Annotated in this window: 49 protein-coding genes (2 of these 49 running past the window's edge); 32 read left to right on the top strand and 17 right to left on the bottom strand. The window is 63.6% G+C overall.

Translation table 11 applies throughout. The features are described 5' to 3' along the window. The 3 genes in view from ACLRDN_RS17455 to wrbA are tightly spaced (at most 52 nt apart) and all read right to left on the bottom strand, a layout consistent with a single transcriptional unit that may run on beyond the window. Positions 1-1,000, bottom strand: partial view of an FAD-binding oxidoreductase gene (locus tag ACLRDN_RS17455; RefSeq protein ID WP_413457315.1) — the 5' portion only. Its footprint begins 407 nt before the window's first position; only the first 1,000 of its 1,407 coding nucleotides appear in the window; its start codon is at positions 998-1,000; the stop codon falls past the left edge of the window. Positions 1,001-1,052: 52 nt separating this feature from the next. Next, complete coding sequence (locus ACLRDN_RS17450; RefSeq protein WP_413457314.1) at positions 1,053-1,445, bottom strand: DUF2069 domain-containing protein; 393 nt, start codon at positions 1,443-1,445, stop codon at positions 1,053-1,055. Further along, positions 1,442-2,083: an NAD(P)H:quinone oxidoreductase gene (gene wrbA, locus ACLRDN_RS17445; protein ID WP_413457313.1), complete on the bottom strand. Its 642-nt coding sequence runs from the start codon at positions 2,081-2,083 to the stop codon at positions 1,442-1,444. Before wrbA ends, ACLRDN_RS17450 begins: the two co-directional genes overlap by 4 nt. A 260-nt stretch (positions 2,084-2,343) precedes the next feature. Here wrbA and ACLRDN_RS17440 point away from each other — a divergent pair, with 260 nt between their 5' ends. Next, positions 2,344-3,726 carry a YihY family inner membrane protein gene (locus ACLRDN_RS17440; protein WP_413457312.1) on the top strand — a complete coding sequence of 461 codons (1,383 nt, stop codon included), beginning with the start codon at positions 2,344-2,346 and terminating at the stop codon, positions 3,724-3,726. A gap of 53 nt (positions 3,727-3,779) precedes the next feature. Here ACLRDN_RS17440 and ACLRDN_RS17435 read toward each other — a convergent pair whose 3' ends face one another. Then, positions 3,780-4,100, bottom strand: a complete 321-nt coding sequence (locus ACLRDN_RS17435) for an Mpo1-like protein (RefSeq protein ID WP_413457311.1) — start codon at positions 4,098-4,100, stop codon at positions 3,780-3,782. A gap of 315 nt (positions 4,101-4,415) precedes the next feature. Between ACLRDN_RS17435 and ACLRDN_RS17430 the strand changes: the two genes are divergently transcribed. From ACLRDN_RS17430 to ACLRDN_RS17340, 19 genes are all read left to right on the top strand, one after another. Further along, positions 4,416-4,877, top strand: a complete 462-nt coding sequence (locus tag ACLRDN_RS17430; RefSeq protein WP_008330875.1) for a CBS domain-containing protein — start codon at positions 4,416-4,418, stop codon at positions 4,875-4,877. A 183-nt stretch (positions 4,878-5,060) separates the two neighbouring features. Next, the gene (locus ACLRDN_RS17425; RefSeq protein WP_413457310.1) at positions 5,061-6,950 is read left to right on the top strand and encodes an MFS transporter; all 1,890 of its coding nucleotides are present in this window, start codon (positions 5,061-5,063) and stop codon (positions 6,948-6,950) included. A gap of 96 nt (positions 6,951-7,046) precedes the next feature. Beyond that, positions 7,047-8,135, top strand: coding sequence for a chorismate synthase (gene aroC, locus ACLRDN_RS17420; RefSeq protein WP_413457309.1), 1,089 nt, complete (start codon positions 7,047-7,049; stop codon positions 8,133-8,135). Between the two features lie 175 nt (positions 8,136-8,310). Beyond that, complete coding sequence (locus tag ACLRDN_RS17415; RefSeq protein WP_413457308.1) at positions 8,311-9,132, top strand: M48 family metallopeptidase; 822 nt, start codon at positions 8,311-8,313, stop codon at positions 9,130-9,132. Between the two features lie 232 nt (positions 9,133-9,364). Beyond that, a complete protein-coding gene (leuC, locus tag ACLRDN_RS17410; protein ID WP_413457307.1) occupies positions 9,365-10,765 on the top strand; it encodes a 3-isopropylmalate dehydratase large subunit in 1,401 nt (466 codons plus the stop codon). A gap of 87 nt (positions 10,766-10,852) precedes the next feature. Continuing rightward, positions 10,853-11,500: a 3-isopropylmalate dehydratase small subunit gene (gene leuD, locus ACLRDN_RS17405; RefSeq protein ID WP_039784672.1), complete on the top strand. Its 648-nt coding sequence runs from the start codon at positions 10,853-10,855 to the stop codon at positions 11,498-11,500. Positions 11,501-11,593: 93 nt separating this feature from the next. After that, positions 11,594-12,664, top strand: coding sequence for a 3-isopropylmalate dehydrogenase (gene leuB / locus ACLRDN_RS17400; RefSeq protein WP_017452965.1), 1,071 nt, complete (start codon positions 11,594-11,596; stop codon positions 12,662-12,664). A 120-nt stretch (positions 12,665-12,784) separates the two neighbouring features. Then, positions 12,785-13,897, top strand: a complete 1,113-nt coding sequence (gene asd, locus ACLRDN_RS17395) for an aspartate-semialdehyde dehydrogenase (protein WP_413457306.1) — start codon at positions 12,785-12,787, stop codon at positions 13,895-13,897. 457 nt (positions 13,898-14,354) lie between these two features. Further along, positions 14,355-17,066 carry a FimV/HubP family polar landmark protein gene (locus ACLRDN_RS17390; protein ID WP_413457305.1) on the top strand — a complete coding sequence of 904 codons (2,712 nt, stop codon included), beginning with the start codon at positions 14,355-14,357 and terminating at the stop codon, positions 17,064-17,066. 163 nt (positions 17,067-17,229) lie between these two features. Then, positions 17,230-18,138 carry a tRNA pseudouridine synthase A gene (locus tag ACLRDN_RS17385; RefSeq protein ID WP_413457304.1) on the top strand — a complete coding sequence of 303 codons (909 nt, stop codon included), beginning with the start codon at positions 17,230-17,232 and terminating at the stop codon, positions 18,136-18,138. 50 nt (positions 18,139-18,188) lie between these two features. Beyond that, positions 18,189-18,857, top strand: coding sequence for a phosphoribosylanthranilate isomerase (locus ACLRDN_RS17380; RefSeq protein ID WP_252695334.1), 669 nt, complete (start codon positions 18,189-18,191; stop codon positions 18,855-18,857). A gap of 31 nt (positions 18,858-18,888) precedes the next feature. Continuing rightward, a complete protein-coding gene (gene trpB / locus ACLRDN_RS17375) occupies positions 18,889-20,148 on the top strand; it encodes a tryptophan synthase subunit beta (RefSeq protein WP_413457303.1) in 1,260 nt (419 codons plus the stop codon). A 76-nt stretch (positions 20,149-20,224) separates the two neighbouring features. Next, on the top strand, positions 20,225-21,022 hold the full coding sequence (gene trpA, locus ACLRDN_RS17370) for a tryptophan synthase subunit alpha (RefSeq protein WP_413457302.1): 798 nt from the start codon (positions 20,225-20,227) through the stop codon (positions 21,020-21,022). Between the two features lie 198 nt (positions 21,023-21,220). Next, positions 21,221-22,090, top strand: coding sequence for an acetyl-CoA carboxylase, carboxyltransferase subunit beta (accD, locus tag ACLRDN_RS17365; protein WP_034331674.1), 870 nt, complete (start codon positions 21,221-21,223; stop codon positions 22,088-22,090). Between the two features lie 138 nt (positions 22,091-22,228). Beyond that, the gene (gene folC, locus ACLRDN_RS17360) at positions 22,229-23,542 is read left to right on the top strand and encodes a bifunctional tetrahydrofolate synthase/dihydrofolate synthase (RefSeq protein WP_088754952.1); all 1,314 of its coding nucleotides are present in this window, start codon (positions 22,229-22,231) and stop codon (positions 23,540-23,542) included. A 106-nt stretch (positions 23,543-23,648) separates the two neighbouring features. Further along, positions 23,649-24,632 (top strand): SPOR domain-containing protein, encoded by a 984-nt coding sequence (locus ACLRDN_RS17355; RefSeq protein WP_413457301.1) that lies wholly within the window; start codon positions 23,649-23,651, stop codon positions 24,630-24,632. 34 nt (positions 24,633-24,666) lie between these two features. Then, on the top strand, positions 24,667-25,167 hold the full coding sequence (locus ACLRDN_RS17350; RefSeq protein WP_134222962.1) for a CvpA family protein: 501 nt from the start codon (positions 24,667-24,669) through the stop codon (positions 25,165-25,167). Positions 25,168-25,263: 96 nt separating this feature from the next. Continuing rightward, positions 25,264-26,784, top strand: a complete 1,521-nt coding sequence (purF, locus tag ACLRDN_RS17345; protein WP_413457300.1) for an amidophosphoribosyltransferase — start codon at positions 25,264-25,266, stop codon at positions 26,782-26,784. 168 nt (positions 26,785-26,952) lie between these two features. After that, the gene (locus ACLRDN_RS17340) at positions 26,953-28,194 is read left to right on the top strand and encodes a cystathionine gamma-synthase family protein (RefSeq protein WP_121044997.1); all 1,242 of its coding nucleotides are present in this window, start codon (positions 26,953-26,955) and stop codon (positions 28,192-28,194) included. Between the two features lie 126 nt (positions 28,195-28,320). Here the strand turns inward: ACLRDN_RS17340 and ACLRDN_RS17335 are convergent, their stop codons facing one another. Beyond that, a complete protein-coding gene (locus ACLRDN_RS17335) occupies positions 28,321-28,917 on the bottom strand; it encodes a TIGR00730 family Rossman fold protein (RefSeq protein WP_413457299.1) in 597 nt (198 codons plus the stop codon). A gap of 251 nt (positions 28,918-29,168) precedes the next feature. Between ACLRDN_RS17335 and ACLRDN_RS17330 the strand changes: the two genes are divergently transcribed. The 10 genes from ACLRDN_RS17330 to ACLRDN_RS17285 all read left to right on the top strand — a co-directional run bounded on the left by ACLRDN_RS17330 (position 29,169) and on the right by ACLRDN_RS17285 (position 38,937). Further along, complete coding sequence (locus ACLRDN_RS17330; protein WP_413457298.1) at positions 29,169-30,185, top strand: patatin-like phospholipase family protein; 1,017 nt, start codon at positions 29,169-29,171, stop codon at positions 30,183-30,185. 102 nt (positions 30,186-30,287) lie between these two features. Continuing rightward, positions 30,288-31,190, top strand: a complete 903-nt coding sequence (locus ACLRDN_RS17325; RefSeq protein WP_413457297.1) for an alpha/beta fold hydrolase — start codon at positions 30,288-30,290, stop codon at positions 31,188-31,190. 136 nt (positions 31,191-31,326) lie between these two features. Beyond that, entirely contained in the window at positions 31,327-32,169 is an 843-nt protein-coding gene (locus tag ACLRDN_RS17320) for a 3',5'-nucleoside bisphosphate phosphatase (protein ID WP_413457296.1), read from the top strand. A 64-nt stretch (positions 32,170-32,233) separates the two neighbouring features. Further along, complete coding sequence (gene htpX, locus ACLRDN_RS17315; RefSeq protein WP_121044989.1) at positions 32,234-33,109, top strand: protease HtpX; 876 nt, start codon at positions 32,234-32,236, stop codon at positions 33,107-33,109. A gap of 86 nt (positions 33,110-33,195) precedes the next feature. Further along, positions 33,196-33,831: an L-threonylcarbamoyladenylate synthase gene (locus tag ACLRDN_RS17310; protein WP_413457295.1), complete on the top strand. Its 636-nt coding sequence runs from the start codon at positions 33,196-33,198 to the stop codon at positions 33,829-33,831. 89 nt (positions 33,832-33,920) lie between these two features. Continuing rightward, on the top strand, positions 33,921-34,580 hold the full coding sequence (locus ACLRDN_RS17305; RefSeq protein WP_413457294.1) for a site-2 protease family protein: 660 nt from the start codon (positions 33,921-33,923) through the stop codon (positions 34,578-34,580). Positions 34,581-34,641: 61 nt separating this feature from the next. Continuing rightward, a complete protein-coding gene (locus ACLRDN_RS17300) occupies positions 34,642-35,841 on the top strand; it encodes a tryptophan--tRNA ligase (RefSeq protein ID WP_413457293.1) in 1,200 nt (399 codons plus the stop codon). Between the two features lie 170 nt (positions 35,842-36,011). Next, positions 36,012-36,890, top strand: coding sequence for a 4-hydroxy-tetrahydrodipicolinate synthase (dapA, locus tag ACLRDN_RS17295; protein WP_039784688.1), 879 nt, complete (start codon positions 36,012-36,014; stop codon positions 36,888-36,890). 61 nt (positions 36,891-36,951) lie between these two features. Next, a complete protein-coding gene (gene bamC / locus ACLRDN_RS17290) occupies positions 36,952-38,133 on the top strand; it encodes an outer membrane protein assembly factor BamC (protein ID WP_413457292.1) in 1,182 nt (393 codons plus the stop codon). 18 nt (positions 38,134-38,151) lie between these two features. After that, positions 38,152-38,937 (top strand): MBL fold metallo-hydrolase, encoded by a 786-nt coding sequence (locus tag ACLRDN_RS17285; protein WP_413457291.1) that lies wholly within the window; start codon positions 38,152-38,154, stop codon positions 38,935-38,937. Positions 38,938-39,336: 399 nt separating this feature from the next. On the opposite strand, the gene ACLRDN_RS17280 is transcribed toward ACLRDN_RS17285, so the two are convergent. Continuing rightward, positions 39,337-39,609 (bottom strand): hypothetical protein, encoded by a 273-nt coding sequence (locus ACLRDN_RS17280; RefSeq protein ID WP_075259113.1) that lies wholly within the window; start codon positions 39,607-39,609, stop codon positions 39,337-39,339. A 321-nt stretch (positions 39,610-39,930) separates the two neighbouring features. Beyond that, the gene (locus ACLRDN_RS17275) at positions 39,931-41,058 is read right to left on the bottom strand and encodes a JmjC domain-containing protein (RefSeq protein ID WP_413457290.1); all 1,128 of its coding nucleotides are present in this window, start codon (positions 41,056-41,058) and stop codon (positions 39,931-39,933) included. A gap of 225 nt (positions 41,059-41,283) precedes the next feature. On the opposite strand from ACLRDN_RS17275, the gene ACLRDN_RS17270 reads away from it, so the two are divergent. Further along, positions 41,284-41,826 (top strand): FKBP-type peptidyl-prolyl cis-trans isomerase, encoded by a 543-nt coding sequence (locus ACLRDN_RS17270; protein WP_413457289.1) that lies wholly within the window; start codon positions 41,284-41,286, stop codon positions 41,824-41,826. Between the two features lie 170 nt (positions 41,827-41,996). On the opposite strand, the gene ACLRDN_RS17265 is transcribed toward ACLRDN_RS17270, so the two are convergent. The 5 genes from ACLRDN_RS17265 to ACLRDN_RS17245 form a co-directional block, all read right to left on the bottom strand. Continuing rightward, the gene (locus ACLRDN_RS17265) at positions 41,997-42,938 is read right to left on the bottom strand and encodes a hypothetical protein (RefSeq protein WP_413457288.1); all 942 of its coding nucleotides are present in this window, start codon (positions 42,936-42,938) and stop codon (positions 41,997-41,999) included. Positions 42,939-42,990: 52 nt separating this feature from the next. Then, positions 42,991-45,672 (bottom strand): DNA mismatch repair protein MutS, encoded by a 2,682-nt coding sequence (gene mutS, locus ACLRDN_RS17260; protein ID WP_413457287.1) that lies wholly within the window; start codon positions 45,670-45,672, stop codon positions 42,991-42,993. A 378-nt stretch (positions 45,673-46,050) separates the two neighbouring features. Beyond that, on the bottom strand, positions 46,051-47,634 hold the full coding sequence (locus tag ACLRDN_RS17255; RefSeq protein ID WP_413457286.1) for a DHA2 family efflux MFS transporter permease subunit: 1,584 nt from the start codon (positions 47,632-47,634) through the stop codon (positions 46,051-46,053). 27 nt (positions 47,635-47,661) lie between these two features. Beyond that, a complete protein-coding gene (locus tag ACLRDN_RS17250) occupies positions 47,662-48,894 on the bottom strand; it encodes an HlyD family efflux transporter periplasmic adaptor subunit (protein WP_413457285.1) in 1,233 nt (410 codons plus the stop codon). Positions 48,895-48,899: 5 nt separating this feature from the next. Continuing rightward, positions 48,900-50,459: an efflux transporter outer membrane subunit gene (locus ACLRDN_RS17245; RefSeq protein ID WP_413457284.1), complete on the bottom strand. Its 1,560-nt coding sequence runs from the start codon at positions 50,457-50,459 to the stop codon at positions 48,900-48,902. Between the two features lie 242 nt (positions 50,460-50,701). Between ACLRDN_RS17245 and ACLRDN_RS17240 the strand changes: the two genes are divergently transcribed. After that, entirely contained in the window at positions 50,702-51,304 is a 603-nt protein-coding gene (locus ACLRDN_RS17240) for a TetR/AcrR family transcriptional regulator C-terminal domain-containing protein (protein ID WP_413457283.1), read from the top strand. A gap of 7 nt (positions 51,305-51,311) precedes the next feature. Here the strand turns inward: ACLRDN_RS17240 and ACLRDN_RS17235 are convergent, their stop codons facing one another. The 5 genes from ACLRDN_RS17235 to xdhB all read right to left on the bottom strand — a co-directional run. Continuing rightward, positions 51,312-52,295: a type II TA system antitoxin MqsA family protein gene (locus tag ACLRDN_RS17235; RefSeq protein WP_413457282.1), complete on the bottom strand. Its 984-nt coding sequence runs from the start codon at positions 52,293-52,295 to the stop codon at positions 51,312-51,314. Then, on the bottom strand, positions 52,295-52,690 hold the full coding sequence (locus ACLRDN_RS17230; protein ID WP_413457281.1) for a hypothetical protein: 396 nt from the start codon (positions 52,688-52,690) through the stop codon (positions 52,295-52,297). Before ACLRDN_RS17230 ends, ACLRDN_RS17235 begins: the two co-directional genes overlap by 1 nt. Positions 52,691-52,910: 220 nt before the next feature. Beyond that, on the bottom strand, positions 52,911-54,209 hold the full coding sequence (gene guaD, locus ACLRDN_RS17225; RefSeq protein ID WP_413457280.1) for a guanine deaminase: 1,299 nt from the start codon (positions 54,207-54,209) through the stop codon (positions 52,911-52,913). 188 nt (positions 54,210-54,397) lie between these two features. Next, positions 54,398-55,465 (bottom strand): xanthine dehydrogenase accessory protein XdhC, encoded by a 1,068-nt coding sequence (gene xdhC / locus ACLRDN_RS17220; protein WP_413457279.1) that lies wholly within the window; start codon positions 55,463-55,465, stop codon positions 54,398-54,400. A 19-nt stretch (positions 55,466-55,484) separates the two neighbouring features. Further along, a protein-coding gene (xdhB, locus tag ACLRDN_RS17215) for a xanthine dehydrogenase molybdopterin binding subunit (protein ID WP_413457278.1) crosses the window boundary here: on the bottom strand, positions 55,485-57,312 show its 3' portion. Its footprint extends 542 nt past the window's final position; only the last 1,828 of its 2,370 coding nucleotides appear in the window; its start codon lies off the right edge, out of view — the gene reads right to left on this strand; it ends in the stop codon at positions 55,485-55,487.

The raw sequence follows: 57,312 nt of genomic DNA, 5'->3' as shown, positions 1-57,312 counted from the left end.
AGATGCTTTCGCGCAGCCGCCACAAGGCCTTGGACTGGGCCAGCGAGGCGGCGATCACGGCGTCGTCCGCCAGCCCCTGTTCCAGTGCCTCGCCGATCAAGGTTTCAAAGATCGTGCGGGCGTGGTCCTCAGATTCGTTGTCCGACAGTTCCAGCAGCACGTATTGCGGATGCGCCTGGGCGAAGGGCAGGCGCTGCTCGGGGAAATGCTTGCAGACCAGCTGCAGGCAGAACGCCGACATCAGCTCGAAACCGGTCAAGGCCGAACCACAGCGCGCTTGCGCCTGCTGCAGCAGTTGCAGCGCCTGCGCCGGGGTCTGCAGCGCCACCAGCGCTGTCAGTTGCGCGCGCGGTTGCGGGAACAGTTTGACTACCGCAGCGGTGATGATGCCCAGCGTACCTTCTGCCCCGATGAAGAGGTCGCGCAGGTCGTAGCCGGTATTGTCCTTGCGCAAGCCCTTCATGCTGCTCATGATCTCGCCTTCGGCCGTCACCACTTCCAGCCCCAGGCACAGCTCGCGCGTATTGCCATAGCGCAGCACGCCGGTGCCGCCTGCATTGGTGGAGAGATTGCCGCCGATGGTGCAGCTGCCTTCAGCCGCCAGCGACAACGGGAACAGGCGCTCCACTGCTGCGGCTTGCTCTTGCAGGTGCTGCAGCACGCAGCCGGCTTCCACCGTCATCGTATTGTTGACCGGATCCACCGCACGGATACGGTTCAGGCGCCGCAGCGAGAGCACCACGGCATTGCCCTGCTGGTCGGGCACGCTGCCCAGTACCAGGCCGGTGTTGCCGCCTTGCGGCACCAGCGGGATACCATGGCGCGCGCACAGTTGTACCAGCGCCGCCACTTCGGCCGTATCGGCCGGGCGTAATACGGCCAGCGCACGGCCGGTGTAGCGGCCGCGCTGGTCGGTCAGGTAGCCGGCGGTGTCGGCGGCATCGGTGAGGACATGGGCGGCGCCGATGGCGGCGCGGCAGGCAGCGAGGAAGTCGGTCATGAAAGCAGGGCGCGCCACGCGAGGCGGCGCGCCATAGTGGAGGGGGAGAAGCTTACTGGGAGGCCTTCTGGATGGCCTGGCGGGCGATTTCCTTGGCGGCCTTCTTGAACGGATGTAAATACGCCAGCGCGCAGACGAAATACAGCGTGGTCAGCGCCACTTCGGCCCAGGCCAGCAGTACCGAGGCATGGACGCTGTCGCTGGTGGCGCGCACCAGGCCTTCGGCCAGGTAGACCAGGATCAGCATGGAGGACCATTGCAGCGTATAGACATCGCGCTTCAACACGCCGCGCAGGGGCAGCAGCAGCGGCACCACTTTCAACACCATCCACGAACCGCCCGGCCGCAGCGGCGCCAGCACCAGTTCCCACGCCAGGCACAGCAGGATCAGGGCGATCAGGCTGGAACTGGCGCCGAGGTAGAAGTAGCGGGCACTGCTGTTCATGATGGTCTCCGTAATTTGATGGCGTTTTCTGCCAGCCGTTTGCCCAGCGCGATGGCCAGGGTACGCGAGTCGTCCGACAGCGGCTGGTTGCCGTTGACGCCCGCCCAATGGCTGGCACCGTAAGGCGTGCCGCCGCTGGAGGTGTTCATCAGTTCGGGATGCGAATAGGGCAGGCCCACAATGAGCATGCCGTGGTGCAGCAGCGGCAGCATCATGCTCAAGAGCGTCGATTCCTGGCCGCCATGCAGGCTGCCGGTGGAGGTGAAGACGCAGGCCGGCTTGCCGGCCAGAGCGCCGGAGAGCCACTGCGGCGAAGTGCCATCCCAGAAATACTTCATGGCCGCTGCCATGTTGCCAAAGCGCGTGGGCGAACCCAGGGCCAGGCCGTCGCATTCGGCCAGGTCGCTGGCTTCCACGTAGGGGGCGCCCGAGCTTGGCACGTCCGGTTCCACCGCTTCGGTCACGGTGGAGACCGCCGGTACGGTACGCAGGCGGGCGTCGCAGCCGGGCACGCTTTCCACGCCCTGGGCGATCAGTTCGGCCAGCTTGCGGGTGGCACCATGGCGCGAATAGTAGAGCACCAGAATGGTGGCGTTGGAGGAGGTCTGCACGGAAGGGGCGGTCGAAGAGGTCGTCATGTGACTTATTATATTTCCGTTTTTTTGCGCCCAGACAGCAGGAAAAGCCGATGCATCCCCGCTTTTTCTTCATCTGCCCCAAGAGGAAGCAGAAACTTTGGGTCTGCCCGGCGTTTTTGCGGGATTTTGCTGCCCGCTTGGGCGATAATCGCCAAACTTGCCGTCTGGCGCCTTGCAGGCCTGCCTGCTGCGCGGCGGCCTGATTCAACCCCGAGGGGACGGTGCATCCGGGGATGCGCGTCCCTGATGAAGTCGAACGGATGTCTTCTTTGCGTTTTTCCTTCTCCCATATGCGTGGTCTGACCCGTGAGCAGTTCAGCGACCTGTTGCGCTTCGCCGCCCGGCGACTGCGCGAGGACCGCCTGCCGCAAGTGGCCGGCAGCCTGACCTTCACCACCATCCTCTCGCTGGTGCCGATGCTGACCATCGCGCTGGCGCTGTTTACGGCCTTCCCGCTGTTCTCGACCTTCCGCGCCTCGCTGGAAGCCTACTTCGTCGAGAACCTCATGCCCAAGGGCGTGGCCAACACCATCCTCGGCTACCTGAACCAGTTCGCCGCCAAATCGGCGCGCATCTCGGCCGTGGGCGGGGTGCTCTTGATCCTGACCTCGGTGCTGACCATGTCCACCATCGAGAGCGTGTTCAACCAGATCTGGCGCGTCAAGAAGTCCCGCCCGCTGGTGCAGCGCGTGCTGGTGTACTGGGCCATCATCACCCTGGGGCCGCTCTTGATCGGGGTTTCCATCAGCGTGACCTCGTATCTGTCGACCGCCACTGGCGGTGCGGTCAAGAGCCTGCCGTGGCTGGGTGCGAGCTTTTATACGCTGGTCTCGCTGATGCTCTCCACGCTGGCCTACACGCTGCTCTACAGCACCGTGCCCAACCAGACCGTGGACTGGCGCGATGCGGCCGCCGGCGGCTTGCTGGCCGGTATCGGGCTGGAAATCGCCAAGCGGCTCTTCGCGGCCTACATCCTGCAGTTCCCGACCTACACCATGGTCTATGGCACGGTGGCGGTGCTGCCGATCTTCCTGGTGTGGATCTACATGATGTGGATGATCACGCTCTTCGGGGCGTTGCTCACCGCAGCGCTGCCGGTGGTGCGCTATGAACGCTGGTGGCACGTGCCTTCGCCGGGCGCGGAATTCATCGATGCCGTCAAGGTCCTGAAATTCCTGCATGCGGCCCGCGTGGGCGTGGAATCGGCCGTGGTGAGCATGGACGAGGTGCGGCGCGCCACCAAGCTGGGCCTGGGAGAACTGCAGCAATTGCTCTCGCGCATGAGCGAAGAGGGCTGGGTGGCCTCGGTCAAGCCCGATACCGGCAGCCGCAGCCGCCGCGGCTGGAACCGCCGCATCACCGATGACATGGACCGCTGGACCCTGGTGGCCAATCCCAGCACCATCGAGCTGGCGCGGGTCTATCGCCTGTTCGTGTTCGACCCTGCGGTATTGGCCGAAGCCGGGGAGGAAGAAGCGCTGGTGGCACGGGTAGAGCAGGCCATCGACGCCGAGCTGGCGCAGTCGCTGGAGCAGTACTGCCAGGCCGGCCGGGCCGCCGAGGAAGACGTCGCGGCGACGGTGGCAGCCATGCCGCACGTCGCCGTGCCGCTGGAGGCGCGCCGGCGCCTGTGGGAGCGCTGAGCCGCCGCCGGCATGGCGTGGCTCAGGCGTTTTTGGACGCGATATGAAGGTTTCTAAAACGAGACCTGCCCCGTGAGCATTTGCCAGTACATCACCCAATCGCCCATGAAGGAATAGAGCGGATGGCGGAAGGTGGCTGGCTGGTTCTTCTCCACCATGAAGTGCCCGGCCCAGGCAAAACCATAGCCGCAGAACAGGGCTACTGCGAGCCACCACCACTGGTGCGTGATCAGCAGCAGCAAGAGACTCAACAGTGCCAGCGTCGACCCCAGGAAGTGTAGCTGCCGGTTGACCCGGTGCGCGTGCTCGCTCAGGTAGGTCGGATAGAACTCGCTGAAACTGGCGTAATGGCGTTCGGGCAGGATAGCGGCCATGGTCTTCTCCGGAGAGTCCTGACCTCTTCAGGTTAGTCAGCGCAGCCCCCGTTTGCAATCCTTGTGCTGAAGCAAGCTTCAGCTATCAAACGCAAATTCTGCATGGAAATACTGCGCAGCAGCGTCTTTGCGGGTTGCCCAAATGTCGCCCTTGCCCGTACCATGTGATTTCCTTCCTGCAAAGGGAGGCGTGCAGGGGGCATCTACAGCGGCTGCAGCCAGGATCAGTTATCCTGTTGCCCCCATGAATTGGATTTTCCCGGCGTCATCGCCTACAGTCAAAACAGCTTCATATAACCAAACCAGGACGACATCATGAAAGTCTCTGAAATCCTCAAGGTCAAAGGCAACATCCTCTTCACCGTCACGCCGGATACCCCGATTCAGGAGGCCGTGGCCGCCATGGCCGAGAAAGACATCGGCTCGCTGGTCGTCATGGAATACGGCGACCTGGTCGGCATGCTGACCTTCCGTGAAGTGCTGCTGACGCTGCACAAGAACGGCGGCGAGCTGGGTGGTTCGACCGTGCGCAAGCACATGAACGATGCCCCCATCACCGTCACCCCGGATACCGACTTGAACGAAGTGCGCCGCATCATGCTGGAAAAGCACGCGCGCTACGTGCCGGTGATGGAAGCCCGTACCGTGCTGGGCGTGATGTCCTTCTACGACGTGGCCAAGGCGGTGCTGGATGCGCAGGGCTTCGAGAACAAGATGCTCAAGGCCTACATCCGCGACTGGCCGGCCGAGGAAGAAGAGCGCGAAGGCAATAGCTGAACGTCTGGCTTGTTCAAACTGGTAGCCGCCTGCCGGGTGCAGGCGGCGTCGTCATGACCGTTCCTGATGGAGCGGTTTTTTATTGCCCGCTTTTATTGCCCGCTTTTCTTGCCCTTTGGTATTGTTGCCAATCCTGAACCGCACAGCGTAGGCTGCGCCCTTGCTCCCTCAACCTGACTGCCCATGCAAAAGAACAGCCAGTTCAAGCTTTTCTCCCAACGGCGCTTCGCTCCCTTCTTCTGGACCCAGTTCCTGGGCGCCCTCAACGACAACGTATTCAAGACGGCGCTGCTGACCATCCTCACCTATGACGCCCTGTCGTGGACGGACATGGATCCGGGCCTGCTCAACAACCTCATTCCGGGTTTGTTCATCCTGCCCTTCTTCCTGTTCTCGGCCACCTCCGGCCAGCTGGCCGACAAGCTGGAAAAGGGCAGGGTGGCGCGCTTCGTGAAGCTGCTGGAAATCGCCATCATGGCCATCGCCGCCTACGGCTGGATGACCCATCACCTGTGGCTGCTGATCGCCGCCGTGATCGGCATGGGCATCCATTCCACCCTGTTCGGGCCGGTGAAATACGCCTACCTGCCGCAGCAGTTGAAGCGTGAGGAACTGGTCGGCGGCAATGGTTTGATCGAGATGGGCACCTTCGTCGGCATCCTGCTGGGGGAAATCCTGGGGGCGGTGCTGGTGGTGCACAAGCCCTGGGGCCTGCACCTGGTAGCCGGCATCACCATCGGCATCGCCGTGCTGGGCTGGCTGGCCAGCCTGCGCATTCCGCTCTCGCCGGCCCCGGTGCCGGCGTTGAAGGTGAACTGGAATCCCTTCACCGAGACCGTGCGCAACCTCGGCTATTCGCGCCGCAACCGGCCGGTGTTCCTGTCGCTCTTGGGCAATTCCTGGTTCTGGTTCTACGGCGCCATCATGCTGGCGCAGTTCCCCGTCTATGCGAAGAACTACCTGCTTGGCGATCACAGCGTCTTCGTGCTGCTGCTGGCGGTGTTCTCGGTCGGTATCGGTGCCGGCTCGCTGCTATGCGAGCGGCTCTCCGGGCACAAGGTGGAAATCGGGCTGGTGCCCTTCGGCTCGATCGGTTTGTCGGTGTTCGGGCTGGAGCTGTATTTCGCCAGCCAGGCCTATGTCACGCCGACGGCCATGCTGGACCTGGGCGGCTTCCTGGCGCAGGGCGGCAGCTGGCGCATCCTGTTCGATTGCCTGGGCATCGGCCTGTTCGGCGGCTTGTACATCGTGCCGCTGTTTGCGCTCATCCAGACCCGCTGCGACCCGGCCCACGTCTCGCGCACCATCGCCGGGATGAACATCATGAATGCGCTCTTCATGGTGGTCTCGGCCCTGGTGGCCATGGTGTTGCTCAAGGCCGGGCTGACGATCCCGCAGATCTTCCTGGCCACGGCCATCATGAATGGCGTGGTGGCGGTCTACATCTTCTCGCTGGTACCGGAATTCCTGATCCGCTTCCTGGCCTGGATCCTGATCCATACCTTTTATCGGGTGCGCATCATCAACGGCCAGGCCATTCCTGACGAAGGGCCGGCGGTACTGGTGTGCAATCACGTCAGCTACGTGGATGCGATTGCCATCATGGCCGCCAGCCCGCGCCCGGTGCGCTTCGTGATGGATCACCAGATCTTCAGGATTCCGGTGATGTCCTGGCTGTTCCGCAACGTGCGGGCCATCCCGATTGCACCGGTCAAGGAAGACCCCTGGCTGACCGAAAAAGCCTTCGTCGACATCGCCCAGGCCCTGCATGAAGGTGAACTGGTGTGCATCTTCCCGGAAGGCAAGCTGACCCGCGATGGCGAATTGAATCCCTTCAAGGGCGGCGTGCAGAAGATCATCGACCGCAGCCCGGTGCCGGTCTTGCCCATGGCTTTGCGCGGGCTGTGGGGCAGCCTGTTCTCGCGCGACCCCAGCAACCCGGTGGCGCGCACCTTCAAGCGCGGGCTGTTCTCGCGCCTGGAACTGGCGGTGGGCGAGCCGATCGCACCCGAGGCGGTCAGCCCGGAAGGGCTGCAGGAGCAGGTCAGGGCGCTGCGCGGCGACTGGAAATAAGGCGGCCGGGGCGAGCCCGCCGCCCGGCGCGGCTCGTCGGCGGCCCCCGAGGCTGGTAGAATCGCGGCTTCCCCCAATTTTTGCGCGAATTCCATCATGTCCGGCAATACCTTCGGCACGCTCTTCACCGTCACTACCTTCGGCGAATCCCACGGCCCGGCCATCGGCTGCGTGATCGATGGCTGCCCCCCGGGCATGACGCTGTCCGAGGCCGACATCCAGCCGGAACTGGACCGCCGCCGTCCCGGCACTTCGCGCCACGTGACCCAGCGCCAGGAGCCGGATACGGTGGAGATCCTCTCCGGCGTCTACGAAGGCAAGACCACCGGCACCCCGATTGCGCTCTTGATCCGCAACCAGGACCAGCGCAGCAAGGATTACGGCAACATCCTCGATACCTTCCGTCCCGGCCATGCCGACTACACCTACTGGCACAAGTACGGCATCCGCGATCCGCGCGGCGGCGGCCGTTCCTCGGCGCGCCTGACCGCCCCGGTAGTGGGCGCGGCGGCCATCGCCAAGAAGTGGCTGTTCGAGAAATACGGCACCACCTTCAAGGGCTGCATGAGCCAACTGGGCGAGATCGCCATTCCCTTCGAGTCCTGGGAACACGTGCCCACCAACCCCTTCTTCGCCGCCAACGCCAGCATCATCGGGCGCCTGGAAGACTACATGGATGCCCTGCGCAAGGAGGGCGATTCCATTGGCGCGCGCATCGACGTGGTGGCGCAGAACGTGCCGGTGGGTTTGGGCGAGCCGCTGTATGACAAGCTCGATGCCGAGATCGCCTACGCGCTCATGGGCATCAATGCGGTCAAGGGCGTGGAGATCGGCGCCGGTTTCGCTGCGGTGGCGCAGAAGGGCTCCGAGCACGGCGACGCGCTGACCCCGGAAGGCTTCGTCGGCAACAACGCCGGCGGCATCCTGGGCGGCATCTCGACCGGGCAGGACATCACGGCGTCCATCGCCATCAAGCCGACCTCCAGCATCCGCACGCCGCGCCCGTCCATCGACAAGAACGGCGAGCCAATCTCGGTGGAAACCTTCGGCCGCCACGATCCCTGCGTGGGCATTCGCGCTACCCCCATTGCCGAAGCCATGCTGGCCCTTGTGCTGATGGATCACGCCCTGCGTCATCGCGCACAATGCGGCGATGTGAAGGTGGAGACGCCGGCCCTGCGCTGAGCGGCCGGCAAGCCCTGCCAGCAAGCCGGCCATCGCGCATGCGGTCGCCGGTTTTTTCTTGTGTGAAACAATTTGCAAAGAGCCAGGTCGAAGCGGCTCACGGCTGACTGGCGGCAGCAAGCACGCCAGCAGACCGGACCCGGGATCAATATCAATTACTCAAATGGAGGCGGGCATGGTGCTCAAACCTATCATCAAGAACAGTCTGCTGGCTGCAGCCCTGGTGGGGCTGGTGGCTTGCGAAACCGTCCAAACCACCCAAGGCGGTGCCGTCGGCATCGACCGCAAGCAGCAGATGCTGGTGTCCTCGGCGGAAATGGAAGCGTCCTCGGCCAAGGAATACGCCCAGGTACTGGCCGAGGCCAAGAGCAAGGGACTGCTCAATCGCAATGCCGCCCAGGCACAGCGCGTGCGCGCCATCGCCAACCGCCTGATCCCGCAGACCGGCGTATTCCGTCCGGATGCGTTGAAGTGGAACTGGGAAGTCAACGTGCTGAGTTCCGACGAAACCAATGCCTGGTGCATGCCCGGCGGCAAGATCGCGGTCTATACGGGCCTCATCGACAAGCTCAAGATCACCGATGATGAACTGGCCGCCGTGATGGGCCACGAGATCGCCCATGCCCTGCGCGAGCACGCCCGCGAGCGCGCTTCGCAGCAGGTGGTGGCCAATTCGGCCATTTCCATCGGCGCCGCGCTGCTGGGCCTGGGCGATGTCGGCAAGCAGGGCGGCCAATACCTGTACATGGGCCTGATGGGCTTGCCCAACTCGCGCGCCAATGAGACCGAAGCCGATCGCATCGGCGTGGAACTGGCCGCGCGCGGCGGCTATGACCCCAAGGCCGCTGTCACGCTGTGGCAGAAGATGGCCAGCCTGGGCGGCGATGAGCCGATGAAGTTCATGTCCACCCACCCCTCCAGCAGCGAGCGCATCGCCGACCTGACGGTCTACGCCCAGCGCGTGGAGCCGCTGTACCAGCAGACCCGCAAGCGCTGATCCGCGCGCCTTCGGGAAGACCGAACCGGCATTGCTTCCCGCCCGGAAGAAATGCCGGTTTTTTCATGCGCGCCGCAGGTTCTGCGCTTTTTCTGCTGCCTTGCAGCATTATTCTCTGTTGTTGCAACGCGGCGGAAAACACGGCGGGGAGGTCAGACCTGTCGCTTTATGGCATAATCAAATGCTATTTTTCCCGTTCAGCATCCCTTTCTCGTTTCCGCCGGACTGCAACATGCTCAAGACGCTCTACGACAAACTCTGGGAGTCGCACGTCGTTCATACGGAAGATGACGGTACCGCCATCCTGTATATCGACCGCCACCTGCTCCATGAAGTGACCAGCCCGCAAGCCTTCGAAGGCCTCAAGCTAGCCGGTCGCCAACCCTGGCGGAACTCGGCCAACCTGATGGTGGCGGACCACAACGTTCCCACCACCGACCGCGCCCAAGGCATCGCCGACCCGATCTCGCGCCTGCAGGTCGAAACGCTGGACGGCAATGCTAAAGAATTCAGCCTGACGTACTTCGGCATGAACGACAAGCGTCAAGGCATCGTGCACGTGATCGGCCCTGAGCAGGGCGCCACGCTGCCGGGCATGACGGTGGTCTGCGGCGATTCGCACACCTCCACCCACGGCGCGTTTGCCGCGCTGGCCCATGGCATCGGCACCTCCGAAGTCGAGCACGTGCTGGCTACGCAGACCCTGCTGGCGCGCAAGTCCAAGGCCATGCTGGTGCAGGTCGACGGCGCGCTGCCGGCCGGCGTCACCGCCAAGGACATCGTGCTGGCCGTGATCGGCAAGATCGGTACCGCAGGCGGCACCGGCTACGCCATCGAATTCGCGGGCTCGACCATCCGTTCGCTGTCCATGGAAGGCCGCATGACGGTCTGCAACATGGCCATCGAAGCTGGCGCCCGCGCCGGCATGGTGGCCTTCGACGACGTCACCCTGGAATACCTGAAGGGCCGTCCCTTCTCGCCCTCCGGCCCGCACTGGGAGCGCGCCGTGTCGTACTGGCGCACCCTGCATTCGGACCAGGGCGCCAAGTTCGACCTGGTCGTCACGCTCAACGCCGCTGAGATCAAGCCGCAAGTCACCTGGGGCACCTCGCCCGAGATGGTGGTGTCGGTCGACGCCCGCGTTCCCGATCCCGACAAGGAAAAGGACCCGACCAAGCGCGACGGCATGGAAAAGGCCCTGGCCTACATGGCCCTGAAGCCCAACACCCCCATTGAAGACATCCGCATCGACAAGGTCTTCATCGGTTCCTGTACCAATTCCCGCATCGAAGACCTGCGCGAAGCCGCCAAGGTGGTGCGTGGCAAATTCCGCGCCTCCAACGTCAAGCTGGCGATGGTGGTGCCGGGTTCGGGCCTGGTGAAGGAACAGGCAGAACGTGAAGGCCTGGACAAGATCTTCCGCGATGCCGGCTTCGAATGGCGTGAACCGGGCTGCTCCATGTGCCTGGCCATGAATGCGGACCGCCTGGAACCGGGCGAGCGCTGCGCCTCGACCTCGAACCGCAACTTCGAGGGTCGCCAGGGCGCCGGCGGCCGTACCCACCTGGTCAGCCCGGCCATGGCCGCGGCAGCAGGCATCGCCGGTCACTTCGTGGATGTGCGTTCGCTGTAAGGTGCAGGCAGATTCACCTGGCAGCGGCAGTTTTGGAACAGAAATCAGGAAGGCGGGATGCCATCCCGCCGACCCAAGGTCAAGCTCATGAATAAATTTATCGTGCATGAAGGACTGGTGGCGCCGCTGGATCGCGCCAACGTCGATACCGATGCGATCATCCCCAAGCAATTCCTGAAGTCGATCAAGCGCAGCGGCTTCGGCCCCAACCTGTTCGACGAATGGCGTTACCTGGACCATGGCGAGCCGGGCATGGACAACAGCAAGCGTCCGGTGAACCCCGATTTCGTGCTCAACCAGGAGCGCTATCAGGGCGCGTCCATCCTGCTGTCGCGCAAGAACTTCGGCTGTGGCTCCTCGCGCGAACACGCGCCCTGGGCGCTGGACCAGTTCGGTTTCCGCGCCGTGATCGCGCCCAGCTTCGCCGACATCTTCTTCAACAACTGCTACAAGAACGGCCTGCTGCCCATCGTCCTGACCGAACAACAGGTCGATCACCTGTTCAATGAAGTCAAGGCGTTCCCGGGTTACCGCCTGGTCATCGACCTGGAAAAGCAGGTCGTCAGCACCACCAATGGCAGCGAAGTCTATCCGTTCGACATCAGCGAATTCCGCAAGTACTGCCTGCTGAACGGTTTCGATGACATTGGCCTGACCCTACGCAAAGCCGACACCATTCGTGCCTACGAAGAGAAACACCTGCACGAACAGCCCTGGCTGAGCAACACGATCTGACGAGGATCGTCGAGACAACAGCAAAGGGCGGTCAGATGGCCGCCCTTGTCGTTACTATTCCAAGAACGCTGGAAACACTGAGAAAGAGAAGCCATGAAGATTGCTATCCTGCCGGGTGACGGCATCGGTCCCGAAATCGTCGACGAAGCCGTCCGCGTGCTCAATGCCCTGGACGAGAAGTTCGAGATGGAAACCGCCCCGGTCGGCGGCGCCGGCTATGAAGCCCACGGCCATCCGCTGCCGGACGGCACCCTGAAGCTGGCCAAGGAAGCCGACGCCATTCTCTTCGGTGCGGTGGGCGACTGGAAGTACGACAAGCTGGAACGCGCCCTGCGTCCCGAGCAAGCCATCCTGGGCCTGCGCAAGCACCTGCAGCTGTTCGCCAACTTCCGTCCGGCGATCTGCTATCCGGAGCTGACCGGTGCTTCTTCCCTGAAGCCCGAGCTGGTGGCCAACCTGGACATCCTGATCGTGCGCGAACTGAACGGCGACATCTATTTCGGCCAGCCGCGCGGCATGCGCGAAGCGCCCGATGGTCCTTTCAAGGGCGCGCGTGAAGGATTTGATACCATGCGCTATTCGGAACCGGAAATCCGCCGCATCGCCCACGTCGCCTTCCAGGCCGCCGCCAAGCGCGGCAAGCGCCTGTGCAGCGTGGACAAGGCCAATGTGCTGGAAACCTTCCAGTTCTGGAAGGACATCGTCACCGAGGTCGGCAAGGAATATCCGGACGTCGAGCTGTCGCACATGTATGTGGACAACGCCGCCATGCAGCTGGTGAAGGCGCCGAAGAACTTCGACGTCATCGTCACCGGCAACATGTTTGGCGACATCCTCTCGGACGCGGCGGCCATGCTGACCGGTTCGATCGGCATGCTGCCCTCGGCCTCGCTGGATGCCAACAACAAGGGCTTGTATGAACCTTCGCACGGTTCGGCACCCGATATCGCCGGTAAGGGCATCGCCAATCCGCTGGCGACCATCCTGTCGGCAGCGATGATGCTGCGCTTCTCCTTGAACCGTGCCGAGCAGGCCGACCGCATCGAGAACGCCGTGAAGAAAGTGCTTGCGCAAGGTCTGCGCACCGCCGATATTTATGAAGAAGGCTGCACCAAGGTCAACACCCAGCAGATGGGTGAAGCTGTGGTCAAGGCCCTCGCCTGAGATCAACGTCGCCTGGCTGCCCCCTATCGGTGCGGCCAGGCGCTTGAAATGCCGGATGGTCCGGCGCAAATGTGTTCAATCTGATTTGTTCACCATGGAAGTTCTAAATAGGGAAAGATGATGAAACTGGTTGGTTTGGTTGGCTGGCGTGGAATGGTGGGTTCGGTCCTGATGCAACGCATGCAGGATGAAGGTGATTTCGATCACATCGAACCGGTGTTTTTCTCGACTTCGAATGCGGGCGGCAAGGCGCCGTCGTTTGCCAAAACGGCAACGACCCTGAAAGACGCCAACAGCATTGAAGAGCTGAAGAAATGCGACATCATCATCACCGCACAGGGCGGCGACTACACCAATGAGATCTTCCCCAAGCTGCGCGCGGCTGGCTGGGATGGCTACTGGATCGACGCTGCTTCCTCGCTGCGCATGAAGGATGATGCCGTGATCGTGCTGGATCCGGTCAATAACAACGTCATCAAGGATGCGCTGGCCAAGGGCGTGAAGAACTACATCGGCGGCAACTGCACCAACTCCATCCTGTTGATGGGCGTGGGCGGCCTGTTCAAGGAAGGCCTGGTCGAGTGGGTCAGCTCCATGACCTACCAGGCCGCTTCCGGCGGCGGCGCCAACCACATGCGCGAGCTGCTCAAGGGCATGGGCGTGATCAACGCGGCCGTGGCTGAAGAGCTGGCCACCCCGTCCTCGGCCATCCTGGACATCGACCGCAAGGTCGCCAAGACCATCCGTGAAGACGTGCCGACCGAATTCTTCGGTGCGCCCCTGGCTGGCGGCCTGATCCCCTGGATCGACGCCCAGCTGGAAAACGGCCAGTCCAAGGAAGAGTGGAAGGGCCAGGCGGAAGTCAACAAGATCCTGGGCAACGAGCAGATCATCCCGGTGGACGGCCTGTGCGTGCGTATCGGCGCCATGCGCTGCCACAGCCTGGCGCTGACCATCAAGTTGAAGCGCGACCTGCCTTTGGCCGAGATCGAGTCCATCATCCGTGCCGGCAACCCGTGGGTGAAGTGGGTACCCAATGACCGCGCAATCACGGTCAAGGAACTGACCCCGGCATCCATCACCGGCGGCCTGGAAATCGGCGTGGGCCGCGTGCGCAAGCTGAACCAGGGTCCGGAATACCTCTCCGCCTTCGTCATCGGCGACCAACTGCTGTGGGGCGCGGCCGAACCGCTGCGCCGCATGCTGCGCATCATCCTGGGCAATCTGGAGTGATGCCGCCGGCCGGGAGCGATCCCGGCCAGCAGGCCGCAGACGATGCTGCAATGCGAATAAGGCTTGCCTTTCGCGTTGTCAGTCTGCAACAATAGCCCGCCAGCTTCCACCCCTGTGGAGGCTGGCGGGTTTTTCTCATCTTGAGAAAGTAAGTACACTTGCGGGTGTAAGTTCTTGATGATAAGTTGAAAAGCCAATCTATTTCATGAAAGCCAACAAGTGGCAGCGCTCTCGTTGAGCGCCTGCTGGATTTGATGAAATGGATCTGCTCCGGTCCGCTGGCCTGCAAGAAGAGGCGTGACAACAGCAAGCCAGGATCGGAGTGGCGCGGGCCGGCTCCAGAGGCCGCGCGGCACTTGCCCCATTCACGGCGTTGTACGGCATTCCCGGGCCAGCACCGGGTTCCAGGCCAGCGTGACGGGTTTGAAGCGGAACGTTTCTCTAAGCCAAACAAAACATGCCTGTAAATACCAATAAGAAGCTTGCCCGATCCCAGATGAAGACCCTCAGCGCCGCTTTGGCGCTGGCCATGGCCTTGCCGCTGGGGGCGCAAGCCGCCGCCCTGGGCAAGCTGACCGTGCTGTCGGCACTGGGACAGCCGCTGCGGGCCGAGATCGAGGTTACCTCCGTGGCTGCGGCCGAAGCTGGCAAGCTGACGGCACGCCTGGCGCCGGCAGAGGCGTTCCGCCGTGCCAACATGGACTACAACCCGGTCCTCAGTTCCTTGTCCATCGTGCTGGAACAGCGCCAGGGACGTCACTTCATCCGCATCAGTTCTTCCCAGCCGGTCAGCGATCCCTTCGTTGACCTGCTGCTGGAGCTGGGGTCGGGCGAATCGCGCCAGCTGCGTGAATACACCTTCCTGCTGGACCCGCCGGACAGCAAGACCCCACGCAATGCCCAGGTTGCGCCGCTGACGCCGGGCAATGCGCCTGCGAGCGCTGCGCCTGCCAGCGCTGCGCCGGCCGCTCCCGCCGCCACCGCTGCGCCGGAAATGGCTGCAGCATCCACGGCGGCACCGGCCGCAGCGGCGGCGCCAGCCGCCCCTGCTGCACAGCCTGCCCCGGCAGCACCGGCTCCCGCACCTGCCGCTGCGGCGCCCGCCAGCGCCCCGATTCCGGTCAGCGGTGAAGAGCCCGCTACCAGCATCGTGGAGCGTCCCGCTCCGTCCGCACTGGCTGAAGAACTGATTCGCCGCCAACAAGCCGCGCCGGAAAACACCCCGGCCTCAGCCAGCCCGGAGGCCATGGCCGCCGCCCCGGCTGCGCCCGCCGCCTCGGGCAGCGTTTCGGCGCCCGTCGCTGCGGCGGCTGCCCCGGCCACTGGCAAGAGCGGCGATTACCGCGTCAAGCAGGGCGACACCCTGGCTGGCATCGCTGCCCGCAACCAGCAAGCCAATGTGTCGCTGGACCAGATGCTGATTGCGCTTTACCGTGCCAATCCGGATGCCTTCCAGGGCAACAACATCAATCGCCTGCGCGCCGGCAAGATCCTGGCGATCCCGGATCAGCCGTCGGCCGCGGCCGTCGACCGTGACGAAGCGCGCGGCATGGTCGTGGCGCAAGCCCAGGACTTCAATGCCTATCGCAACAAGCTCGCCGGCCAGGTAGCCAACGCGCCTGCCGGCAAGGCCGGCAGCAACCGCCAGAGCGGCGGCGGCAAGATCACGGCGCGGGTGGAGGAGCGCTCCGGCACCCAGGAGGCGCGTGACCGCCTGGAACTCTCGCGCGCCAGCAAGGCCCGTGGCAAGACCGGCAATGCCGGCGCCGCTGCCGAAGACAAGGCTGCCAGCGAACGCGCCCTGGCCGAAGCCAATGACCGCGTCAAGGACCTGGAAAAGAACGTCGACAATCTCCAGAAACTGCTGGAGCTGAAGAACAAGACCATCGCCGAGCTGACCGCCCAGCAACAGAAGGAGGCCGAGGCCGCCAAGCCGGCAGCAGCGCCTGCCATGGCCGCGCCCGGCGCCGACAAGCCGGCCGAAGGGACAGAGACCAAGCCCGAGGACAAGCCCGCGCCTGCTGCCGCACCGGCGCCGGCCCCCGTGGCTGCACCGGCCACCCCGGCACCGACCCCGGCCGCACCGGCGGACAAGTCCGCCAAGTCCGGCGGTTTCGTCGACAAGATCAAGGAAAACCCCTACATCCTGGCCGGAGCAGGGGTCCTGGTGGCACTGCTGGCCGCCGGTGGTGGCGTGCTGGCCATGCGCCGCCGCAAGAAGAAGTCCGAGGACGGACCGGCTGAACCTGCCAGCGAGCCTGAGCCTGCCCCTTCCCCCGAACCTGTCGTAGCGGCCGCCGTCCCGGTGGCCGAGCCTGAACCGGAGCCCGAAGCCGAACCGGTCGTGGAGCCCGTTGCGGCCCCGGTCGAGGCGGCAGTGGTGGAGGAGGCTCCGGTCGATCCGATCGCCGAGGCCGACATGTACATCGCCTACGGCCGCGACGAACAGGCCGAGGACATCCTCAAGCTGGCCCTGCAGACGCAGCCCGAGCGCCAGGCCCTGCACGCCAAGTTGCTGGAGATCTACGCCAAGCGCGGCGACGTGGACAATTTCAATCGCGTGGCGCTGAACCTGCATGCCCTGAGCGGAGGCCTCAACGAGGCCTGGGTCAAGGCCGCGGCGCTGGGCCTGTCCATCGATCCGACCAATCCGCTGTATGGCGGCACACCGGCCGAACCGGAGCCTGAGCCGGAAGAAGCGCCGGGCATGGAATTCGACCTGTCCGACTTCAAGGCCGCCGAGGTACAGCCGGACGCCAATCCGGCACCGGCCGCTGCCATGGACCTGGGCCGCGACATCGATTTCGACCTGGATCTGGAAAACGGCGCCAAGCCGGATGCCGACGAGCCCATCCTGCCGGCCTCCAGCGGCGCGGCCTCGGCCTCGATGCTGCTGGACAGCCTGGAGGATGCGCCGGCTGCCACGGCCCTGGCCGACCTCGACCTGAGCCTGCCGGAAGACACCCCGGCCCCGTCGGCGGCCAACATCCTGGAAGAGGACGAGGAATCGGCCTTCGAGCAGGAAATGACCACCAAGCTGGACCTGGCCGCCGCCTATGAAGAAATTGGCGACAAGGAAGGTGCCCGCGAATTGCTGGAAGAAGTGATGCGCGGCGGCAACGACGCCCAGGTGGCACGCGCCAAGGCCATGATCGCCGCCCTGGGCTGATTACGGGCCTGGGAGCGATTACAATAGCTTCATCTCGCGGGCAGCTCGCATGAGCTGCCCGTTCGTTTTTTATCGTGCCGCCAGACCGTGGTGTGCGGGCTGTATGAAGCTTTCTGCAGGCTTGCGCAGGACCCCGGCCGCTGGCGGCAGGCAGTGAACATCCATGACAGAACTTTCTTCCCCGTCCGAGGGCCTGCGCCGTGTGGTGCTGGGCGTGCAATACGACGGCGCCAGCTGGCAGGGCTGGCAGACCCAGCCGCACCGCCAGACCGTGCAGGACCAGCTGGAAGCTGCCCTGCGGCGCTTCAGCACGACCCCGATTGCCACCACCTGCGCCGGCCGTACCGATTCGGGTGTGCACGCGCTGGAGCAGGTCGTGCATTTCGACACGGCCATTGCCCGCGACAGCTTTTCCTGGGTACGTGGCACCAATGCGTTTTTGCCGCCCACGATCGCGGTGCGCTGGGCTTGCGAACTGCCCTGGGTGGATGACGCGGCCATCGCCGGCGCCAGCGCCGCGGCCCAGGCGGCCGAGTTGCACGGGGCCGAGCGGGAAGGGGCCGAGAGCCTGGCGCAGTTCGGCTTCCATGCACGTTTTTCGGCCATCGCCCGCACCTATCACTACGTGCTCTACAACCACGCAGTACGTTCTCCGCTGTTGTCCGGCAAGGCTGGCTGGACCTTCCGCCCGCTGGACGCGGACCGCATGCACCGCGCCGCGCAACACCTGATCGGTGAACATGACTTCACCAGCTTCCGTGCCGTGGAGTGCCAGGCCAAGTCGCCGGTACGCAAGATGGAAAGCATCGCCGTGCGCCGCCACGGCGACATGATCGTCTTCACCCTCAAGGCCAATGCCTTCCTGCACCACATGGTGCGCAACATCGTCGGTTCGCTCATCGTGGTCGGCAGCGGCAAGCAGGGACCGGAATGGATGGGGGAGGTGCTGGCCCTGCGCGACCGCAGCCGCGCCGCACCGACCTTCATGCCAGACGGCCTGTACCTGGCGCGGGTCGACTACCCGGATAGCTGGGCGCTGCCGCAGGAGGCGCGTTCCTGGCCCTGGCTGTAAGCCTGTCAGGAGCAAGACCAGTAGAAGTTTTCACCCATGAGGCAATCTCCATGAGCTTTCGTACCCGCATCAAGATCTGTGGCCTGACCCGTGAAGAGGATGTCCGCGCCACCGTGGCCGCCGGCGCCGATGCGCTGGGCCTGGTGTTCTATCCCAAGAGCCCGCGCTACGTGACGCCGCAGCGTGCCGGCGAGCTGGCCCGTGCGGTGCCGCCTTTCGTGAGCATCGTCGGGCTGTTCGTCAATCCGACCCTGGAAGAGGTGCAGCAGGTACTGGCCGAGGCGCCGCTCACGGTGCTGCAGTTCCACGGCGACGAGACGCCCGAGCAGTGCGCCGCCATCGCCCGGGCCGTTGTCAGACCCTTCATACGCGCGGCCAGAATAGGAAGTTCGACGCAGCCCGCGGATTTGTTAGAATACGAGCAGGCATATCGCTCTGCCAGTCCGTTTTTTACCGGACTGCTGCTCGACACCCTGGTCGAGGAGTATGGCGGCAGCGGAAAGGTTTTCGATTGGTCTCTCATTCCAAAAGAACTCGCGCCTCGGGCCGTTTTGAGTGGTGGCTTGAGCGTACACAACGTCACTGAGGCGGTGGCCGGCGTTCGCCCCTACGCGGTCGACATCAGCAGTGGCGTCGAAGCCGCCAAGGGCATCAAGGATGCCGCCAGGATAGAGGCCTTCATCCAGGCCGTGCGTCTGGCCGATGCTACCCCCGCGTAGCACACCTCCCAACGAGTTTCAGAGGAACATCATGAAAGAATTGAATCCCCTCGGCGGTTTCGCCGAGCGTCAAGCCATTCCCGCCGCCGCCCTGCACCAGACGACCCATTACAACCTGCCCGACGCCCGCGGCCACTTCGGCCCCTACGGCGGCAGCTTCGTCTCCGAGACGCTGACCCTGGCCTTGAACGAGCTGCGCGATGCGTATGCGAAGTATCAGCACGATGAACAGTTCCTGGCCGAATTCCACACCGAACTGAAGCATTTCGTCGGCCGCCCCAGCCCGGTGTATCACGCCAAGCGCTGGTCCGAGATCGCCGGCGGCGCGCAGATCTACTTCAAGCGCGAAGACCTGAACCACACTGGCGCCCACAAGATCAACAACGTGATCGGCCAGGCCTTGCTGGCCAAGCGCATGGGCAAGAAGCGCATCATCGCCGAGACCGGCGCCGGCCAGCACGGCGTCGCCACTGCCACCATCTGTGCGCGTTTCGGCATGGAATGCATCGTCTACATGGGCAGCGAAGACGTGAAGCGCCAGCTGCAGAACGTCTACCGCATGAACCTGCTGGGTGCCAAGGTGGTGCCGGTGGAATCCGGCTCCAAGACCTTGAAGGATGCGCTCAATGAAGCCATGCGCGACTGGGTCACCAACGTCGAGACCACCTTCTACATCATCGGTACCGTCGCCGGTCCGCACCCCTATCCGATGATGGTGCGCGACTTCCAGTCGGTGATCGGCAACGAATGCATCCAGCAGATGCCGGAAATCGCCTCGCGCCAGCCGGATTACGTGGTGGCCTGCGTCGGTGGCGGTTCCAACGCCATGGGTATCTTCTATCCCTACATCGACTATCCGGACGTCAAGCTGGTCGGCGTGGAAGCCGCCGGCGATGGCCTGGACACCGGCCGTCACTCGGCCTCGCTGACCCTGGGCTCGCCCGGCGTGCTGCACGGCAACCGCACTTACCTGCTGCAGGATGCCAACGGCCAGATCATCGAGACCCATTCGGTCTCGGCCGGCCTGGATTATCCGGGCGTGGGTCCGGAACACGCCTGGCTGAAGGACAGCGCTCGCGCCAGCTACGCCTGCATCACTGATGAAGAAGCGCTGGAAGCCTTCCATAACTGCTGCCGCATCGAAGGCATCATCCCGGCGCTGGAGTCCAGCCATGCCCTGGCCCATGCGGCCAAGCTGGCGGCCACACTGCCCCGCGACCAGATCGTGCTGGTCAACCTGTCCGGCCGTGGCGACAAGGACATGCATACCGTGCAGCAGCATCAGGCCTGATCCCGGGGCCGGCCCGCACGTGCCGGCCGGTCCTGCGGGGCCGGCCGGTGGTTTCGACAAAACAATTCATTTCATCATGTCCAGAATCCAGACCACCTTCTCCCAACTGGCCGAGCAGAAGCGCAAGGCGCTCATTACCTTCATTACGGCCGGTGACCCGGCCCCCGAGCTGACCGTGCCGCTGCTGCATGCGCTGGTGGCTGGCGGCGTCGACATCCTCGAACTGGGCGTGCCGTTCTCAGACCCGATGGCCGAAGGCCCGGTGATCCAGCGCGCCTGCGAACGCGCGCTGAAGTTCGGCATCAGCACCCACGATGTGCTGGGCTATGTACGCGAATTCCGCAAGACAAACAGCCACACCCCCATCGTGCTGATGGGCTATGCCAACCCCATCGAACGCTTTGGCGTGGATGCCTTCATCGCAGCAGCCAGCGAGGCGGGCGTGGATGGCACCATCGTGGTGGATTATCCGCCCGAGGAATGTGAAGAATTCTCCCAAAAGATGCAGGCCAAGGGCATGGACCCGATCTTCCTGCTGGCCCCGACCTCCTCGGAAGAACGTATCCGCCAGGTGGCGGCCGTCAGCAGCGGCTTCTGCTATTACGTTTCGTTGAAGGGCGTCACCGGCGCCGGCCATATCGACACGGCCGAAGTGGCCGAGCGCATTGCCGCCATCCGCCAGCACGTGAAGCTGCCCATCGCGGTGGGCTTCGGCATCCGTGATGGCGCCACCGCCCGTACCGTCGGCAGCGTGGCCGATGGGGTCGTGATCGGCAGCCGCATCATTGCCGAACTGGAAAACACCCCGCAAGACAAGGCCTGCGCAGCCGTGCAAGCCTTCGTCACCGACATCCGCCAGGCGCTGGACGCCTGAGCGGCAGCGTCCCGGGCCCGGCAGGGCAGGGGAGCGCAATGAGGAGCCTCCGGCAGCGTCCGGGGGCTTTGTTTTTTGATACGGCGCAGCCGGGCAGCGTGAATTTTCTTGCTTGCCGGAAAGCATGACCGTGCTTTACGTCCGCCGCCGGTGGGCTCTGGTACAATGCGCGCCACCGGAAACATCTATGAGGTCTCTATGAGCTGGCTCGAGAAGTTATTGCCACCCCAGATTCAACGCGGCTCCACCAGCCGCAAAGCCATCCCGGAAGGTTTGTGGGTCAAGTGCCCCTCCTGCGAGGCCGTGCTGTACCGTACCGACCTGGAATCGAACCTGCATGTCTGCCCCAAGTGCAGCCACCACATGCGCATCCGCGCCCGCGCTCGTCTCGATGCCCTGCTCGACGAAGGCGGCCGCTATGAGATCGGCCAGGAAGCCCTGCCGGTCGATACCCTGAAGTTCAAGGACAGCAAGAAGTACCCTGATCGCCTCAAGGACGCCATGGAATCCACCGGCGAAACCGACGCCATGGTGGTCATGGGCGGCGCCATCATGACCCTGCCGGTCGTGGTGGCCTGCTTCGAGTTCGAATTCATGGGCGGTTCCATGGGCTCCGTGGTCGGCGAGCGCTTTGCGCGCGGTGCCCAGGCCGCATTGGAACAGAAGGTTCCCTTCATCTGCATCACCGCCACGGGCGGTGCGCGCATGCAGGAAGGCCTGCTGTCGCTGATGCAGATGGCCAAGACCACCGCCATGCTGACCAAGCTGTCGGAAAAGAAGCTGCCCTTCATCAGCGTGCTGACCGACCCGACCATGGGCGGCGTCTCGGCGTCCTTCGCCTTCATGGGCGACGTGGTGATGGCCGAACCCAAGGCACTGATCGGCTTTGCCGGTCCGCGCGTGATCGAGAACACGGTGCGCGAGAAGCTGCCCGAAGGCTTCCAGCGTGCTGAATTCCTGGTCACCAAGGGCGCCATCGACATGATCGTCGACCGCCGCAAGATGCGCGAGGAAATCGCCCATCTGCTGGCCCTGCTGCAAAATCAGTCCGCCGAAACGGTTTCCTGATTAGCCGCTATACTTCAGGCCCGGATTTGCAGAAGTGCAAATCCGGGCTTTGTCTTTTCGACATCCGCAAGCCCTGATCCGTATTCCGTAATCCGTAATCCGTTTTTCGAGCAGCAGCTTCACCGACCGAGACGCGCCATGACTTCCCAAGCCTCCCCGACTCCCGCCACCTTGAACGAATGGCTGGCCCTGCTGGAACAACGCCACTTCAAGCAGATCGACATGGGCCTGGACCGCGTGCAGGCGGTGAAGGAAAAGCTCGACATCCGCTTCGACTGCCCCGTCATCATGGTGGCTGGCACCAATGGCAAGGGGTCCACCTGCGCCATGCTGGAATCCATCCTGCTGCGCGCCGGTTATCGCGTGGGCCTGTACATCAAGCCGCATTTCCTGCATTTCAATGAACGCGCGCGCCTGTCCGGCGACATGGCCAGCGATGCCCAGCTGATTGCTGCCTTCGAGGCGGTGGAAGCGCAGCGCGGCGACATCTCGCTGACCTATTTCGAATTCACCACCCTGGCCATCATGAAGCTGCTGGCCGATGCCAAGCAGGATGTAGTGATCCTGGAAGTCGGCCTGGGTGGCCGCCTGGATGCGGTCAACGTGATCGATGCCGATGTGGCCATCGTCACCAGCATCGACATCGACCATACCGAATACCTGGGCGAGACCCGCGAAGAGATCGGATTCGAGAAGGCCGGCATTTTCCGTCCCGGCAAGGTGGCCGTGTGCGGCGACCCGGTGCCGCCCAAGTCGCTCATCGCCCACGCCGAGAAGATCGGTGCCGACCTGTGGCTCATGGGCCGCGACTTCAACTACCAAGGCGACAAGCAGCAATGGGCCTATGGCGGACGCGGCATGCGCCGCAATTCGCTGGCCTATCCCAGCCTGCGCGGTGCCAACCAGATCCTGAATGCCTCGGCCGCATTGGCCGCGCTGGAAGCCCTGCGCGAAGTGTTGCCGGTGGGTGCCCAGGAAGTGCGCACCGGCCTGGCCACGGTGGAACTGCCTGGCCGCTTCCAGGTGCTGCCGGGCCAGCCGCTGGTGATCCTGGACGTGGCCCACAACCCGCATGCGGCCGCCACGCTGGCGCAGAACCTGGACAACATGGGCTTCCACCCCTACACCTATGCGGTGTTCGGCTCGATGCTGGACAAGGACATCGAAGGCGTCATCGGCCACCTCAAGGACAAGATCGACCACTGGTGCGTGACCGATCTGCCGCTGCCGCGCGCGGCCAGCGCGCAACAGCTCAAGGAAGCCCTGCTGGGGGCCGGCGTGCAGCCGGAATTCAGGCGGGACGCGGCACGCAGCGTAGAAACCTTCACTACGCCGGCCGAGGCGTATGCAAATGCATTAAGCAGAGCAGGGGAGAATGATAGAATTGTGGTTTTCGGGTCCTTCCTGACCGTAGCCGGCGTCATGCAGGCGCGCCGCCCCGGTCTGCACTGATCCCGAACCCGCGTTCCGGAGCCGGCCGCCCTTGCCAGGCGGTGCCAGGACCTGAGTGGCCAGGCAGGTTTTCCACGATTTCCAGATCAATTCAAGACGACTCCGCATGGGCTTGTTCTCGTTTTTCCGTAAAAACAAGCAGGATTCTTCTGCTGACCAAGGGTCCTTCCGTTCACGTTCCGAGGAGCAATCTTCCGTCATCCGCAGCCGTAGCAGCCGCAGTGCGGCCAGTGGCGCCGCTGGTGCCGGACGCAGCAGCCGCAGCAAGGCCGGCAAGGATGCCGCCGCCGATCCGCTGTTGCCGGAAAAGAAACGCGCCCGTCGCCGCCTGATCGGCGCCGTCGCGCTGGCACTGGCGGTGGTGATCGTGTTGCCGATGATCCTCGATTCCGAGCCCAAGCCGCTCAACGACGATATCGCCATCCAGATCCCGTCCAAGGACCAGCCGGCTTCCGGCGTGGCCCAGCCGGGTGGCCGCGACGCCAAGCAAGCCTCGCTGGACCAGAAGGAAGAGATCGTCGAGCCGTCCAGCATCGCCCCTGAGCCCGCCGCTGCAGCCGCACCGGCTGCCCCGGCCCAGCCGGTGACGCCGCCGGTGGCCGCGGTGGCGCCCAGGGTGGTAGAGAAGCCGACTGAAAAGCCGGTGGAAAAGCCGGTTGAAAAACCGGCGCCCAAGCTTGAGGAAAAGAAGCCGGCCGCGGCGGAGCACAAGGAAGAGCCGAAGAAGGAAGTTGCCAAGCCCAAGGCCCCTGCGCACACTGCCGACGACGATGCGGCGCGTGCGCTGGCCATTCTGGAAGGCAAGCCGGCCAGTGCCGTTGCGGCCCCGGCCCCGGCGGAAAAGAAACCGGCCGCCGCTGGCGGCAAGTTCGTCATCCAGGTGGCTGCGCTGGCCACCCAGGACAAGGTCAATGAATTGCGCAACAAGCTCAGCGCTGCCGGCATCCATTCGTACACGCAAAAGATCGCAACCGAGGCAGGAGAGCGCACGCGCATTCGCGTGGGCCCCTTCGCCAGCCGCGAGGAAGCCGAACGCATGGGCGGCCGAATCAAGAAGCTGGGCCTGAATGCCACGATTGTTCCTGCTTGAATTTGGCTACAGATAGCCGCATATTGTTGTCATCGTGACGATATTTGACTACCTGGTGCTGCTGATCCTGGCCTGTTCGGTGATCATCGGCACCCTGCGCGGACTGGTGCGCGAGGTGTTGTCCCTGGCCGGCTGGATTGTCGCGCTGGTGGTGGCCAATACCTATGGCGAGGCGTTGTCGACGATGCTGCCGGATGTGGTGCCGGGTGAACTGACGCGCTTGATCGTGGCCTTCATTGCCCTCTTCATCGGCACGCGCCTGTTGATGGCGCTGGTGGCCAAGACGCTGGGCGAGCTGGTCAAGGCGACCGGCCTGGGTTTCCTCGATCGCACGCTGGGCAGCATTTTTGGCGTGGCGCGCGGGGTATTGCTGGTGGTGGCGGTGGCCTTGCTGTGCGGTACCACGGCCATTCCGCAACAGGATTTCTGGAAGCAGGCGCGCTTCAGTCCCTGGGTCGAGCAGGCCGCCGAAGCGGTGCTGCCCTACCTGCCGGGCAAGCTGGCCGAGCATGTGAGTTTTTCCACTCCGGTGTGAGCGGATGGGCGGCCCCGTGGCGGGGACCACCGGATCGCGGGAGTGGCGTGGCAGTCGTGGTTCATTTTCGTTTTCGTTTTTCGTTAGGAGTCCACCATGTGTGGCATCGTCGGTATCGTCTCTCATAGTCCCGTCAACCAGATGCTGTATGACGCGCTGCTGCTGCTGCAGCACCGCGGCCAGGATGCGGCGGGGATCGCAACCAACCACAGCAACGGTTTCTCGATGCACAAGGCCAATGGCCTGGTGCGCGACGTCTTCCGTACCCGCAACATGCGCTCGCTGCCCGGCAACACCGGCATCGGCCAGGTGCGTTATCCGACCGCAGGCAGCTCGTCCTCGGAAGAAGAAGCGCAGCCCTTCTACGTCAATGCCCCCTTCGGCATCATCCTGGCGCACAACGGCAACCTGACCAATGCGGAACAGTTGAAGATCGAGATGTTCAAGAACGATCGCCGCCACATCAACACCGATTCCGATACCGAAGTGCTGTTGAACGTGCTGGCCCACGAGATCCAGCAAGCCACCACCGGCTACTCGCTGGACCCGGCGGCGCTCTTCAAGGCCGTGGCCATGGTGCACAAGCGCGTGCGCGGCTCCTACGCCGTGGTGGCGCAGATCGCCGGTTACGGTTTGCTCGGTTTCCGCGATCCGTACGGCATCCGTCCGATGTGCCTGGGCTTCAACGAAAGCGACAAGGGCATCGAATACATGATGGCCAGCGAATCGGTGGCCCTGGAAGGCATGGGCTTCCGCTTCCTGCGCGACGTCAACCCGGGTGAAGCGATCTTCATCGACAACGACGGCAAGCTGTACAACCAGCAATGCGCCGAGAACCCGACGCTGAACCCCTGCGCCTTCGAATACGTCTACCTGGCCCGTCCGGACTCCATCATCGATGGCGCGTCGGTCTATGCTACCCGCCTCAAGATGGGCGAATTCCTGGCCGACAAGATCCGCAGCCAGTTCAAGCATGGCGAGATCGACGTGGTCATGCCGATTCCCGATTCCTCGCGTCCGGCGGCCATGGAACTGGCGTTGAAGCTGGGCATCGAGTACCGCGAAGGCTTCATCAAGAACCGCTACATCGGCCGTACCTTCATCATGCCGGGCCAGGCGCTGCGCAAGAAGTCGGTGCGCCAGAAGCTCAACGCCATCGGCAGCGAATTCAAGGGCAAGAACGTGCTGCTGGTGGATGACTCCATCGTGCGCGGCACCACCAGCCGTGAAATCGTGCAGATGGCCCGCGAGTCGGGCGCCAAGAACGTGATCTTCGCGTCGGCCGCGCCGCCGGTGAAGTTCCCCAACGTGTACGGCATCGACATGCCGACCCGTGACGAACTGATCGCCTTCGGCCGCAGCGACGAAGAAGTTTGCCGCGAGATTACCGCCGACGCCCTGGTGTACCAGGATGTGGAAGCCCTGAAGCGCGCCATCTCCGACGCCAACCCGGCCCTGAAGCAATTCGAGGCCTCCTGCTTCGACGGTCACTACATCACCGGCGACATCACCCAGGAATACCTGGACCGCATCGAACACGCCCGCAAGAATCCCAAGCCGGCGCTGGAAGATGTGGTGCGTTCCCAGTTGAACCTGAACCTGGCGCGCGTGGACTGATCCCCGCCGCCTGACTCCGGGCTGGACCAGGACGCCGGTGGCCGCTTAGGCGGCACCGGCGTTTTGCGTTGATGAGCCATGCAAACCAGCCGACGGGAATCTGGCTTATCATTTTGCCTTTGGCCGTGCGCCGGCCTTGCTCATTTCTTCTGCCTTTCCGACTACGCGATGAACGATAAAAAGACCTACGGCTTCACCACCACCATCCTCCACAGCGACCGCCAGAAGGGCATCGAACACGGCTCGCTGCACAAGCCCATCCACACCTCCGTCACCTTCGGCTATGAAGATGCACGCCAGCTGGCCGAAGTGTTCCAGGGCAAGCAGCCTGGCTATCGCTATGGCCGCCAGGGCAACCCGACCGTGTCGGCGCTGGAAGACAAGATCACCAAGATGGAAGACGGCAAGTCCACCATCTGCTTCGCCACCGGCATGGCGGCCATCGGCGCCATCGTCCAGGGCCTGTTGCGCGAGGGCGATCATGTGGTGTCGTCGGCTTTCCTGTTCGGCAATACCAATAGCCTGTGGATGACGGTGGGCGCGCAGGGGGCCAAGGTCTCCATGGTCGACGCCACCGATGTGAAGAACGTGGAAGCGGCCATCACGCCGCAGACCCGCCTGGTCTTCGTGGAAACCATCGCCAACCCGCGCACCCAGGTGGCGGACTTGAAGCGCATCGGCGAGCTGTGCCGCGAGCGCGGCATCCTCTACGTGGTGGACAACACCATGACCTCGCCTTACCTGTTCCGTCCCAAGACGGTCGGAGCCGGCCTGGTGGTCAATTCGCTGACCAAGTCCATCGGCGGCCACGGCAATGCCCTGGGCGGGGCCCTGACCGATACCGGTGAATACGACTGGACGCGCTACCCGCACATCGCCGACAGCTACAAGAAGAACCCGGCCCCGCAATGGGGCATGGCACAGATCCGCGCCAAGGCGCTGCGCGACTTCGGCGCCACGCTCGGCCCGGAAGCGGCGCACCACATCGCCGTCGGTGCCGAGACCATGGCCCTGCGCCAGGAACGGGAATGCAAGAATGCGCTGGCGCTGGCCCAGATGCTGGAAGCTGATCCGCGCGTGGCGGCAGTCCACTATCCGGGGCTGGAGTCGCATCCCCAGCACGCCCTGTGCAAGCAGCTGTTCCGCTCCTTCGGCAGCCTGATGTCCTTCGAGCTCAAGGACAGCATCGACTGCTTCGACTATCTCAACCGCCTGAACCTGGCCGTGGCGGCCAGCAACCTGGGCGATACCCGCACCCTGGTGATCCCGGTGGCGCACACCATCTTCTACGAGATGGGCGCCGAGCGCCGCGCCAGCATGGGCATCGCCGAGTCGCTCATTCGTGTGTCCGTGGGTCTGGAAGATACCGATGACCTGGTGGCCGATTTCCGCCAGGCGCTGGAGGCCTGAGGCTACAAGCCCGCCGTGACGGCGGTTCCAGGCCGAAGTGAATGAAACGACACGCCCGTCGCCTCGCAAGAGGGACGGGCGTTGTCGTTGCTGCCACCAGATGAACGTTCGTGTAAAAAACCGGTATCAGGGCACCAGATTGGCCACCGCTTCACGGTCGGCCCACTTGGTCTTGTAGGTCGGCTTGAAGGTCTGGAAGCGCTCGATCAGCTTGACCGGATCGGCCTCATGCATCATCAGCCCGGACTGGTCGCTGCTGACGAAGCGCTGCGAGACCAGGTGGTCGACGAAGGCGATCAGGTTGTTGTAGAAACCCTCCACGTTGTACAGGCAGATCGGCTTGTAGTGGAAGCCCAGCTGCGCCCAGGTCAGCACCTCGAACAGTTCTTCCAGGGTACCCATGCCGCCCGGCATGGCCACGAAGCCATCGGAGAGCTCGGCCATCATGGCCTTGCGTTCGTGCATGTCCTTGACGATGTGCAGGCGGGTCAGGCCGTCGTGGCCCAGTTCCTTGTCCAGCAAGGCTTTGGGGATGACGCCGGTGGCTTCGCCGCCCAGCTTCATGACTTCACTGGCGATGATGCCCATCAGGCCCACATTGCCGCCGCCATAGACCAGGGCGATGTTGTTCTTCACCATCTCCTGGGCCAGCTTGCGCGCCGCCTCGGCATAGGCCGGGGATGCGCCGGGGGAAGAACCGCAATATACGCAAATCGATTTCATGTGTCCTCTGCTGTGTCCGTCGTTACGTCAGTACATGGTTACAATGGCTGAGCTGGATAGCCTCATGTTTCCTCCTGGAACCAAAATGTCTCTCCAAGCTGCCACTATCTCCGGCCGTCTTCCTGTTATACCATGATAGTGCAGTGCAGCATAAGCTGAAGTGGTGACGCCGGCGTGACAGCGCGGCACTGCCCCTGTGCCTGGCCTCATCGGGCGGGCCTGTCACGCGGCACGTGAAGATAAAGGACATCATGTCGAACAAGACCGTCAGTCTGGCCCTGCAAGGCGGGGGCTCGCATGGCGCCTTCACTTGGGGCGTGCTGGATCGTTTGCTGGAGGATGGCCGGCTGGACCTGGAAGGCATCAGCGGCGCCTCGGCCGGGGCCATGAATGCGGCGGTGATGGCCCAGGGCTACGTGCAGGACGGCCGCGACGGTGCCCGGGCGGCGCTGGAGCGCTTCTGGACGGCGCTCTCCAATGGCGTGCCGCTGGATCATGTCACGGCCGACGGTGCGCCCGTCATTGCCAACCCCACGCCCATTCCCGGCATGCAGGCGCTGCTGGCGATGACGCGCTTTTTCTCGCCCACGCAATTGAATCCCCTGGATATCAATCCCCTGCGCGATATCCTCGTGGCGCAGGTTGATTTCGAGCGCCTGCGCAGCCAGCGTGAACTGAAATTGTTCATTGCGGCTACCCAGGTCAGCACCGGCACGCTGAAGATCTTCCGCAATCCCGATCTGTCGGTGGAAGTGCTGCTGGCCTCGGCCTGCCTGCCTTCGCTGCACCGGCCCATCGAGATCGACGGCGAAGCCTATTGGGATGGCGGCCTGACCGCCAATCCGCCGATTTTCCCGCTGCTGCATTCCTGTGCCGCGCGCGACGTGATGGTGGTGCTGCTGCACCCCAGCCGCCGTGCCGGCACGCCTACCTCCAGCCACGACATCGGCCAGCGGCTCTCGGAAATCAGCTTCAGCTCGGCCTTCTTCACCGAACTGAGCGGACTGGCCCTGGCCAAGCGCGAGGCCGAGAATTCGACCCTGGCCTTTGGCTCGTTGGAGCGGCGGCTGCGCCAGCTCAACATCCACATGATCGATGCCAATGAGCTCATGGAGCAACTGACCAATCTCTCCAAGCTCAATACCCAGGCCAGTTTCATCGGCAGCCTGTTCCAGCAGGGCCGCGAGCGCGCCTCGGAATGGCTGGAGCAGAACTTCGCCCAGATCGGTCATACGTCCACCTTCGACCTCGGGCGTTTCCTGCCCTGAGGCGGCTGGCGGGGCAGGGCGGACGCACGATCGTTCACTTTTGTCTATACTTTGCGGCTTGATCCTTCGTCCCGCCCCGCAGTACAGATAAAAAGACCAGCCATGCGCCAAACCATCGCCCAGAAAATCTCCCGTTCCGAATTCCTCGACGTGCGCGGCCTGCGCTACCACGTGCGTCACTGGGGCGACCCGCAGGCCCCCAAGATCTTCATGATGCACGGCTGGATGGATATGTCGGCCTCGTTCCAGTTCATGGTCGATGCGCTGCAAGGCGAGTGGCACGTGATCGCCCCCGACTGGCGCGGTTTCGGCCTGACCGAGCGGGCCCCGGCGCAGTCCTACTGGTTCCCCGATTACCTGGCCGACCTCGATGCCATCCTCGACCACTACGCCGGTGAGGAAGCCATCAACCTGCTCGGCCACAGCATGGGCGGCAATGTGGTGAGCCTGTATGCGGGCGTGCGCCCCCAGCGCATCCAGCGGCTGGTGAACCTGGAAGGCATCGGCCTGCCCACGGCCAAGCCGGAACAGGCACCGGGACGCTTCACGCAATGGCTGGACGAGATGAAGAATCGTCCCGTGCTGCGCGGCTATGAGACGCTCGAAGAGGTCGCGGCGCGGCTGCAGAAAAACAATGCGCGCCTCTCGGACGAGCGCGCCGGCTTCCTGGCCCAGCATTGGGCGCAGCAGGATGAGAGCGGCCTGTGGCAGATCCTGGGGGATCCGGCCCACAAGCAGGTCAGCCCCATCCTGTACCGGGTCGATGAAATGATGGCCTGCTGGAGCCGCATTACCGCCCCGGTGCTGTGGATCGAGGCGATAGACAGCGATATCTGGCGTTTCTTCGGTCCTGCCTCGTTGAAACGTGAAGAAATCGACCGCCGTATCGCCTGTATCCCCAAGACGCAGGTGGAGATGATCGCCGACGCCGGCCACATGCTGCATCACGACCAGCCCGAGCTGCTGGCACAACTGATCGAGGCTTTCCTGCAGCAGCCGGCCTGAGGCTGGCCGTATCGTGCGGTGCAGTGCGGGGTCGGCACCAAGCGCGTAAAATGGAAGCATTCCAATCACCCGGACCTCCCTGACCGACGGCAGCCACAAGCGACCGGCGCGGTCGCAGAGGCCATTGCGACTTCCTATGTCTGAACTCAAGTTCGATCTGCATTGCCATTCCAATGTCTCCGACGGCCTGCTGCCGCCGGAAGAGGTGGCCGCGCGCGCCAAGGCCAATGGCGTGGGCGTGTGGGCGCTGACCGACCACGACGAAGTGGGCGGTGTGGCGCGTGCCCGTGCAGCCGCGCGCGCGCTGGGCATGGAACATGTGGCCGGCGTGGAAATTTCGGTCACCTGGGCCGGGCATACGGTGCATATCGTGGGCTTGCGTATCGACGAGACCAACCAGGCCCTGGTCGACGGCCTGGCTGCCACCCGCAACGGCCGCGAACGCCGCGCCCGCGAGATCGCCGAGGCGCTGGATCGTCACGGCATCTGCGGCGCGTATGAAGGCGCGTTGAAGCACGTGGGCAATCCCGACCTGATCTCGCGCACGCACTTCGCGCGCTACCTGGTCGAATGCGGTACCTGCTGCGATACCAAGGAAGTCTTCGCCAACTACCTCACCGAAGGCAAGCCCGGCTACGTGCCGCACCGCTGGGCCACGCTGGAAGAGTCGGTGCGCTGGATCCGCGGCGCCGGCGGGGTGGCAGTGATCGCCCACCCGGGCCGCTACAAGTACACCCAGACCCAGTTTGGCGCGCTGTTCGACGAGTTCAAGCAACTGGGCGGAGAGGCCATCGAAGTCAATACCGGCAGCCATACGCCGGAGCAGTACCAGCAATACGCTCAGGTAGCGCGCAGCTACGGCTTTTTGGCCTCGATGGGCTCGGACTTCCACGGTCCGGGCGAATCGCGCATGGACCTGGGCGGATTGCCGCCGCTGCCCACCGGCGTCAAGCCGGTCTGGCATGACTGGGGACTGTAAAGCCCTTGAATTCAGCAGGGCGATTCCTATCTAATATCCACTTTTCCGATAGGAGTTTTCCCCGATGAAACGCATCCTGCTGTTTATCGCCACCAACATCGCCGTGCTGGTGGTGATGAGCGTGATCCTCTCCCTCCTGGGCGTGGACCGCTTCCTCACTCGTTCCGGCCTGAACCTGCCGATGCTGATGGTGTTCTCGCTGGTGGTCGGCTTCACCGGATCGATCATCTCCTTGCTGATGAGCAAGAGCATGGCCAAGTGGTCCACCGGCGCGCGCGTGATCGAAACGCCCATGAACGGTACCGAAGCCTGGCTGCTGCAGACCGTGGGCAAGCTGGCCCAGCGCGCCGGCATTGGCATGCCGGAAGTGGCGGTCTATGACGGCGAACCCAATGCCTTTGCCACCGGTGCCTTCCGGGATTCGGCCCTGGTGGCAGTCTCCACCGGCCTGCTGCAGGGCATGACGCAGGACGAAGTGGAAGCCGTGCTGGGCCACGAGGTCGCTCACATCGCCAACGGCGACATGGTCACCATGACCCTGATCCAGGGCGTGGTGAACACCTTCGTGGTGTTCCTGTCGCGGGTGGTCGGCTATTTCGTGGATTCGGCCCTGCGCCGCAACAACGAGTCTTCCGGCCCCGGCATCGGCTACATGGTGACGGTGATGGTGTGCCAGATCGTCTTCGGTATCGGTGCCTCGATCATCGTGGCCTGGTTCTCGCGCCATCGTGAATTCCGGGCCGATGCCGGTGCGGCGCGCTTGCTGGGCACGCCTCAGCCGATGATCAATGCCCTGGCGCGCCTGGGCGGTTTTTCGCCGGAAGGCCTGCCGCAGAACATGGCGGCCCTGGGCATCAGCGACAAGCCCGGCATCATGGCGCTGTTCTCGACACACCCGCCGCTGGAACAGCGCATCGCCGCCCTGCGCGGCCAGCGCTAAGCCCGGCGGGCAGCGACAACGGCGGTGGCGACACCGCCGTTGTGCTTTTTACGATTTGGATTTGGATTGGAAACGGAAACCGCATCATGAGCCAGTTTTTCGAGATTCACCCCGACAACCCGCAACTGCGCCTGATCAAGCAAGCTGCGCAGATCATCCACAAGGGCGGCCTGGTGGCTTTGCCCACCGACTCCTGCTACGCGCTGGTCTGCCAGCTGGACAACAAGGATGCCGTGGAACGCGTGCGCCGCATCCGTGGCGTGGACGACAAGCACCACCTGACCCTGCTGTGCCGCGACCTCTCCGAGATCGCCCTGTACGCCAAGGTGGACAACCGCCAGTACCGCCTGCTGAAGGCCGCTACGCCCGGTGCCTATACCTTCATCCTGGAAGCCACCAAGGAAGTGCCGCGCCGCCTCTCGCACCCCTCGCGCAAGACCATCGGCCTGCGCGTGCCGGAGAACCGCATCGCCCACATGCTGCTGGAAGAACTGGGCCAGCCACTGCTGGGTACCACCCTGATCCTGCCGGACGAAGAGCTGCCGCTGACCAGCGCCGAAGACATCCGCAGCCATCTGGAAAAGCAGATCGACCTGGTCATCGACAGCGGTGCCTGCAGCCTGGAGCCGACCACCGTGATTGATCTCACCGATGACAATGAGCCGGTACTGGTGCGCCAGGGCAGGGGAGATGCCAGCATCTTCGGTTTGCAGGCTGCATAAGCGAAGTATTTATCCTATCCCCCGGCTTGCCGGACCTGCCCTGAGCGAAACCGGGGCAGTTCGTTGTCCCTCTGCTAAAATCCCCGCCCATGAATGAACTCATCCAGACTGTCGCGGTTTACGCGCTGCCCGTGCTCTTCGCCATCACCCTGCACGAGGCGGCCCATGCCTATGCGGCCAAGTTTTTCGGGGATACGACTGCTTATTCGATGGGGCGCATGAGCCTCAATCCGATCAAGCACATCGATCCCTTCGGCACCATCCTCATCCCCATCCTGCTGTACTTCGCCACCAGCGGCGCCTTCCTGTTCGGCTATGCCAAGCCGGTGCCGATCAACTTCGGCCACCTGCGCAAGCCCAAGCGAGACATGGCCTGGGTCTCGCTGGCCGGTCCGGCAGCCAATTTCTTCATGGCGCTGCTGTGGACGCTGGTCATCTATGCCCTGGTGCTGGGCGGGGTGCAAGAAGAATTCTTCATGCTCATGGCCAAGGCCGGGGTGCTGACCAATCTGGTGATGTTCGCCTTCAACCTGTTCCCGATCCCGCCCCTGGATGGTGGCCGCATCCTCACCAGCCTGTTGCCGAACAAATACGCCTATAAGTTTGCCCAGATCGAGCCCTACGGCTTCTTCATCGTCATGGCGCTGGTGCTGCTCAAGGTGATCTACACCTGGTGGATGGCGCCGGTGATGTATGCCGCCAGCAAGCTGCTGCAGCTCATTACCTTTCCCATTTCCCTGCTGTTCTGAATGTTCACCAAGCTGATCCCGTTCATGTCGAACCGCCAACCCCCAACCTACGCCAAACGCCATGTATCCTGACCGCGTCGTCTCCGGCATGCGCCCCACGGGCGCGCTGCACCTGGGCCACTATCACGGTGCCCTGAAGAACTGGGTCAAGCTGCAATCCGAGCTGCCCTGCCTGTTCTTCGTGGCCGACTGGCATGCACTGACTACGCATTACGACGATCCCTCCGTGATCGAGACCAGCACCTGGGAAATGGTGATCGACTGGCTCGCCGCCGGGGTCGATCCCTCCCAGTCCACGCTGTTCATCCAGTCGCGCGTGCCCGAGCATGCCGAGCTGCACCTGCTGCTGTCCATGGCCACCCCGCTGGGCTGGCTGGAACGCGTGCCGACCTACAAGGACCAGCAGGAAAAGCTGGCCGACCGCGACCTGGCCACCTACGGCTTTTTGGGATACCCGCTGCTGCAGGCGGCAGACGTCCTGATTTACCGCGCCAGCCAGGTGCCGGTGGGTGAGGACCAGGTGCCGCACATCGAGATCATGCGCGAGATCGCGCGCCGCTTTAACCACCTGTACGGCAGGGAAAAAGGCTTCGAGGAAAAGGCCCTGGCCGCCACCAAGAAGCTGGGCAGCAAGCGTGCCAAGCTGTACCTGGAACTGCGCACGCAATTCCAGGAAAAGGGCGACGATGAAGCCTTGGAACAGGCCAAGGCCATGCTGGACGATGCCCAGAACCTGTCGATGATCGATCGTGAACGTTTGTTCGGCTACCTCGAAGGCAGCCGCAAATTGATCCTCACCGAGCCGCAGGCCATGCTCACCGAAGCTTCACGCCTGCCGGGCCTGGATGGGGCCAAGATGTCCAAGAGCTACGGCAACGCCATCGCCCTGCGTGAAGAGGCCGCTTCGGTCACCAAGAAGGTCAAGACCATGCCGACCGACCCGCAGCGCGTGCGCCGTAGCGATCCGGGCGATCCGGACAAATGTCCGGTCTGGCAATTCCACCAGGTCTATTCCCCGTCGGAAGTGAAAGAATGGGCGGCCAAGGGCTGCCGTTCGGCCGGGATCGGTTGCCTGGAGTGCAAGCAGCCGGTGATCGATGCCATCCTGCAAGAGCAGCAGCCGATGCTGGAACGCGCCCAGCCCTACCTGGACGATCCCTCGCTGGTGCGTGCCATCGTCGCCGATGGCTGTGACAAGGCACGCAAGCTGGCCCAGGACACCATGCGCGACGTGCGCGAAGCCATGGGGCTGGGTTATTGAGTTATTGACCAGCGGCAAGCGGGTTGGAGGCCTTTGGCGGGCCCGCAGGGGCGGGTTCTCCGGTTTTTTTACGTCCGCTTTCATCTGTAGCAGCCGCAAATTGACCTGATGAGGCGTCTATCCGCTACAATCAGGCCTTTATTCTGACCACCACCTTACATACGCACACCATGATCAAGGGTAGCATTGTTGCAATCGTCACTCCCATGCATCCGGACGGCAGCCTCGACTACGACGGCCTGCGCAAGCTGATCGACTGGCATATCGCCGAGGGAACCGACAGCATCGTCATCGTCGGTACCACCGGCGAATCGCCCACCGTCTCGATGGAAGAACACTGCGAACTGATCAAGGTCGCGGTCGAGCACACGGCCAAACGCATCCCCATCATCGCCGGTACCGGCGGCAATTCCACCGCCGAAGCCATCGAGCTGACCGCCTTCGCCAAGAAGGTCGGCGCCGACGCCTCGCTGCAGGTGGTGCCCTACTACAACCGTCCGACCCAGGAAGGCATGTACCTGCACTTCAAGACCATCGCCGAAGCGGTGGATCTGCCGGTGATCCTGTACAACGTGCCCGGCCGTACGGTAGCCGACATGAGCAACGAGACCATCCTGCGCCTGGCGCAGGTCAAGGGCATCGTGGGCGTGAAAGATGCCACCGGCAACATCGGCCGCGGCACCGACCTGATCCGCCTGGCTCCCAAGGACTTCGCGGTCTACTCCGGTGACGACGCCACCGCCATTGCGCTGATGCTCTACGGCGGCGCCGGCAACATCTCGGTGACGGCCAACGTCGCCCCGCGCGACATGCACGAGCTGTGCGTGGCCGCCATGAGCGGCAATATCGCCCGTGCCGTCGAACTGAACAACAAGCTGCTGCCGCTGCACAACAAGCTCTTCGTCGAACCCAACCCGGTGCCGGTCAAGTGGGCCATGCAGGAGATGGGCCTGATCCCGTCGGGCATGCGTCTGCCGCTGGCGCCGCTGGGCGAATCCTTCCACGACACCGTGCGCGCTGCCCTGCGCGAGTCCGGCGTCTTAAACTGATCGGCTTGGCCGCTTTGGCGCAGGTCTCCTGAAATCCGATTCCGCTTTCACTAGTAACGATATGACTAATAGCAATAACGTTCGTCCGGTCTCCCGCTCCGCGTACACACTTACCCAACGCAGCATCGTCGTCGCACTGGCGCTGGCCGGACTGGCAGGATGCTCGTCCATCGGCAACATGCTCGAAGGCGACCGTATCGATTACAAGAGCGCCGAAAAGGCCCGTGGCCCGCGCCTGGAAGTGCCGCCCGACCTGACCCAGCTGCAGCGCGACAACCGCTATGCCATCCCCGAAGCCAACAAGGGCGTGGCCACCGCCTCCGGCTACCAGCTGGAACAGCAGAACAAGCCGACCACCGATGTCACCTCGGTTGCACCGACCTCCAAGGGCGACGAAATCCGTATCGAGCGCGATGGCTCGCAGCGCTGGCTGGTGGTCAAGCAGACCCCGGAACAGCTGTGGCCGCAGATCAAGGACTTTTGGCAGGACAGCGGTTTCCTGATCAACATCGAATCGCCCGACACCGGCGTGATGGAAACCGACTGGGCCGAGAACCGCGCCAAGATCCCGCAGGATTTCATCCGCAATACCCTGGGCAAGGTTTTTGATTCGCTGTATTCCACCGGTGAGCGCGACAAGTTCCGCACCCGCCTGGAACGCGGCCCCAACGGCACCACTGAAATCTTCGTCAGCCACCGTGGCGCTGAAGAAGTGCTGACCGGTTCGGCCAAGGAAACCTCGGTGTGGACCGCGCGTCCCTCCGATCCGGGCCTGGAAGCCGAATTCCTGTCGCGCCTGATGGTGCGCCTGGGTGCTGAAGAAACCAAGGCCAAGGCCGCCGTGGCCAATGCCCCCTCGCTGCAGGCCCGCTCGCGCCTGCAGAAGACAGCCACCGGCAGCAGCGTGCAAGTGGATGAAGGTTTCGAACGCGCATGGCGCCGCGTCGGCCTGGCATTGGATCGCGTGGGCTTCACCGTGGAAGACCGCGACCGCAGCCAGGGCATCTACTACGTGCGCTACGTGGACCAGAACCAGGATGCCAAGGACAAGAAGGATGACGGTTTCTTCTCGCGCATCTTCAGCTCCAAGGACAAGGACAAGAAGGCCGCCAAGTACCGCATCGTGGTCAAGGGTGCCAGCGCCGACAGCAGCAACATCGTCGTGCAGAACGGCGAGGGTGGTCCGGATACCTCGGGTATCTCCGACAAGATCCTCGGTCTGCTCAACGACCAGCTGAAGTAAGCAGGACCCGGGGCTCAGATGAAGTTCGCGAGCCTCGGTAGCGGCAGCGAAGGCAATGCGCTGCTGATCTCGGCCGCAGCCGGCGACCAGCGTCCCTCTTCAGGGACCACGGTCATGCTGGACTGCGGCTTTACTTTGCGCGAAGCCGAAAAGCGCATGCTGCGCCTGGGCCTGGATCCTTCGGACGTCTCGGCCATCGTGGTCACGCATGAACATTCGGATCACGTCAGCGGCGTCTTCAAGTTCGCGCGGCGCTACCGCATTCCGGTCTGGCTCAGTTACGGCACCTGGCAGGCGGTGGCCGAGCAGGCCAATGATGTCGACGTGCGCTTCTGCGCCGATGGCCAGAAGCTCGCCATTGGCGACCTCGAACTTTCTCCCTATACCGTTCCGCACGATGCCCGCGAGCCGGTCCAGTACGTGGCCAGCGATGGCGACCGCCGCCTGGGCGTGTTGACCGATGCCGGCCAGCCGACCGCGCACCTGGTGCAAGCCCTCGATGCCTGCGATGCGTTGCTGCTGGAATGCAATCACGACCGCGAAATGCTGGATCGCTCGCCTTATCCGGCCTTTCTCAAGCGCCGCATCGGCGGCGACTACGGCCACCTGGCCAATGATGCCAGCGCAGAGATCCTGCGACTGCTCGACAAAAGTCGGCTCAAACGCGTCATTGGGGCCCACCTGAGCCAGCAGAACAACACCCCCGAACTGGCCCGCGCGGCCATTGAAAGTGTGCTCGGCACGAGCTTTTGCGACATCGGCATCGCCTGCCAGGAAGAAGGTTTTTCCTGGCTGGAGGTGTGACTGAAAAATGCGAGTGGGTCAGCGATTTGTCAGGCTGATTCGTGCGTAATCGCACCGCCGCAGAAACAATTTGTTTCTCTTTTTATTCAGGTTGAAGATTCTTTTTTGCGCACACCGGCAGCGCTGAATAGGCGCGTCCGTCGATCTTGTATCTTCGATAAGAAACAAGGGCTTTGGCTGCCCGTCAGGACATTGTCAGTAGGTGCATAGGGGCAGGTTGCTGCGAAGTGTTTCCAAGGCGATCTGATGCGTTTGCGCCAGATCAAGGAAGTGCATGGTCCTGGTGTCGAGCGCGCGAGAGAGAAGAGAGGCGGAGATGAAGGAAAAGTCAACGTAGCGGAAAGCAGGGGCGAAAAAAAACCGGCCTTGCGACCGGTTTTTTCGAAAATAATCCGAAGATTACTTGGCCGGAGCGGCTTCAGCCGGCTTTGCGTCAGCAGCCGGAGCGGCAGCGTCAGCAGGCTTTGCGTCAGCAGCCGGAGCAGCGGCGTCAGCCGGCTTGGCAGCGTCAGCAGCAGGAGCGGCGTCAGCCGGCTTGGCATCAGCAGCCGGAGCAGCAGCGGCCGGAGCTTCAGCAGCAGGAGCAGCTGCAGGTGCCGGAGCTTCTTCCTTCTTGCCGCAAGCAGCCAGGGCAACAGCCAACAACGAAGCGATCAACAGAGTCTTTTTCATGAATATTCCTTCAATATTTAAAAATTGTGCGATGAATAATTACCGGTAATTATCGCTCTACTGGGAGGCTTTCGCCGCGGGTAAGACCTCACGGTCGGGCTTCGGTTCTTGCTTCTTTTTACTGCCGAAACAACGCCTGACAACGAAAACTTTCCAGCCCATCATTATAGCTATTTTTTTCCGGAATCACATCGCCACTATGGGAATTCGTAAGAATTTGTAAGAACTTACATCGCCCTTGAGCCGCCCGCAAAGTCTTGACGCAAGCCGCTCTCCGGGATTTTCTAAAGTGATTTCGAGAAGTGTCTGCAATAAATTTCATTAGTCTCGAACGATATCGAGCCAGCCACTTTCATGCCATTGATGCAAGGCTTCCAGCAGGTCTTCGGAGGCCAGGTCGAGGTCGGATTTCTCCAGCACACGCGAGTCGGCCAGTCGTGCCAGGATCGCTTTGTCGCCGCGATTGACCTGGAAGGATTCACCATTGATGAAGACGTGAGAGCCACGGTACAGCATGCGCGTCTTGCGATGCAGCGCCAGGCCCCGTTTTTTGGCGCCCTGGAAAAAGCGAGCAAAAGATAATTCTTCGGCCCGGGCCTCGAAGAAAACGCTGGGTTTGGGCTCCGACAGATGCTCGCCCAGGAAGATGGTGATGTCGTCGTCGGTGAAGCGAATCTTGTTGAGTTCGTCGCGGATGCGCGCCACCATGTCGACCGGCAATTCGGCCGGCTTGGCGGTGGCTTTCAGGTCAGGATCTTCATAGCGGCCGGGCAGGTCGATGGTATCCATCATGAATTCCAGGAAGGATTCGCCCAGTTCCTGGTAGGCCGGCGAGCGGAAGCCAACCGAATAGGTCATGCATTCGCCGATGGCCACGCCGTCATGCGCGTATTGCGGCGGCAGGTAGAGCATGTCGCCCGGCTCCAGCACGAATTCCTGTTCGGCCTGGAAGTTGCTGAGGATCTTCAGCGGTACGCCTTCTTCCAGCGTCAGGTCCTCTTGCGCGCTGATGCGCCAGCGGCGCTGGCCGTGCGCCTGCAGCAGGAAGACATCATAGGAATCGAAGTGCGGACCGACGCCGCCGCCATCGGTGGCGTAGCTGATCATCAGGTCGTCCAGGCGGGCATCGGGCACGAAGCGGAACTGGCGCAGCAGGGCGTCGGCGGCCGGATGGTGCAGGTTCACGCCCTGCACCAGCAGGGTCCAGGCCTTTTGCTTCAGGGGCGGCAGCTTGTTGAAGGGGCCGTGCTGCATGTCCCAGCCATCGGTGCGATGGGTGATGAGGCGCGATTCGACCTCATCGCGGCGGGCCAGGTCGAACAGTTCCTGGCGCGGCAGCGGCGCGGTGAAACCGGGGATGGCGTTGCGGATCAGGAGCGGCTTCTTGTGCCAGTAGTCACGCAGGAATTGGGCGGGCGTGATGCCGCCGAGCAGATCGAGTTTTTTCATGGTCGCCATTATAGAGGTGCCAGCGCAGCCGTACGCCATTGGCGGCGGCCAAGTTTGATGCAGGTATAATCGCGGAGTCGAGATACCGTTTTTGAAAGCGTCCTTGCCTCGCGGGAATGGCAAGGGGATGGTTCTTAGGCCCCAACCCGGGTGGCAGGTGTCCCGCGCGACGCTTCCGCAGCACCTGCCGCTCCCGCACCACTATCGATACAAAGGACCCTTACGATGAAGATCGCGAAGAATACCGTCGTTTCCGTCAACTACAAGCTGTCGGATGCCCAGAACAACCTGATCGAGCAAAGCAGCGAGCCGATGGTCTACCTGCACGGCGGCTATCACAACACCCTGCCCAAGATCGAAGAAGCGCTGGACGGCAAGGAAGTCGGCTACAGCACCACCCTCCAGGTCGAGCCGGAAGATGCTTTCGGCGAATACGATTCCGAGCTGGTCAAGATCGAGCCGGTCGAGCGCCTGCCGCAACCGCTGGAAGTGGGCATGCAGTTCGAAGGTTCGCCCGACGACGACAGCGAAGAGTCGGTCATCTTCACCGTCACCGAAGTTGCGGACGGCAAGGCCGTGCTCGACGGCAACCACCCGCTGGCCGGCATCGCCCTGCGCTTTGAACTGGCCGTCACCGAAGTGCGCGCCGCCTCCGAAGAAGAAGTGGCCCACGGCCACGTGCACGGTGCCCATGGCCACCATCATCACCACGATGATGAAGATGAAGGCGACGCCGGCGACCACTTCCGCAGCCAGCCGCTGAACTGATCGCTGATCGCTGGTCACTAGTCGCTGACTGCTGACCGTAGCGCCGGAGAAAGACCCGTCAATGGGGCATTTTCTTCCGGCGCGCAATAAAAAACGCCCGCAGAGGTATTCTGCGGGCGTTTTTGTTCATATGGACCGGAATACTTCGTTTTCCAGCAAGACCCCGGCGCCTAGCGCCTTTCCCCATCGGCGTCGGCGACTGCAAACAGCTGTGGCAGATGGTCATCCACCACCACCTTGAGCCAGCGCTCGCCGACGCCCACACTGCCCAGGTTGCCGCTCCACAGGATCTGCGCGGGCGCCTTGTTCTTGCCGCCCTGGGCGTGCACTACCAGCACCCGTCCCTGGAATTTGCCTGCGAGCTCGGAGAACAGCTTGCGCGTCTCGGCAAAGCCATCGCGCTGGGCGCGGAAGAAGGAACGCTTGGGCGGCGGGCCGAAGGGATTGCCATCACTGAAGAAGACGATGGCCGCGCTCTTCTTCAAGGCAGCAAAGGCGAACAGGTGCTGCAGCCAGTTGCGGTTGGCGATGAGGCGGTCCTCGAACTCGTTGTTGCGTCCGCCATCGAGCAGGAAGTGATTGTTGGCCGCCGGCAGGTTCACGGTGGCAAAGAGGACGTTACCGATTTCCCAGCGAGTGTTCTCGGCATAGCTGCGGAACTTGGGCGTGAGCGACTGGCGCAGCATCGGCAGGCGGCTCGCGCCCAGCGAGAATTCACTGGCATAGAAGATCTCGCGCATGCGGGCCAGGCGTTCGATGGCGTCCGAGCGGTTCTCTCGGTCGCGGCAGGTGATCCAGTCGCTGCCGGCCAGCGACACGAAGATGCCGTTCTGTGCCTGCGAGAGCATCTCGTGGCGCTCTGCATAGAGCGCGTCATCGCAGCCCTCAGAGGGGGATTTGATGCCATTGACCACCACGAAGGCCAGGTTGTCGGCATCAGTCTCGGCAATGGCCTGGCGCAGCGCTTGGTCGCCCTTGACGCCGGGTGCGGCATGGTTGATCACGCCGAACGCGAAATCCTGCCCGGCGGCCCGTGCCGCACCGCCCGCCATCAGGATGGCAGCGGTGAAGCAGGTGCACAGCAGGATGCGTCGGATCGGGCGGATCGGCATGCAGTCTTTCTGCGATTCAAAGGGCGGCGTCACCGGCGTCCCCGTGGTGTTGTTATTGTCCCCGGCTCAGGGCCTTCAACTGGTAGAGCGCATCGAGCGCCTGGCGCGGCGTCAGGGCATCGGGGTCGATGCCGTCCAGCGATTGCAGCAGCGCCTGGGCCAGCGGATCGGGTTCGACCGCGCTGGCGGGATTGCGTTCATGGTCCGGTTCTTCCGTTTCCGCTTGCGTTTCCATGAAGGAAGGGGAACTGAACAGGTCGAACTGCGGCGTCGGCTGCATGGACTGGCTTTCCAGCGCCGACAGATGCTTGCGCGCCGCGCGGATCACCGGGGCCGGCACCCCCGCCAGCTGCGCCACCTGCAGTCCGTAGCTCTGCGAGGCCGGGCCGCTCTGCACGGCATGCAGGAAGACGATGCTGTCCTTGTGCTCCACGGCCGACAGATGCACGTTGGCGGCCGTCGGGTGGATCTCGGGCAACTGCGTCAGTTCGAAGTAATGGGTCGCAAAGAGGGTGAAGCTGCGGGTCACGTCGATGAGGTGCTTGGCAATCGCCCAGGCCAGGGCCAGGCCGTCGAAGGTCGAGGTGCCGCGTCCGACCTCATCCATCAGCACCAGCGAATGTTCGGTGGCGTTGTTGAGGATGGAGGCTGATTCGGTCATCTCCACCATGAAGGTCGAGCGCCCCCCGGCCAGGTCATCGGCCGCGCCGATGCGGGTGAAGATGCGGTCGATCGGCCCGATCACTGCGCTGGTGGCGGGCACGAAGCTGCCCACGTAGGCCAGCAGCGTGATGAGCGCCACCTGGCGCATGAAGGTCGATTTACCGCCCATGTTGGGACCGGTGATGAGCAGCAGCTTGCGCTCGGCGGCGAGCTGGCAGTCATTGGCGATGAAGCGTTCGATCTGGTTTTCCACCACCGGATGGCGGCCCTGCTCGATCTGGATGCAGGGCTCATCGACCAGTTGCGGTGCGCACCAGTTGTTGCGCACGGCGTGGTCGGCCAGGGCCACCAGGGTGTCGAGCTGGGCCAGGGCGTGGGCGATGGATTGCAGGCGCACGATATGCGCGCCCATGTCATTGAGGAGCTGTTCGTAGAGGAATTTTTCGCGCGACAGTGAACGCTCCTGCGCCGAGAGCGCCTTGTCCTCGAAGGCCTTCAGCTCGGGGATGATGTAGCGTTCGGCATTCTTGAGGGTCTGGCGGCGGCGATAGTCTTCCGGCACCTTGTCGGTCTGGCCGTGGGTGACCTCGATGTAGAAGCCATGCACCTTGTTGTATTCCACCCGCAGGTTGGCGATGCCGGTGCGTTCACGCTCGCGCGCTTCCAGTTCCAGCAAATACTGGCCGGCGTTTTCCGACAGGCCGCGCAGTTCGTCCAGTTCGGCGTCATAGCCGCGCGCGATCACGCCGCCGTCGCGCACCATGGCGGCGGGCTCCAGCATGATGGCGCGTTCCAGCAGGTCCAGGCATTCCACGGGCGTGGCCAGGTCTTCGTGCAACTTGCCCAGCAGCGGCGCTTCGGCGTCGCGGGCGCACATTTCCACGTAAGCACGCAATGAACCCAGCTGCTGCAGGCCGCTGCGCAAGCCTGCCAGGTCGCGCGGACGGGCCGAGAGCAGGGCGATGCGGGTGGTGATGCGTTCGATGTCGGGCACGGCCGCCAGCGTGGCCGACAGGCCCGAGCAGGCATCCGTGCGCATGAGTGCATTGATGGCGGCATGCCGTTCGCGCGCCACTTGCTGGTCGCGCAGGGCGTGATGCAGCCAGTGGCGCAGCAGGCGCGAGCCCATTGCGGTACGGCAGTGGTCCAGCGTGGAGAAGAGCGTTGGGGCCAGTGCATTGGCGTCCTGCGCGCGGATGGTTTCGGTCAGTTCCAGGTTGCGCCGGGTGGCGGCATCCAGGCCGATGAATTCATTTTCGGATTCGACGGTGAGCGTGCGTACGTGCTGCAGGCCGCGTCCCTGGGTCGATTGCGCATAGCGCAGCAGGGCACCGGCGGCACAGATGGCCGGGCCCAGACCATCGGCACCGAAGCCGTGCAGGGTGGCCACGCCCAGTTGATCGAGCAGGGCCTTCTCGCTGCTGGGCTGATCGAAATGCCAGTCCGGCACCGTCACGGCGCGGTTGGGCAGGAGCGGCTCGCACTGCGCCAGCTGGCCATCGGCCACCAGCACCTCGGCGGCCGAGATGCGTTCCAGTTCCTGCTTCACGCGGCCATCGAGCAGGGTGCTCTCGACCGTGAATTCCATCATCTTCAGCGCGCCGCTGGCCATGGACAGCCAGGCCAGGCCGACCTGCATCTGCTTGCGCGACTTGGAGGGCAGCAGCTGCATGGCCAAGAGGCAGCGCTCGGCCTTTTCGGGCAAGAGGTCAGAATCGGTCAGGGTGCCGGGCGTGACCACCCGTACCACCTTGCGCTCGACTGGTCCCTTGCTGGTGGCCGGGTCGCCGATCTGTTCGCAGATCGCCACCGATTCGCCGAGCTTGATCAGGCGTGCCAGGTATTGCTCCACCGAATGAAAGGGGACACCTGCCATCTTGATCGGGTTGCCGTTGGAGGAGCCGCGCTGGGTCAGCGTGACGCCCATCAGGCGCGAGGCTTTCTCGGCATCCTCGAAGAAGAGTTCATAGAAATCGCCCATCCGGTAGAACACCAGCGTGTTGGGATGGTCGGCCTTGATGCGCAGGTACTGCTGCATCATCGGCGTGTGGGCGGCGAGGTCTTTGGTCATGAGTCTGGATGGCGATGCGAGGATCGCTTCTTGCAAGTTCGGGAATGCAGGGCCGCGCGGGCGGGCCACGGTGTCATCAGGCCACGGCGGGCAGCGGGAAGTCAGCCTGGCGGCCGCGCCGGGCGGGCCGCCATAAATCAAAAATGCGGACCGTGGCCCGCATGCTTGAGCCGCGATTGTACGCGCATTGGGGGAGTGCAGCCAAGGGCGGCGCCCGGCATGGGGCTGAACCGGGGTAAAGAAGCGGGCCAATGTCCAGAAACTTCGATTCTTTTGACTGTTCCATCAAACCGTGGGCCCAAAAAACAGGCGGCCACCGAAGTGGCCGCCTGCCCAGTCCGCAGGGGGGGACGGACTGTGGGGGGAGGGGAGTCAGGTTCAGTGCGCCGAGCTTGTGTCGGCCACCCGGGTCGGTTTCGGTGCCAGCCATACCGCCAGCGCCGCCAGTGAGAAGGACACCGCTGCCATCATGAAGATGTGGTTGGTGGCCAGCATCACGGCCTGGTTCTGCACCGTCTGCGCCAGCGAGCCGGTGGCCTGTTCGGCGCTCATGCCCGAGGCCATCAGGGCATTGACCGCATCGCCGCCGCGATCGACCAGGCCGGACAGTTCGGCGTGGAAGAAGGTGGCGTCGTTTTCCCAGCTGGTATTGACGATGGAGGTCGCAATCGCCCCGGCCATGGTGCGGCAGAAACTCATCAGGCCGGCAGCGGACGCGGTCTCTTCCTCGTTCACGCTGGAGAGCGCCAGGCCGGTCAGCGGCACGAAGAACAGCGGCAGTCCGATCCCCTGCAGGAACAGCGGCCAGCCGATCTGGAAGAACGACATGTCGGTGGTGTTGAAGGCCCGCAGGAAAGTGATGAAGCCCAGCCAGGTCACGCCGATGCAGACCAGCTTGCGCGCATCGATGGTGGTGGACATCTTGGCCACCATGGGGGCGGTCAACACGGCCAGGATGCCGGTCAGCGCCGAGATGCAGCCCGACCAGGTGGCGGTGTAGCCCATGTAGCCCTGCAGCCAGAGGGGTGTCAACACCACCGAGCCGAAGAAGGCACCGAAGGCCAGGCAGATGGTGGTCACGCTGGCGGTGAAGCCGCGATGGCGGAACACCCGCAGGTCGACGATGGGATTGTGCTCGGTCAGCTCCCAGATCAGGAAGGCGATGAAGAACACCACGGCGGTCACGGCCAGCAGCACGATCTCGGTGGAGGCGAACCAGTCCTTTTCCTTGCCTTCATCGAGCATCAGCTGCAGGGCGGCTACCCACACCACCATCAGGATCAGCCCGACGCGGTCGATGGGCAGCTTGCTGGTCCTGGTCTCGAAGCGCTTGAGCATGCGCCAGCCGAGATAGCCGCAGATCAGCGCCACCGGCACGTTGATCCAGAAGATGTAGGGCCAGCTGTACTGGTCGCACAGCACCCCGCCCAGGATCGGGCCGGCAATCGGTGCCACCAGCGTGGTCATGGCCCACAGGCCCACGGCGGCCGGCGCTTTTTCCTTGGGGAAGATGCGCAGCAGCAGGGTTTGCGACAGCGGCATCAGCGGCCCCCCGGCCAGGCCCTGCATGACGCGGAAGGCGATCAGCATGCCCAGCGAATTGGCCAGCCCGCACAGGGCCGAGAACAGCCCGAACATGACCATCGAGAGGATGAACACGCGCACCGTGCCGAAGCGATTGGCCAACCAGCCGGTCAGGGGCACGGTGATGGCTTCGGCCACCGCATAGGAGGTGATGACGTAGGTGCCCTGGCTGGTCGAGGCGCCCAGCGCCCCGGCGATGGTCGAGACCGAGACGTTGGCAATGGTGGTGTCGAGCACCGCGATGAAGTTGGCGGCGGCCAGCAGGATGCCGGCGCCCACCAGCTGGCCGCCGGTCAGCGGAGCCTCGAAGGGACCGGGCTGGGCGGCAGGCTTGGGGGCGGGCAGGTCGCCCGCCGCTGCGCTTGTTGTGGATGACATGATGGGTCTTTCCTTGTGCTCGCCGGATTACAGCGCGGCAGCCCGGGTCTCGGTGCTGGCCGACTTGGGCTGGACGTCACCGGCCTGCATCTGGCCGCGCGTATCGATCTCCACCACCATCGACAGGCCCACCGACAGCGGACGCTGCGCCAGTTCCTTGGGATCCAGCGAGATGCGCACCGGCAGGCGCTGCACCACCTTGATCCAGTTGCCGGTGGCGTTCTGGGCCGGGATCACCGCAAAGGCCGAACCGGTCCCGCCGGAGAGGCCGGTGACCACGCCGTGGTATTCCACCGAGCCGCCATAAATGTCCGCCTTCATGGTCACCGGCTGGCCGATGCGCACCTTGGTCAGTTGTCCTTCCTTGAAGTTGGCATCCACGTGCATCTGCTGCAGCGGCACCACCGACAGCAGGCTGGCACCGCTCTGCACGCGCTGGCCGACCTGCACCTGGCGGCGGGCGATGACGCCATCCACCGGGGCGCGCAGCACGGTGCGCTCCAGGTCCAGCTTAGCTTGCGCCAGCTTGGCGCGGGCCAGGACCACTTCAGGATTGTCGGCCACCGTGGTGTTGGCGGTCAGCACGGTGCTGGCCTTTTCTGCTCCCTGGGTGGCCTTGATGTTGGCGCGGGATTGCACTTCGGCAGCTTCGGCCGCCTTCAGGTTGGCCTGGGCGGTCAGCAGGGCAGTGCGCGCATTGCTCAATTCTTCACCCGACACCGAACCCGACTTGGCCAGGGCCTCGCGGCGCTGCAGGTCGATCTCCGCGCGCTTCATATCGGCCTGCGCCGACAGCAACTGGGCACTGGCGCGCTTCTGCTCGGCTTCACGGGCCAGCACCTGGGCGGCCAGGCCGGCATCGTTGGCGAAGTAGCCCTTGACCTTGCGTTCGGTGCGGTCCAGGTCGGCAGCGGCCTGGTCCACGGCCAGCTTGGCATCGGCGTCGTCGATGCGCACCAGCACGTCGCCCTTCTTGACGGCCTGGGTATCGACCACGTCGACGGCAGCCACGATGCCATTGATGGCCGGGGTGACGGTGGCCACTTCGGTGGCGGTGTAGGCATTGTCGGTCTCGACGTAGCGCGAGCCGATCAGGTACCAGTAGGTGCCATAGCCGATGGCGGCGATGGCGACCACGCCGCCGAAGATCGAAAAGAGCTTCCTGCGCTTTTGTGCTGCGGCCGCCTTGGTGGCTGCTTCATTGCGCTGACGGGTTTCTTCGGCCAGGGTGTGGGCCGCTTGGGGATCGCTGTGGGACATGATGTTCAACCTTTCGCTTGCTGTTCGGTGTGGGGCGCGGTGGCGCTGTCTTGGCTCTTGCTGTCGTCGGCGGCGCGGTAGCCGCCGCCCAGGGCGCGCACCAGCGCGACATCCAGGGTGAACAGGCGCGAGCGCAGGTCGGAGAGCTGGCGCAGGTTGCTGATGAGCGTGTCCTGCGCATTGAGCACGTCGAGGTAAGTGTTGAGGCCGCCGTTGTAGCGGTTGCTGACGATGCGATAGGCCTCTTCGGCGGCGTCCGCTGCGGCTTGCACGTCATGCAGGCGGCCGGCCAGGGCTTTCTCGCTCACGCCGACGTCGGCCACGTCCTGCAGGGCCTGGGTGACGGCCTGGTCGTAGTTGGCCACGGCTTCGTCATAGCTGGCGCTGGCCGAGCGGAACTGGCCGCGCAGGCGGCCGCCATTGAAGATGGGTAGCGAGATCGCCGGGCCGAAGCTGCCGATGTCGGAGCCGCTGCGGGTGAGCATGTCGATGCCCAGCGACTGGAAGCCGAAGTAAGCCGACAGGTTCACATTCGGGTAGAAGGCAGCACGCGCCACCTTGATCTGCTTGCCGGCCGCTTCGGCGCGCAGGCGCGCGGCCACGATGTCGGGACGGCGGCCCAGCAGTTCCACCGGCAGTTGCGCGGGCAGGCCGAAGGGTTTGGACAGGTCGATCTGCGGACGCGCCAGCTGCAGGCCGCGATCCGGACCGGCCCCGGCCAGTGCGGCCAGCTTGTTGCGTTGCAGGGCGATGGATTCGTCGGTGGCTTTGAGGTCGGCCTGGGCGATGGCGCGGCGCGCTTCCATCTGCTTGACCGAGCCGCGTGTCTCCAGGCCATTGGTGAAGCGCTGGTTGAACAGGTCCAGCGTTTCTTCACGCACCTTGAGCGCGGCTTCATTGGTATCGCGCTGGGCGTAGAGCTGGGCCAGGTCGGCGTAGGCCGAGGCAATCGAGGTGGCCAGGGTGATGCGCGCCTGGGCGGCATCGGCCCGGCTGGCTTCCAGTTCGGAGGTGGCCGCCGCCAGCGCAGCGCGGTTCTTGCCCCAGAAGTCGATTTCGTAGCTGAAGTCCAGCGTAGCGCGGGTTTCGTTGTTGTAGCCCTTGGGCACGAAGTCCGGTGGCACGCCGTTGTTGTAGGACTGCTTCATGCGATCCAGCGAGGCATTGCCGCTCACCTGCGGATAGAGCGCCGCGCCTTGCTGCTGGGCCGTGCCCTCGGCCTTCATCAGGCGGGCCTTGGCCACGGCCATGGAGGGCGCGCTTTGCAGGGCTTCGGCGATGAGGCCGTTGAGTTGGGCGTCACCGTAGACCGTCCACCACTGGTCGCTCGGCCAGGCGGCTTGCACGGCTGTGGCGGCCAGGGTTTGGCTGCTCTGGTAGTGGTCGATGGACTTGGGTTCGGCGCGCGCACCGAGATCGGTGAAGGAGGCACAGCCGGCCATGAGCGCCGCCGTCAGCACGGCCGCCGAGACCGCCGCCGCCCGCCGCCACGGCAGGGTAGGCCGCTCGGACCGCAGCGCCGGATCGGGCGCGCGCTGGTCGGGGAGAGATGAGTTCTTGTTCATTTGCGTGGAGAGTGGAGTGAACGACTGAATCTGAATTTTGATGTTTAAAAACTGTACAGTTCAGTATAGTATTCGGTTTTATGAAGTGTCAAGGCGCTTTGCGATAAATTGCTCGTCTTTTTGCGGCATTGCCGCAACAGGGTTTTTTGGCCGCGATTTGAGGGCAATCCGGCGGCTTTCGGCGGCATCGTCGCCTATAATTCGGGATTGGCTGGTTTTCTGGCCGGCATCACAGGACAATCATGCGCAAGAAGAGTGAGGAACGGCGGCAGCAGATGATCGACATCGCTGCCGAGGTATTCAACGAAATCGGTTTCGAAGGCGCCTCCATGGCGGAAATCTCGGCCCGTATCGGGGGGTCCAAGGCCACGCTGTACAACTATTTCAGCTCCAAGGAAGAGATCTTCGTGGAGGTGATGATCAAGCAGGTGGGTTGCCAGTTTGAAGAATTGTTCATGGCCTTGCGTAATGAAGACGAAGTACGCGCAGGTTTATTGCGACTGGCGAATCATTATCTGGGGGTGGTGTTCCGGCCCGAAATCGTGGCGGTCAAGCGGCTGGCGATGTATTACGCCGGCAAGTCGGAGCTGGGGCCGTTGCTCTATGAGCGCGGGCCCAAGCGCGGCTGGACGCGCATCGCCGATTTCCTGAAGGTCAAAATGGAGGAGGGCAAGCTGCGCGCCGCTGATTCCTGGATTGCGGCCATGCAGTTTCGCGCACTGATCGAAGCGGAATGGATGGAAGTGCGCATGCTCAACGTGGTCACCGAGATCCCGGCGGATCAGCTGCAGGCTTCGGCGGAGCGGGCGGTGGAGGCTTTTCTTTATCTGTATCAGCCGCGCTGAGGGGATTTTAGAAGCTCAGTGCGGCGGCGTGTCGGTATTCGATCAGGGCGCCCATGGGCGTCTGAGTCCAAGCCTGTTCCCGGTGCGAAGCTTCGGAAATGTCATTGGCGCTCATCTTGGCAAAGCGCTTCTTGATGGCCAGCAGCAGGCCCAGTTCCTCCTCGTCGAAGTAATTGCGGTCGGCACTGCGCAAGGCCCGCACCTGGGTTCCTTCCATCGGGCCGACCTGGACCTCCGCCTGTTCGATGAGTCCACGCTGCTCCAGCAAGGAAAACAGCAGGCGGAAAGCCGACGGCACCGGTCCGTAGGGCAGGCGTTCGTAAGCCAGCCCGGAGAGGCTTTTTCCTCGCTGCTGGTAGTGCTTGAAATCGCTGTAGAAGAGCAGCTTGTTGAGCTTGGTCACGAAGACACCCTCGCCTTCGCTGAGCAAGAGCACGACTTGTTCGAGCTTGTCCAGGCTAAGGCGCTCGGTAGGCGCGGTACGCGCGGTGCTCACGAAGGCCTTCTCCAGTGCAGCGGCGCCCGCCTGCTTTTCCAGTTCGGCCAGCAGCCGGGTACGCACTTGCGCAGCAAGATCCCGCGCACTGCGGACCAGTTCAATGAGGGTGTCCACCGAGCCCATTGCCATGCGCATGGACTTGTCATGCGCGTCGGACTGCAGCTTGCCGTTTTCGTAGCGGCTCACGGTGGCCACGCCCCAGCCCAGTACCGCAGCCAGCTCGACCTGTGACAGCCCCAGCGACTTGCGCCAGGCGATCAGCCTGTCCGGCTCGACCATTGCATGCCGCGCGCGATACAGCGCGCGCGCCTTGACCAGGCTGTCTTCCATGTCCAGCGTCTGGAAGCTCTCGCCACAGCGGTCGCAGGCAAAATAATCCACCGGTACGTCAAACGTTTCCTTGTTCACGATACGGGCTTCCGTCGTGCTGACAAGATGCACGGTTCCGTCGCCAGCACAGTTGGGACAAATTTCAAAGGGCTTCAGGTCCATCACACACTCCATTGCACAGGGGGCTTCTTGAAGGGGAACTGCATCGCTCGTTCAGGCGGATGAAATGACATGCACGTGGTCCGGCGTCCCTCGCGTGACACTGCCAGACAGAGCTTGATGTACACGCGATGGACCCGCTCCTCCCGGCCCATGTGCTGCGCTACCGTCTTGCCGAAGTGCCAGACCCAGCCTGTGCCCCAGTCGTTCTGGCCGGGGCCGTAGCTGTAGTCCTCGATGCGCAGCTGCTTGAGCTCGCGCACTACATCCACCATCTCGAAATCGATTTGCGCCATGAATTCCAGGGTCTTGCGCTGACGCGACAAGATGATGTCCCGGGAGGGCAAGGCACCCAAGCGGGTGAGGAAGTGCTGCACCTGCAATCGGGTCGCTGACATGGCGGGAGCTCTAAGTTTAGATCAATTGATCAGTAATCAAAGATAAATAATCAATTGATGTTGCCTGTGGGATACGTTGAGGTGTGATGTTCCCTCAGGCCGTCGCGCAGCGGTTTCGAAAAGATGGGATAAACCGCAACAAAATGACGCCGTAAAAAAAGCCGGGCTTGCCTCAACGGCAAGCCCGGCTTCCCCCGAATCGGGACCGATATGAATGAATTCAGCGCTGATGCACCCGCACCCCCGCCGAGTAGGTCGCAGCGATGGCACGGTCGTCACCCAAAATGGCCAGTGCGAACAATTGTTCCTCCAGGCTGTCGGTGGTAGCACTGCGGCGCGCCAGCAAGGGTGTGGCCTGCGGATCGAGCACGATGAAGTCCGCATCACAGCCCGGCGTGAAGCTGCCGATGGTCCCTTCCAGCTGGAGCGCGCGGGCACCGCCCAGCGTAGCCAGATAGAACATGCGCTGCGCCGGCAGGTAGGTGCCGCCCATGCGCGCAACCTTGTAGAGCTCGTTCATGGTTTGCAGCATCGAGAAACTGGTGCCGCCGCCCACGTCAGTGGCCAGCGACAGCGGCACGCGCGCCGCATCGGCACGGGCAAAATCGAACAGGCCGCTGCCCAGGAACAGGTTGGACGTCGGGCACAAGGTGGCGGCCGATTGCGTGGCCGCCATGCGGGCGCGATCCTGGTCGTCCAGCCAGATGCAGTGCGCATACAGCGCACGCTGGCGCATCAGGCCGTAGCCGTCATACACGTCCAGGTAGCTGCGGGCATCGGGATAGAGCTCCTTCACCCATTTCACTTCATCCGTATTTTCGGCCACGTGGGTTTGTATATACGTGTCCGGATACTGCGCTGCCAGCTCGCCGGCCAGCTTCATCTGTTCATGGGAGGAGGTCGGTGCAAAGCGCACGGTGATGGCGTAATGCTGGCGACCTTTGTTGTGCCAGCGCCCGATCAGCTCTTCACTTTCGCGCAGGCCCGACTCCGCCGTATCACGCAGGAAATCCGGCGCATTGCGATCCATCAGGCACTTGCCGGCCACCATGCGCAGGTTGCGTGCATGGCTGGCCGCAAAGAAGGCATCCACCGACTGCGGATGCACCGTGCAATACACGGCCGCACTGGTGGTGCCGTTGCGCAGGAGTTCGGCCAGGAAGAAATCGGCCACCTCGCAGGCGTGTTCCGGCTGCTGGAAGCGGCGCTCGGCCGGGAAGGTGTAGTTGTCCAGCCAGGGCAACAAGCCCGGCGCGGGCGAACCGATGATGTCGGTCTGCGGATAGTGGATGTGGGTGTCGATGAAACCGGGGCAGAGGATCTTGCCGCGCAGGTCATCGATGGCGGTGCCGGGCGGCAGGGTGGCGGCCAGCGTGGCGTAGTCGCCGGCGGCCTGGATCTTGCCGTCTTGTACCAGCAGCAGGCCATCGCTGTGCCATTGCGTGGCGTGTTCGTCGAAGGCGGGATCGTTGGTGAAATACAGCAGGCTGGCGCGGTAGGCTTGCAGGGATGGGCTCATGGTGTTTCCTCGATGCAGGCGGCGCCGCGCGCACGGGCGCGGGCCGTCGATTCAGTGGTCATCATACTGGAAGGCAGCGTCGTGACGATGCTTTCCGTGTTGCGAGAGTGGAATCGAAGGGCAATCCGGTGCGATCAGCCAAAACGTGTCGACAGGATTCCCGGAAGGGGTGACGGCAGGGTGTTCCTTCAGCCTCTGCCGTCCAGAGCGTGTGTGGCCAGACTCAGTGGCCATGCCTTGGGTTTGGGTTGGGTAAAGCGCAGTTCCCACAGTTGCATCAGTTGCGCCACCACCGCAATGGCGATGCTGGCAGGCTCCTTGCCATAGATGCCGGGGATGCCGATGGGGCAGGTGATACGTTCCAGCTGCGCCGCCGAGAAACCGCGTTCAGACAGGCGATGCTCGAACTGCTTGCGCTTGGTGATGGACCCGATCAGCCCGAACCACGCCGCATCTTCACGCTTGAGGATGCGTTCGCTCAGTTGCTGGTCGAGGGCGTGGCTGTGGGTCATCACGAGATAATACGCGCCGGGTTCGGCCATGTCGACCGCGGCATTGGGCACGTCGGTGGCCTCGATGCGGATCTGCGGCGGCAGGCCGGGCGGGAACATGTCCTCGCGCTCATCCACCCACAGCACCCGGCAAGGCAGGGTCGACAAGACCTTGACGATGGCCGCCCCCACATGCCCGGCACCGAACAGCACCACCTGCGGCTGATGCGCCCGGCACAGGTCGAGCAGCCAGCGGCGTCCTTGGCCGTCGCGCACCAGCTGTGTCTGGCGCGCGTGACGGATGACCTCCGGCGGCAGGCCGAGGCCGGATGCATCGTTCTCCAGCAGTTGCAGGGGCGCGTCGTGATCCAGCGGCAAGGCGCGCCAGCGGTCAGTGCCGCTGCACCACGCCTGCTCCAGCGCCTGCCAGGTGTGCAAGGAGGTGGCCCCGGCATCGATACGCTCGAAGCAGAGAAACACCACACCGCCGCAACACTGCCCCAGGCTCGGCCCGAGCGCGATGCGTTCCAGCCGTCGCTGATCGGCCAGCGCGTCGGAATCCGCCGCCAGCATGGCCCGCGCGATCTGCGCCGCACGCCATTCGAGGTGGCCACCGCCGATGGTGTCGAACTGGCCCTCGGCGGTATAGAGCATGCGCGCGCCCGGCTCGCGCGGGGTCGATCCCTGGATCTGGGCCACCGTCACCAGCACTGCCGGGATGCTTTCCTTTTGCATGCGGCGTAATGCGCTCAGCCATGTGCTCATGATGTTTCTCCGCCGCGTATTACTGGGTGAGCGTGGCCGCGCGCACGGCATCGACCGCGTCGAGGATGGCCTCGCTGGTGGCCGGTGCGCGCAGCGGCGGATTGACGCGATGCGCGCCCACCGACGAGACCGCATCGCGGATCGCCAGGAACACCGAGAACGGCAGCAGCAGCGGCGGCTCACCCACCGCCTTGGAGCGGTGGATGGTGTCGGACACATTGCTGTTGGCATACAGCTCCGTGCGGAAGGCTTCCGGACAATCCGAGATGGCCGGGATCTTGTAGGTGGAAGGGGCATGGGTCATCAGCTTGCCGTCCTTGTTCCACCACAGTTCCTCGGTGGTCAGCCAGCCCATGCCCTGGATGAAACCGCCCTCGACCTGGCCGATATCCAGCGCCGGGTTCAGGCTCTCGCCGGCGTCATACAGCAGGTCGGCCTGCAGCAGTTTCCATTCGCCGGTGAGGGTGTCGATGACCACTTCCGACACCGCCGCCGCATAGGCGAAATAGAAGAAGGGATGGCCGTGCATGCGCTTGGCATCCCAATGCACCTTCGGTGTGGAATAGAAACCGTCGGACCACAATTGCACCCGTTGCAGGTAAGCCTTCATCACCAGCTCGACGAAGGGCAGGGATTGCTCTCCCGCCAGCACCAGGCCATCGGCAAAGCGCACCGTTGCGGCCTCCACGCCAAAATGACGAGCCGCCACATCGGCCAGCCGTGCGCGGATCTGCAGGGCGGCATCCTGCGCCGCCTTGCCGTTGAGGTCGCTGCCGGTGGAGGCGGCGGTGGCCGAGGTGTTGGCGATCTTGCTGGTATCGGTGGCGGTGCAGCGCACCTTCTCCAGCGGCACGCCCAGGGCGTTGGCCACTACCTGCGCGACCTTGGTGTTCAAGCCTTGGCCCATCTCGGTACCACCGTGATTGACCAGCACCGAGCCATCGGTATAGACGTGCACCAGCGAGCCGGCCTGGTTCAGGTGCGGCACGTTGAAGGAAATGCCGAACTTCACCGGCGTGAGCGCCAGGCCCTTCTTCAATACCGTGCTGCCCGCATTGAACTCGGCCACCGCGCGACGGCGTTCCTGGTAGCGGCTGCTGCGTTCGAGCTGATCGACCAGGCCATGGATGACGTTGTCTTCCACCTTCTGGCCATAGTGGGTCACGTTGCGCGCCTCCGGTCCCTCGGCGTCGCTGGGCCCGTAGAAATTGTTGCGGCGGACCTCCAGCGGATCGCGTCCGAGGTTGCGGGCGATGTCGTCGAGGATGTATTCGATGGCCAGCGCACCCTGCGGTCCGCCGAAGCCGCGGAAGGCGGTATTGGATTGCGTGTTGGTCTTGCCGCACATGGCGTGGATTTCCACGTCCGAGAGATAGTAGGCATTGTCGAAGTGGCAGACCGCGCGCGTGGCCACCGGCCCCGACAGGTCAGCCGAGAAACCGGCGCGCGAGATCATGTCGATCTTGGCCGCGACGATGCGCCCGTCATCGTCATACCCGATCTCGTAGTCATAGGCAAAGCAGTGGCGCTTGCCGGTGACCATCATGTCGTCGTCACGGTCGGCGCGCAGTTTCACCGGGCGCCGCAGCTTGGCCGCCGCCACCGCCGCTGCGCAAGCCCACAGTGCCGATTGCGATTCCTTGCCGCCGAAGCCGCCGCCCATGCGCCGGCATTCCACCAGCACATCATGAGAAGCCAGTTTCAGGACGGTGGCAATGTGGTGCTGCATCTCGCTGGGGTGCTGGGTCGAGCAATACACGTGCATGCCGCGTCCCTCCTTGGGGATGGCATAGGAGATCTGTCCTTCCAGATAGAACTGTTCCTGCCCGCCCACATCGAACTGCCCG

The organism is Herbaspirillum huttiense (genome assembly GCF_047300815.1).
Lineage (GTDB): Bacteria > Pseudomonadota > Gammaproteobacteria > Burkholderiales > Burkholderiaceae_D > Herbaspirillum > Herbaspirillum huttiense_A.
This window is presented reverse-complemented; position numbering and strand designations above follow the sequence as displayed.

What these genes read in the sequence shown, in the direction of transcription:
- folC (WP_088754952.1), top strand. Translation starts at nt 22,229, where the DNA reads ATGACTTCCCAAGCCTCCCCGACTCCCGCCACCTTGAACGAATGGCTG.
- ACLRDN_RS17310 (WP_413457295.1), top strand. Translation starts at nt 33,196, where the DNA reads ATGAGCCAGTTTTTCGAGATTCACCCCGACAACCCGCAACTGCGCCTG.
- ACLRDN_RS17330 (WP_413457298.1), top strand. Translation starts at nt 29,169, where the DNA reads ATGTCGAACAAGACCGTCAGTCTGGCCCTGCAAGGCGGGGGCTCGCAT.
- leuD (WP_039784672.1), top strand. Translation starts at nt 10,853, where the DNA reads ATGAATAAATTTATCGTGCATGAAGGACTGGTGGCGCCGCTGGATCGC.
- ACLRDN_RS17385 (WP_413457304.1), top strand. Translation starts at nt 17,230, where the DNA reads ATGACAGAACTTTCTTCCCCGTCCGAGGGCCTGCGCCGTGTGGTGCTG.
- ACLRDN_RS17300 (WP_413457293.1), top strand. Translation starts at nt 34,642, where the DNA reads ATGTATCCTGACCGCGTCGTCTCCGGCATGCGCCCCACGGGCGCGCTG.
- trpA (WP_413457302.1), top strand. Translation starts at nt 20,225, where the DNA reads ATGTCCAGAATCCAGACCACCTTCTCCCAACTGGCCGAGCAGAAGCGC.
- ACLRDN_RS17250 (WP_413457285.1), bottom strand. Translation starts at nt 48,894, where the DNA reads ATGTCCCACAGCGATCCCCAAGCGGCCCACACCCTGGCCGAAGAAACC.
- ACLRDN_RS17390 (WP_413457305.1), top strand. Translation starts at nt 14,355, where the DNA reads ATGCCTGTAAATACCAATAAGAAGCTTGCCCGATCCCAGATGAAGACC.
- dapA (WP_039784688.1), top strand. Translation starts at nt 36,012, where the DNA reads ATGATCAAGGGTAGCATTGTTGCAATCGTCACTCCCATGCATCCGGAC.
- ACLRDN_RS17380 (WP_252695334.1), top strand. Translation starts at nt 18,189, where the DNA reads ATGAGCTTTCGTACCCGCATCAAGATCTGTGGCCTGACCCGTGAAGAG.
- htpX (WP_121044989.1), top strand. Translation starts at nt 32,234, where the DNA reads ATGAAACGCATCCTGCTGTTTATCGCCACCAACATCGCCGTGCTGGTG.
- trpB (WP_413457303.1), top strand. Translation starts at nt 18,889, where the DNA reads ATGAAAGAATTGAATCCCCTCGGCGGTTTCGCCGAGCGTCAAGCCATT.
- ACLRDN_RS17335 (WP_413457299.1), bottom strand. Translation starts at nt 28,917, where the DNA reads ATGAAATCGATTTGCGTATATTGCGGTTCTTCCCCCGGCGCATCCCCG.
- ACLRDN_RS17235 (WP_413457282.1), bottom strand. Translation starts at nt 52,295, where the DNA reads ATGGACCTGAAGCCCTTTGAAATTTGTCCCAACTGTGCTGGCGACGGA.
- ACLRDN_RS17435 (WP_413457311.1), bottom strand. Translation starts at nt 4,100, where the DNA reads ATGGCCGCTATCCTGCCCGAACGCCATTACGCCAGTTTCAGCGAGTTC.
- mutS (WP_413457287.1), bottom strand. Translation starts at nt 45,672, where the DNA reads ATGACCAAAGACCTCGCCGCCCACACGCCGATGATGCAGCAGTACCTG.
- xdhC (WP_413457279.1), bottom strand. Translation starts at nt 55,465, where the DNA reads ATGAGCACATGGCTGAGCGCATTACGCCGCATGCAAAAGGAAAGCATC.
- ACLRDN_RS17450 (WP_413457314.1), bottom strand. Translation starts at nt 1,445, where the DNA reads ATGAACAGCAGTGCCCGCTACTTCTACCTCGGCGCCAGTTCCAGCCTG.
- aroC (WP_413457309.1), top strand. Translation starts at nt 7,047, where the DNA reads ATGTCCGGCAATACCTTCGGCACGCTCTTCACCGTCACTACCTTCGGC.
- ACLRDN_RS17440 (WP_413457312.1), top strand. Translation starts at nt 2,344, where the DNA reads ATGTCTTCTTTGCGTTTTTCCTTCTCCCATATGCGTGGTCTGACCCGT.
- accD (WP_034331674.1), top strand. Translation starts at nt 21,221, where the DNA reads ATGAGCTGGCTCGAGAAGTTATTGCCACCCCAGATTCAACGCGGCTCC.
- leuC (WP_413457307.1), top strand. Translation starts at nt 9,365, where the DNA reads ATGCTCAAGACGCTCTACGACAAACTCTGGGAGTCGCACGTCGTTCAT.
- ACLRDN_RS17325 (WP_413457297.1), top strand. Translation starts at nt 30,288, where the DNA reads ATGCGCCAAACCATCGCCCAGAAAATCTCCCGTTCCGAATTCCTCGAC.
- guaD (WP_413457280.1), bottom strand. Translation starts at nt 54,209, where the DNA reads ATGAGCCCATCCCTGCAAGCCTACCGCGCCAGCCTGCTGTATTTCACC.
- ACLRDN_RS17285 (WP_413457291.1), top strand. Translation starts at nt 38,152, where the DNA reads ATGAAGTTCGCGAGCCTCGGTAGCGGCAGCGAAGGCAATGCGCTGCTG.
- ACLRDN_RS17230 (WP_413457281.1), bottom strand. Translation starts at nt 52,690, where the DNA reads ATGTCAGCGACCCGATTGCAGGTGCAGCACTTCCTCACCCGCTTGGGT.
- ACLRDN_RS17340 (WP_121044997.1), top strand. Translation starts at nt 26,953, where the DNA reads ATGAACGATAAAAAGACCTACGGCTTCACCACCACCATCCTCCACAGC.
- ACLRDN_RS17280 (WP_075259113.1), bottom strand. Translation starts at nt 39,609, where the DNA reads ATGAAAAAGACTCTGTTGATCGCTTCGTTGTTGGCTGTTGCCCTGGCT.
- ACLRDN_RS17430 (WP_008330875.1), top strand. Translation starts at nt 4,416, where the DNA reads ATGAAAGTCTCTGAAATCCTCAAGGTCAAAGGCAACATCCTCTTCACC.
- ACLRDN_RS17415 (WP_413457308.1), top strand. Translation starts at nt 8,311, where the DNA reads ATGGTGCTCAAACCTATCATCAAGAACAGTCTGCTGGCTGCAGCCCTG.
- asd (WP_413457306.1), top strand. Translation starts at nt 12,785, where the DNA reads ATGAAACTGGTTGGTTTGGTTGGCTGGCGTGGAATGGTGGGTTCGGTC.
- ACLRDN_RS17240 (WP_413457283.1), top strand. Translation starts at nt 50,702, where the DNA reads ATGCGCAAGAAGAGTGAGGAACGGCGGCAGCAGATGATCGACATCGCT.
- ACLRDN_RS17265 (WP_413457288.1), bottom strand. Translation starts at nt 42,938, where the DNA reads ATGCCGATCCGCCCGATCCGACGCATCCTGCTGTGCACCTGCTTCACC.
- ACLRDN_RS17355 (WP_413457301.1), top strand. Translation starts at nt 23,649, where the DNA reads ATGGGCTTGTTCTCGTTTTTCCGTAAAAACAAGCAGGATTCTTCTGCT.
- ACLRDN_RS17270 (WP_413457289.1), top strand. Translation starts at nt 41,284, where the DNA reads ATGAAGATCGCGAAGAATACCGTCGTTTCCGTCAACTACAAGCTGTCG.
- ACLRDN_RS17305 (WP_413457294.1), top strand. Translation starts at nt 33,921, where the DNA reads ATGAATGAACTCATCCAGACTGTCGCGGTTTACGCGCTGCCCGTGCTC.
- ACLRDN_RS17255 (WP_413457286.1), bottom strand. Translation starts at nt 47,634, where the DNA reads ATGTCATCCACAACAAGCGCAGCGGCGGGCGACCTGCCCGCCCCCAAG.
- bamC (WP_413457292.1), top strand. Translation starts at nt 36,952, where the DNA reads ATGACTAATAGCAATAACGTTCGTCCGGTCTCCCGCTCCGCGTACACA.
- leuB (WP_017452965.1), top strand. Translation starts at nt 11,594, where the DNA reads ATGAAGATTGCTATCCTGCCGGGTGACGGCATCGGTCCCGAAATCGTC.
- purF (WP_413457300.1), top strand. Translation starts at nt 25,264, where the DNA reads ATGTGTGGCATCGTCGGTATCGTCTCTCATAGTCCCGTCAACCAGATG.
- ACLRDN_RS17245 (WP_413457284.1), bottom strand. Translation starts at nt 50,459, where the DNA reads ATGAACAAGAACTCATCTCTCCCCGACCAGCGCGCGCCCGATCCGGCG.
- ACLRDN_RS17275 (WP_413457290.1), bottom strand. Translation starts at nt 41,058, where the DNA reads ATGAAAAAACTCGATCTGCTCGGCGGCATCACGCCCGCCCAATTCCTG.
- ACLRDN_RS17425 (WP_413457310.1), top strand. Translation starts at nt 5,061, where the DNA reads ATGCAAAAGAACAGCCAGTTCAAGCTTTTCTCCCAACGGCGCTTCGCT.
- wrbA (WP_413457313.1), bottom strand. Translation starts at nt 2,083, where the DNA reads ATGACGACCTCTTCGACCGCCCCTTCCGTGCAGACCTCCTCCAACGCC.
- ACLRDN_RS17320 (WP_413457296.1), top strand. Translation starts at nt 31,327, where the DNA reads ATGTCTGAACTCAAGTTCGATCTGCATTGCCATTCCAATGTCTCCGAC.